At 73.0% G+C, this 55289-nt stretch carries 54 protein-coding genes and 1 pseudogene (1 of these 55 only partly in view); 27 read left to right on the top strand and 28 right to left on the bottom strand.

The window, feature by feature from the left end; genetic code table 11:
• The 9 genes from ACZ4A5_RS16735 to ACZ4A5_RS16775 all read left to right on the top strand — a co-directional run.
• A protein-coding gene (locus ACZ4A5_RS16735) for an ATP-grasp domain-containing protein (protein ID WP_467583631.1) crosses the window boundary here: on the top strand, positions 1–927 show its 3' portion. 363 nt of this gene lie to the left of the window's left edge; only the last 927 of its 1290 coding nucleotides appear in the window; its start codon lies beyond the left edge, outside the window; the stop codon is at positions 925–927.
• A 29-nt stretch (positions 928–956) separates the two neighbouring features.
• Positions 957–2192, top strand: a complete 1236-nt coding sequence (locus ACZ4A5_RS16740) for an NAD(P)/FAD-dependent oxidoreductase (RefSeq protein ID WP_467583633.1) — start codon at positions 957–959, stop codon at positions 2190–2192.
• A gap of 11 nt (positions 2193–2203) precedes the next feature.
• A complete protein-coding gene (locus ACZ4A5_RS16745) occupies positions 2204–3613 on the top strand; it encodes a SidA/IucD/PvdA family monooxygenase (protein ID WP_467583637.1) in 1410 nt (469 codons plus the stop codon).
• Positions 3610–4929, top strand: a complete 1320-nt coding sequence (locus tag ACZ4A5_RS16750; RefSeq protein ID WP_467583639.1) for a glutamine synthetase family protein — start codon at positions 3610–3612, stop codon at positions 4927–4929. Before ACZ4A5_RS16745 ends, ACZ4A5_RS16750 begins: the two co-directional genes overlap by 4 nt.
• Positions 4930–4972: 43 nt before the next feature.
• Positions 4973–5446 carry a redoxin domain-containing protein gene (locus ACZ4A5_RS16755; RefSeq protein WP_467583642.1) on the top strand — a complete coding sequence of 158 codons (474 nt, stop codon included), beginning with the start codon at positions 4973–4975 and terminating at the stop codon, positions 5444–5446.
• Positions 5439–6722, top strand: a complete 1284-nt coding sequence (locus ACZ4A5_RS16760; protein ID WP_467583645.1) for an MFS transporter — start codon at positions 5439–5441, stop codon at positions 6720–6722. Before ACZ4A5_RS16755 ends, ACZ4A5_RS16760 begins: the two co-directional genes overlap by 8 nt.
• Positions 6719–8005, top strand: coding sequence for an ATP-grasp domain-containing protein (locus ACZ4A5_RS16765; RefSeq protein WP_467583648.1), 1287 nt, complete (start codon positions 6719–6721; stop codon positions 8003–8005). The genes ACZ4A5_RS16760 and ACZ4A5_RS16765 overlap by 4 nt, the downstream gene beginning before the upstream one ends.
• On the top strand, positions 8002–9354 hold the full coding sequence (locus ACZ4A5_RS16770; protein ID WP_467583651.1) for a hypothetical protein: 1353 nt from the start codon (positions 8002–8004) through the stop codon (positions 9352–9354). The genes ACZ4A5_RS16765 and ACZ4A5_RS16770 overlap by 4 nt, the downstream gene beginning before the upstream one ends.
• Positions 9355–9575: 221 nt before the next feature.
• The gene (locus tag ACZ4A5_RS16775; protein ID WP_467583655.1) at positions 9576–11078 is read left to right on the top strand and encodes a flavin-containing monooxygenase; all 1503 of its coding nucleotides are present in this window, start codon (positions 9576–9578) and stop codon (positions 11076–11078) included.
• A 48-nt stretch (positions 11079–11126) separates the two neighbouring features.
• On the opposite strand, the gene ACZ4A5_RS16780 is transcribed toward ACZ4A5_RS16775, so the two are convergent.
• The 7 genes from ACZ4A5_RS16780 to ACZ4A5_RS16810 form a co-directional block, all read right to left on the bottom strand.
• On the bottom strand, positions 11127–12179 hold the full coding sequence (locus ACZ4A5_RS16780; protein WP_467583658.1) for a CU044_5270 family protein: 1053 nt from the start codon (positions 12177–12179) through the stop codon (positions 11127–11129).
• The gene (locus tag ACZ4A5_RS16785; RefSeq protein WP_467583661.1) at positions 12176–12802 is read right to left on the bottom strand and encodes an RNA polymerase sigma factor; all 627 of its coding nucleotides are present in this window, start codon (positions 12800–12802) and stop codon (positions 12176–12178) included. Before ACZ4A5_RS16785 ends, ACZ4A5_RS16780 begins: the two co-directional genes overlap by 4 nt.
• A gap of 91 nt (positions 12803–12893) precedes the next feature.
• Positions 12894–13631 carry an FAD:protein FMN transferase gene (locus ACZ4A5_RS16790; protein ID WP_467583841.1) on the bottom strand — a complete coding sequence of 246 codons (738 nt, stop codon included), beginning with the start codon at positions 13629–13631 and terminating at the stop codon, positions 12894–12896.
• Positions 13632–13665: 34 nt separating this feature from the next.
• Positions 13666–14091 carry an FMN-binding protein gene (locus ACZ4A5_RS16795; RefSeq protein WP_398875345.1) on the bottom strand — a complete coding sequence of 142 codons (426 nt, stop codon included), beginning with the start codon at positions 14089–14091 and terminating at the stop codon, positions 13666–13668.
• A gap of 78 nt (positions 14092–14169) precedes the next feature.
• On the bottom strand, positions 14170–15555 hold the full coding sequence (locus ACZ4A5_RS16800) for a ferredoxin reductase family protein (RefSeq protein WP_467583665.1): 1386 nt from the start codon (positions 15553–15555) through the stop codon (positions 14170–14172).
• Positions 15556–15681: 126 nt separating this feature from the next.
• A complete protein-coding gene (locus tag ACZ4A5_RS16805; protein ID WP_467583668.1) occupies positions 15682–16548 on the bottom strand; it encodes a 3-hydroxybutyryl-CoA dehydrogenase in 867 nt (288 codons plus the stop codon).
• 405 nt (positions 16549–16953) lie between these two features.
• Positions 16954–17541 carry a histidine phosphatase family protein gene (locus ACZ4A5_RS16810; RefSeq protein ID WP_467583671.1) on the bottom strand — a complete coding sequence of 196 codons (588 nt, stop codon included), beginning with the start codon at positions 17539–17541 and terminating at the stop codon, positions 16954–16956.
• 289 nt (positions 17542–17830) lie between these two features.
• Here ACZ4A5_RS16810 and ACZ4A5_RS16815 point away from each other — a divergent pair, with 289 nt between their 5' ends.
• The 3 genes from ACZ4A5_RS16815 to ACZ4A5_RS16825 all read left to right on the top strand — a co-directional run bounded on the left by ACZ4A5_RS16815 (position 17831) and on the right by ACZ4A5_RS16825 (position 19326).
• The gene (locus ACZ4A5_RS16815) at positions 17831–18055 is read left to right on the top strand and encodes a CbtB domain-containing protein (protein ID WP_467583674.1); all 225 of its coding nucleotides are present in this window, start codon (positions 17831–17833) and stop codon (positions 18053–18055) included.
• A 21-nt stretch (positions 18056–18076) separates the two neighbouring features.
• Positions 18077–18838: a CbtA family protein gene (locus tag ACZ4A5_RS16820; RefSeq protein ID WP_467583677.1), complete on the top strand. Its 762-nt coding sequence runs from the start codon at positions 18077–18079 to the stop codon at positions 18836–18838.
• Between the two features lie 65 nt (positions 18839–18903).
• Complete coding sequence (locus ACZ4A5_RS16825; protein ID WP_467583680.1) at positions 18904–19326, top strand: ArsR/SmtB family transcription factor; 423 nt, start codon at positions 18904–18906, stop codon at positions 19324–19326.
• Between the two features lie 8 nt (positions 19327–19334).
• Here ACZ4A5_RS16825 and ACZ4A5_RS16830 read toward each other — a convergent pair whose 3' ends face one another.
• The 8 genes from ACZ4A5_RS16830 to ACZ4A5_RS16865 form a co-directional block, all read right to left on the bottom strand.
• Positions 19335–20717: an ABC transporter ATP-binding protein gene (locus ACZ4A5_RS16830; protein ID WP_467583683.1), complete on the bottom strand. Its 1383-nt coding sequence runs from the start codon at positions 20715–20717 to the stop codon at positions 19335–19337.
• A 41-nt stretch (positions 20718–20758) separates the two neighbouring features.
• Positions 20759–22513 (bottom strand): ABC transporter permease, encoded by a 1755-nt coding sequence (locus ACZ4A5_RS16835; protein ID WP_467583686.1) that lies wholly within the window; start codon positions 22511–22513, stop codon positions 20759–20761.
• Between the two features lie 155 nt (positions 22514–22668).
• On the bottom strand, positions 22669–23688 hold the full coding sequence (locus ACZ4A5_RS16840) for a cation diffusion facilitator family transporter (RefSeq protein ID WP_467583689.1): 1020 nt from the start codon (positions 23686–23688) through the stop codon (positions 22669–22671).
• A gap of 149 nt (positions 23689–23837) precedes the next feature.
• Positions 23838–24281, bottom strand: coding sequence for a winged helix-turn-helix domain-containing protein (locus ACZ4A5_RS16845; RefSeq protein ID WP_467583692.1), 444 nt, complete (start codon positions 24279–24281; stop codon positions 23838–23840).
• Positions 24282–24334: 53 nt separating this feature from the next.
• The gene (locus ACZ4A5_RS16850) at positions 24335–24667 is read right to left on the bottom strand and encodes a hypothetical protein (RefSeq protein WP_467583695.1); all 333 of its coding nucleotides are present in this window, start codon (positions 24665–24667) and stop codon (positions 24335–24337) included.
• 395 nt (positions 24668–25062) lie between these two features.
• On the bottom strand, positions 25063–25542 hold the full coding sequence (locus ACZ4A5_RS16855; protein ID WP_467583698.1) for an NUDIX hydrolase: 480 nt from the start codon (positions 25540–25542) through the stop codon (positions 25063–25065).
• Positions 25543–25582: 40 nt separating this feature from the next.
• Positions 25583–26188 carry a hypothetical protein gene (locus ACZ4A5_RS16860; protein WP_467583701.1) on the bottom strand — a complete coding sequence of 202 codons (606 nt, stop codon included), beginning with the start codon at positions 26186–26188 and terminating at the stop codon, positions 25583–25585.
• Positions 26189–26267: 79 nt separating this feature from the next.
• Complete coding sequence (locus ACZ4A5_RS16865; protein WP_467583703.1) at positions 26268–27065, bottom strand: glutamate racemase; 798 nt, start codon at positions 27063–27065, stop codon at positions 26268–26270.
• Positions 27066–27219: 154 nt separating this feature from the next.
• Between ACZ4A5_RS16865 and ACZ4A5_RS16870 the strand changes: the two genes are divergently transcribed.
• Positions 27220–28389 (top strand): glycosyltransferase, encoded by a 1170-nt coding sequence (locus tag ACZ4A5_RS16870; protein WP_467583706.1) that lies wholly within the window; start codon positions 27220–27222, stop codon positions 28387–28389.
• A 13-nt stretch (positions 28390–28402) separates the two neighbouring features.
• Here the strand turns inward: ACZ4A5_RS16870 and ACZ4A5_RS16875 are convergent, their stop codons facing one another.
• The 4 genes from ACZ4A5_RS16875 to ACZ4A5_RS16890 all read right to left on the bottom strand — a co-directional run bounded on the left by ACZ4A5_RS16875 (position 28403) and on the right by ACZ4A5_RS16890 (position 33691).
• Positions 28403–29692, bottom strand: a complete 1290-nt coding sequence (locus tag ACZ4A5_RS16875) for a TerD family protein (protein WP_467583709.1) — start codon at positions 29690–29692, stop codon at positions 28403–28405.
• Positions 29693–29762: 70 nt separating this feature from the next.
• Positions 29763–31154: a DUF6777 domain-containing protein gene (locus ACZ4A5_RS16880; protein WP_467583712.1), complete on the bottom strand. Its 1392-nt coding sequence runs from the start codon at positions 31152–31154 to the stop codon at positions 29763–29765.
• A gap of 179 nt (positions 31155–31333) precedes the next feature.
• Positions 31334–32809, bottom strand: a complete 1476-nt coding sequence (locus tag ACZ4A5_RS16885; protein ID WP_467583715.1) for a serine/threonine-protein kinase — start codon at positions 32807–32809, stop codon at positions 31334–31336.
• Between the two features lie 117 nt (positions 32810–32926).
• Positions 32927–33691 carry a DUF72 domain-containing protein gene (locus tag ACZ4A5_RS16890; protein WP_467583718.1) on the bottom strand — a complete coding sequence of 255 codons (765 nt, stop codon included), beginning with the start codon at positions 33689–33691 and terminating at the stop codon, positions 32927–32929.
• A gap of 53 nt (positions 33692–33744) precedes the next feature.
• Between ACZ4A5_RS16890 and ACZ4A5_RS16895 the strand changes: the two genes are divergently transcribed.
• The 3 genes and pseudogenes from ACZ4A5_RS16895 (at position 33745) to ACZ4A5_RS16905 (ending at position 35174) form a co-directional block, all read left to right on the top strand.
• A complete protein-coding gene (locus ACZ4A5_RS16895) occupies positions 33745–34155 on the top strand; it encodes an HIT family protein (RefSeq protein ID WP_467583721.1) in 411 nt (136 codons plus the stop codon).
• A 50-nt stretch (positions 34156–34205) separates the two neighbouring features.
• A pseudogene (locus tag ACZ4A5_RS16900) lies at positions 34206–34835 on the top strand (phosphoribosyltransferase); the annotation flags it as partial.
• A 69-nt stretch (positions 34836–34904) separates the two neighbouring features.
• The gene (locus ACZ4A5_RS16905; protein WP_398874732.1) at positions 34905–35174 is read left to right on the top strand and encodes a DUF1876 domain-containing protein; all 270 of its coding nucleotides are present in this window, start codon (positions 34905–34907) and stop codon (positions 35172–35174) included.
• Positions 35175–35244: 70 nt separating this feature from the next.
• Here ACZ4A5_RS16905 and ACZ4A5_RS16910 read toward each other — a convergent pair whose 3' ends face one another.
• The 5 genes from ACZ4A5_RS16910 to ACZ4A5_RS16930 all read right to left on the bottom strand — a co-directional run bounded on the left by ACZ4A5_RS16910 (position 35245) and on the right by ACZ4A5_RS16930 (position 38998).
• Positions 35245–35616 carry a Rieske (2Fe-2S) protein gene (locus ACZ4A5_RS16910; protein WP_467583725.1) on the bottom strand — a complete coding sequence of 124 codons (372 nt, stop codon included), beginning with the start codon at positions 35614–35616 and terminating at the stop codon, positions 35245–35247.
• Positions 35617–36447, bottom strand: coding sequence for an iron-containing redox enzyme family protein (locus ACZ4A5_RS16915; protein WP_467583728.1), 831 nt, complete (start codon positions 36445–36447; stop codon positions 35617–35619).
• 92 nt (positions 36448–36539) lie between these two features.
• Positions 36540–37364: a dihydrodipicolinate synthase family protein gene (locus ACZ4A5_RS16920; protein WP_467583731.1), complete on the bottom strand. Its 825-nt coding sequence runs from the start codon at positions 37362–37364 to the stop codon at positions 36540–36542.
• Complete coding sequence (locus ACZ4A5_RS16925; protein ID WP_467583734.1) at positions 37351–37854, bottom strand: DUF6190 family protein; 504 nt, start codon at positions 37852–37854, stop codon at positions 37351–37353. Before ACZ4A5_RS16925 ends, ACZ4A5_RS16920 begins: the two co-directional genes overlap by 14 nt.
• Positions 37844–38998 carry a pyridoxal phosphate-dependent aminotransferase gene (locus tag ACZ4A5_RS16930; protein ID WP_467583737.1) on the bottom strand — a complete coding sequence of 385 codons (1155 nt, stop codon included), beginning with the start codon at positions 38996–38998 and terminating at the stop codon, positions 37844–37846. The genes ACZ4A5_RS16925 and ACZ4A5_RS16930 overlap by 11 nt, the downstream gene beginning before the upstream one ends.
• A gap of 345 nt (positions 38999–39343) precedes the next feature.
• On the opposite strand from ACZ4A5_RS16930, the gene ACZ4A5_RS16935 reads away from it, so the two are divergent.
• The 9 genes from ACZ4A5_RS16935 (at position 39344) to ACZ4A5_RS16975 (ending at position 49919) form a co-directional block, all read left to right on the top strand.
• Entirely contained in the window at positions 39344–40012 is a 669-nt protein-coding gene (locus ACZ4A5_RS16935; protein ID WP_467583740.1) for a GntR family transcriptional regulator, read from the top strand.
• Positions 40009–40707, top strand: a complete 699-nt coding sequence (locus tag ACZ4A5_RS16940; RefSeq protein ID WP_467583743.1) for a DsbA family oxidoreductase — start codon at positions 40009–40011, stop codon at positions 40705–40707. The genes ACZ4A5_RS16935 and ACZ4A5_RS16940 overlap by 4 nt, the downstream gene beginning before the upstream one ends.
• A 285-nt stretch (positions 40708–40992) precedes the next feature.
• Positions 40993–43656, top strand: coding sequence for a pyruvate dehydrogenase (acetyl-transferring), homodimeric type (gene aceE / locus ACZ4A5_RS16945; protein WP_467583746.1), 2664 nt, complete (start codon positions 40993–40995; stop codon positions 43654–43656).
• Positions 43657–43857: 201 nt separating this feature from the next.
• Positions 43858–45135, top strand: coding sequence for a CAP domain-containing protein (locus ACZ4A5_RS16950; RefSeq protein WP_467583750.1), 1278 nt, complete (start codon positions 43858–43860; stop codon positions 45133–45135).
• Positions 45136–45583: 448 nt separating this feature from the next.
• Entirely contained in the window at positions 45584–46102 is a 519-nt protein-coding gene (locus ACZ4A5_RS16955; protein WP_467583753.1) for a hypothetical protein, read from the top strand.
• Positions 46102–46557 (top strand): hypothetical protein, encoded by a 456-nt coding sequence (locus ACZ4A5_RS16960; RefSeq protein WP_467583756.1) that lies wholly within the window; start codon positions 46102–46104, stop codon positions 46555–46557. Before ACZ4A5_RS16955 ends, ACZ4A5_RS16960 begins: the two co-directional genes overlap by 1 nt.
• A gap of 185 nt (positions 46558–46742) precedes the next feature.
• A complete protein-coding gene (locus ACZ4A5_RS16965; RefSeq protein ID WP_467583759.1) occupies positions 46743–48341 on the top strand; it encodes a hypothetical protein in 1599 nt (532 codons plus the stop codon).
• A gap of 170 nt (positions 48342–48511) precedes the next feature.
• Positions 48512–49141 (top strand): DUF4360 domain-containing protein, encoded by a 630-nt coding sequence (locus ACZ4A5_RS16970; RefSeq protein ID WP_467583762.1) that lies wholly within the window; start codon positions 48512–48514, stop codon positions 49139–49141.
• 148 nt (positions 49142–49289) lie between these two features.
• Positions 49290–49919, top strand: coding sequence for a DUF4360 domain-containing protein (locus tag ACZ4A5_RS16975; RefSeq protein WP_467583844.1), 630 nt, complete (start codon positions 49290–49292; stop codon positions 49917–49919).
• A gap of 202 nt (positions 49920–50121) precedes the next feature.
• Here ACZ4A5_RS16975 and ACZ4A5_RS16980 read toward each other — a convergent pair whose 3' ends face one another.
• The gene (locus tag ACZ4A5_RS16980) at positions 50122–51804 is read right to left on the bottom strand and encodes an enoyl-CoA hydratase-related protein (RefSeq protein WP_467583765.1); all 1683 of its coding nucleotides are present in this window, start codon (positions 51802–51804) and stop codon (positions 50122–50124) included.
• 216 nt (positions 51805–52020) lie between these two features.
• Between ACZ4A5_RS16980 and ACZ4A5_RS16985 the strand changes: the two genes are divergently transcribed.
• The gene (locus ACZ4A5_RS16985) at positions 52021–52500 is read left to right on the top strand and encodes a DUF6314 family protein (RefSeq protein ID WP_467583767.1); all 480 of its coding nucleotides are present in this window, start codon (positions 52021–52023) and stop codon (positions 52498–52500) included.
• Positions 52501–52548: 48 nt separating this feature from the next.
• Here ACZ4A5_RS16985 and ACZ4A5_RS16990 read toward each other — a convergent pair whose 3' ends face one another.
• Both ACZ4A5_RS16990 and ACZ4A5_RS16995 read right to left on the bottom strand, forming a co-directional pair.
• Positions 52549–52740 (bottom strand): ferredoxin, encoded by a 192-nt coding sequence (locus tag ACZ4A5_RS16990; protein ID WP_467583770.1) that lies wholly within the window; start codon positions 52738–52740, stop codon positions 52549–52551.
• Between the two features lie 20 nt (positions 52741–52760).
• Complete coding sequence (locus ACZ4A5_RS16995; RefSeq protein WP_467583773.1) at positions 52761–53981, bottom strand: cytochrome P450; 1221 nt, start codon at positions 53979–53981, stop codon at positions 52761–52763.
• A gap of 59 nt (positions 53982–54040) precedes the next feature.
• Here ACZ4A5_RS16995 and ACZ4A5_RS17000 point away from each other — a divergent pair, with 59 nt between their 5' ends.
• Positions 54041–54751: a TetR/AcrR family transcriptional regulator gene (locus tag ACZ4A5_RS17000; protein ID WP_467583776.1), complete on the top strand. Its 711-nt coding sequence runs from the start codon at positions 54041–54043 to the stop codon at positions 54749–54751.
• Positions 54752–54762: 11 nt separating this feature from the next.
• Here ACZ4A5_RS17000 and ACZ4A5_RS17005 read toward each other — a convergent pair whose 3' ends face one another.
• A complete protein-coding gene (locus tag ACZ4A5_RS17005; protein ID WP_467583778.1) occupies positions 54763–55266 on the bottom strand; it encodes an LURP-one-related/scramblase family protein in 504 nt (167 codons plus the stop codon).
• Positions 55267–55289: the final 23 nt, after the last annotated feature.

The raw sequence follows: 55289 nt of genomic DNA on the forward strand, positions 1-55289 counted from the left end.
GGGGTGCCCGGCCCGCGCTTCCGGGTGCTCGACGCGGCCGTCACCGACCCCGCCCGACGGCGGGCAGCCGTCGAGGGCCTCACCTATCCCCTCATCGTCAAGCCCGCCGACTCCTCGGCCGGACGCGGCGTGGTGCGGGCCGGGAACGCCCAGGAACTCGACGCGGCGTGGGAGTCGGCGGCGCCGTTCACCAAGACCGGCGCCCTCCTCGCCGAAGAGGAGCTGATCGGTGCGGAGATCAGCGTCGAGACCGTCACCGTCGACGGGCACACCGTGGCCGTGGCCTGCACCGAGAAGCTGAGCACCCGGGGCGACTCGTTCGTCGAGCTCGGCCAGGCCGTGCCGGCCCGCCTCGGCGGCACATCGGAGGCCGAGGTCGCCGAGATCGCGGCCGCCGCGCTCGAGGCCGTCGGCTTCGACCACGGCATCGCGCACACCGAGATGATCCTGACCGCCCACGGCCCCCGGATCATCGAGGTCAACCCCCGGCCCGCCGGCGACTGCATCCTGGACCTCGTCCATCTCACCAGCGGAGTCGACCTCTACGGCACCGCCGCGGACCTCGCCCTGAGGCGGCCGGTCGACACCGGCGCCCTCGGCCGGGCCACCGCCCGCTCGGGCGCGGCCATCCGCTTCCTCACCGGCGAGCCCGGCGTCGTCCGGCACATCGACGGAGTCGCCGAGGCGTCCGCCCTGCTCGACCACGCCCGCGAGCGGCTGGTGCTGCTGACCCGGCCCGGCGATGTCGTCGAACCGGTCACCACCAATCTGCACCGCCTCGGCTACGTCATCGCCGTGGGCGACGACACCGCCGCCGCGGTCGAGCGCGCCGACCGCCTCGCCGCGATGGTCACCGTCGTCACCTCCCCCGCCGCCCCCGGCGAACCCCCCGCCCGCCGCCTGCCCAGCTCCGAGTGCTGGACCTGATGGCCGGCGGCAGCTCGATGAGGACTTCCATGCGATCCCCTGATTCCTACTGGCTGGCCACCGGACCGACCTGGACCGGAACCGACAGCACCCTCCCGCGGCAGACCGGCGTCTGCGTGCTCGGCGCCGGCGTGATGGGCTCGACCCTCGCCTACTGGCTGGCCACCGCCGGCCTGCGACCCCTGGTGCTGGAGCGCAACCCCGGCCCGGCCATGGGCTCCTCCGGCCGCAACGCCGGACGCCTGATCCAGGGCGGCAACGCCCAGCACGCCCTCGCGATCGAGAAGTACGGCCACGCCGAGGCGCTGGCCATCTACCGCGCCACCCTCACCAACCGGGACCTGGTGCGCGAGGTGGCCGCCCGCGAGGGGCTGGAGGCGACCCGCTTCCCCACCGCCAAGCTCGACCTCGCCGTCACCGAGGACGAGGCCCTCGAGCTCAAGCGCACCGCCGAGGCCCTGACGGCCGACGGCATCGAGGCCGAGTGGCTGGACCTCGCGGCCGCCCGCGAGGCGTTCGGCACCGACCTCCCCGACACCGTCCTTGGCGGGCTGTACCGGCCGGACCAGGACGCGGTCCACTCCGTCGCGTACGTACGGGGCATGGCCGCCGCGGCCGCCCGCCACGGCGCGGAGTTCGCCTGCGGCATCACCGTCACGTCCGTGGAGGCGGCCCCCGCCGGCGGCTGGCTCGTCACCACCGACGCGGGCCAGGTGCTCGCGGAGCAGGTGGTCGTCGCGCTCAACGCCTGGACGCCCCGGCTGCTCCCGGAGCTCGCCCCGGTCATCACCCCGGTGCGCGGGCAGCTCGTCCAGACGGCACCCGTGCCCTTCCGCATACCGCAGTGGGGGCTCGACCGCGGCCTCCTCTACGGCGGCCAGACCCCGGACGGCTCGCTGCTCATCGGCGGCCTGCGCAACACCGTCCCGGGCCGCGACGAGGGCATCGACCTGCCGCAGGACGACAACACCCCGGCCTTCTCACCGGACTTGGCCCAGCGGCTGGCCGACGCGCTGCCCTCGCTGCTCCCGGAGGCCACCGGCGTTCCCGTGGCCCGCGCGTGGAGCGGGGTCATGGCGTTCACCCCGGACCGCTGCCCGCTGGTCGGCGCCTGGCCGGGCGCGGCCGGGCTGTGGGTGATGGCCGCGTTCAACGGCCATGGCATGCCGTACTCCCAGGTCATGCCGGAACAACTCGCGGAGCGGATCCGCGGCGGCCGCGGGGACGGCATCCCGTCCGCGTTCGATCCCGCCCGCTTCCTCTGAGCAGGAGCAACATGTCACAGTCATCCATGCTTTCCCCGGCCCCCGTGGCCGGATCCTGGGGCCCGGGACACCGCGGCGACGCTCCGCTCCTGGTGATCGGGGCGGGCCCCAAGGCCATCGCCCTGGCGGTGAAGTCGAGCGTGCTGCGCGCCGCCGGCTTCGACGTCCCCGAGGTCGTCGCCGTCGAGCGGGACTGCACCGCCGCCAACTGGCGTGCGGGCCGCGGCTGGACCAACGGCCGGCAGCCGCTCGGCACCCTCCCCGAGAAGGACCTCGGCTTCCCCTACGACTGCACCACCTGGGGAGCCCCCCAGGACCCGGTCACGGGTGAGATCGCCCAGCGGATGGCCGGCTTCAGCTGGTCCAGCCACCTGCTCGACCGGGGCGCGTACGCCCGCTGGATCGACCGCGGCCGGCCCCAGCCCAGCCACCGGGAGTGGGCCGACTATCTGGAGTGGGCGGCCGACCGGGCGGGCCTTCGCACGGTCACCGGTGAGGTCCGCGCCGCCGAACTGGAGGACGGCGGCTGGGAGCTGACCGTCGACGGCGGCGCCGCGCCCGTGACCGTGCGCGGCCGCGGCCTGCTGGTCTCCGGGCCGGGCCCCACCGCGGGCACGGTGCCCACCGACGGCACCGTCGTGCTGGACACGGCGGGCTTCTGGAAGCTCGCCGTGGAGGGGCTGCCGGACCGGGTCCGCAGCGTGATCGTCGTGGGAGCGGGCGAGACCGCGGGCACGATCGTGCGCGAACTCGCCCTCGGGCAGGACCGGCAGGTGGTCGTCGTCGCCCCGCGGGCCACGCTCTACAGCCGGGGCGAGAGCCCCTTCGAGAACCGCTACTACAGCGACCCCACCGGCTGGGCCGGCCTCTCCGAGGCGGACCGGCAGGAGTTCATCCGGCGCACCGACCGCGCGGTCTTCTCGCAAGAGGTGCAGAGCGACCTGGCGCGGACCACCAACGTCTCCTGGGAGCCGGGCCGCGTCGTCGGCGCGCGCCCCGCCGACGGCGGTGTGGCGGTCGAGGTCGCGTACGGCGACGAACTGCGCATCCACCGTGCCGACCTGGTCGTCGACGCGACCGGCGGCGACCCGCTGTGGTTCACCCGCCTCCTCGGGCCGCGCGCCCAGGAAGCCCTGCGGGCCGCGCTCGGCGGCGCCGCGACCCGCGACCGCCTCGAGCACTCCATCGACGCCTCGCTCGCGGTGGCCGGGCTGCCCGCGCCCTTGCACCTGCCCAACCTGGCCGCGCTGACGCAGGGCCCGGGTTTCCCCAACCTGAGCTCCCTCGGCCTGCTCTCCGACCGCGTGCTCGCCTCGTACGTCCCGCGCACGCGCCCCGACGACACCGCGGCCACAGGCGCCCGCACCACCGCACGGGCCACCGCGCCCGGCCTCGACCCCATGGGAGCAGTACAGCGATGACCACCGATCTTGTACCGGACGTCGACTTCGTCCAGCTGCTCTTCACCGATGTCGCCGGACGCCTGAAGACCCTGGAGGTCCCCACCGCCCGCTGGGCCGAGGTGCGCGACCGCGGCTGGACCCTCGACGGTTCCGTGCTCCTGGGCTACGGCGACCCCGAGCACAGCGACCTGCGCCTGGTGCCCGACCCGTCGACGTATGTGCGGCGGCCCTGGGACACGGTGTCCGGGCGCACCGTCGGCATGGTCTTCTGCGACGTCGTGGACACCGCGGGCCGGCCGTTCGCCGCGGACCCCCGCGCGGTGCTGCGGAAGGCCGTCGAGGCGTCGGAGGCCCGTGGCCAGCGCCCCGTCTTCGGTGTCGAGGCCGAGTTCTACCTCCTGCGCCCCGGCGCCCCCGGCAGCGCGGGCGACCCGGCCGACGGCGCCGGCTACTGGGACCTGAGCGTCGATGAGGAGGCCGACGAGGTCTGCCGGGACATCGCCGAGGCCCTGGCCCGGATGGGGTTCACCGTCGACGGGCACCACCACGAGGTGTGCGCCGGGCAGCGGGAGCTCGTCTTCCGGCACGGTGACGCGCTGACCACCGCGGACCGGCTGCTGCTGCTCAAGCACACGGCCCGGGTCATGGCCCGCCGCCGCGGCCTGTCCGCCGTCTTCATGCCCAAGCCCCTGGCGCACCTCTACGGCAACGCCCTGCACGTCCACGTCTCGCTGGCGGACACCGAGACGCCGTCGAAGGCCCTCTTCCACGACGGTGACGACGCCGACGGCATGTCCGGCCTCTTCCGCAGCTCGCTCGCCGGTGTCCTCGACCACGCGCCCGCGCTGACGGCTCTGGGCAACCCGACCGTCAACTCCTACAAGCGGCTCGTCCCCGCCTCCGGCACTCCGGTGCACCGCAGTTGGGCGCGGCACAACAGGTCCACGGCGTTCAAGGTCGTGGGGGACAACGCGGCGCCCGGCTCGCTCCGGCTGGAGATGCGCAGCCCCGACCCGGCCGCCAATCCCCACCTGCTCTTCGCGGGTGTGCTCGCCGCGTTCGCCGACGGCCAGGACCGTGACCTGAAGCTGCCCGAGGCGTGCGAGGAGCCCGCCGACCAGCTGGACCCGGCGGCTCTCGCCGCGCGCGGCATCCTGCCGCTCCCCACGGACCTGCCCTCCGCGCTGCGGGCCCTGGAGCAGGACGGCACCGTGCGCGCCGCCGTGGGCGACCTGGCGACCGGCGCGTTCGTCCGCAACTCGGAAGCGGACTGGGCCGCTTGGCACCGTGTCGTCACCCCTTGGGAGATCGAGCGGTACGCCGATTCCGTCTGACCGCGACCCGTCACCCGCACATCCGACACCGAGGAACCACCCCATGCACAACACCGTCGAGACGACCGAAGGCCCGGCCGCCGTCCCCTCCCCCGACCACCGGTGGACCGCGCTGTTCTTCATCACCGAGCCGGGTATCGGCGAGGTCCTGCCCGAGCTGGCCGGCTGCACGACCGGCCTGTGCTCGGTGCGTGACCAGGCCGCCCGGTTCGCGCGGGCCGGCGTCCGGGTGCTGGGCGTCAGCGCGCACGCCCCCGGGCACCTGACGGAGTTCGCCCGTTCCCGCGACCTGGGATATCCGCTCGTGGGCGACGGTGAGCTGACGCTCGGCCGGGCGCTGGGCGTACCCGAGGTGACGGCCGACGGCCGCACGCTGTTCGCCCGCGCTGCCGTGATCCTCGACCGCGCGGGGGCCGTACGGGCCCTGCTGCACCCGGTGCCCGAGCCCGAGCGCCACGCCGAACTGGTCCTGGACAAGCTCGCGGAGCTCGAGGCCGACGAGAGTGACCGTGCCTGACGCGACCTCCGTGCGGGGCGGCCGGATCCGCGCGCTCCTGCCGGCTCCCGGCGCGCCCCGCGCGCTGGCCCTCTCCACCCTCGTCGGGCAGACCGGCGGCGGCCTCTTCCTGCCGGTCAGCGCACTGTTCTTCACCCGCTCCGTGGGGCTCGCGCCGTCCCAGGTCGGCATCGGCCTCGCGGTGGCCGGACTGATCGGGCTGGCCGCCGCCGTACCGATCGGCCGGATCGCGGACCGCTTCGGGCCGCGGGGCACGTACGCGGTCACGCTGCTCGGCCAGGCGGCCGCCACCGCGTCGTTCGCCCTGGTGCACTCGCTGTGGGCGTTCATCGTGACCAACACGGTCGCGGCGCTCGCGCAACGCGGTGGCAACGCCGCCCGGGGCGCCGTCATCGGCGGTGTGGGCCAGGGTGAGGAACGGGTGCGGCTGCGCGCCATGCTCAAGTCGGTGACCAACACCGGGCTGAGCCTCGGCACGGCGCTCGCCGCGCTCGCCCTGGCCGCCGACTCGCGCTCCGCTTATCTCACGGTGGTCTTCCTCAACGCGGCGTGCTACGTATGCGCCGCGCTCCCCCTGCTGCGTGTACCGCCGGTCGAGGCCGCCGGCACCGGACCGTCGGCACCCCCACGCCGCGCGGTGCTGCGCGACCGGCGGTACACGCTGGTCACCGTGTTGTGCGGGATCACCAGCATCCACTACGACGTGCTCTCCCTCGGCCTGCCGCTGTGGATCGCGGGCCACAGCAGCGCCCCGCGGTGGAGCATCTCCGCCGTCATCATGGCCAACACCGTCCTGGTGGTCCTGCTCCAGGTGCCCTTCTCCCGGGGCACGGGCGAGGTGCCCGCCGCGGCCGCGGCGGTGCGCCGGTCGGGCTGGGTGCTGTGGGCGGGCTGGGCGGTGATCGCCTGCACCGCCTTCGCCACCTCGCCCGCCCTGGCCTTCGCCCTGCTCGTCGTGGGCATGGTGCTGCACACCGCCGGTGAACTCTGGCACTCGGCGGGCAGTTACGGCCTCAGCTACGAACTGGCCCCGGCCGGCTCGCACGGCGAGTACCAGGGCTTCTTCTCCCTCGGCCGCGGAGCCACCGCGGCGCTGGCCCCCATGGTGGTCACCACCGTCTGCCTGGCCGACGGAGCCCGGTGGCGGCCCGTCACCGGGTGGCTGCTGCTCGGCCTCGTCGTCGCGGCGGCGGCCGCCGCCGTGCCCTCGGCCACCCGCGCCGCCGCCCGGCGGGCCGAGGCCCCTCTCCCCCTACCCGTACAGGAGTCAGCATGACCGCCCTCGCGTCCGCACCCACAGAACCCCTGCCGGCCGGGGCACCACAGGCCGCGGAGGCTCCGGGCACGCGGGGGCCGTCGGTCCTGGTCCTGGGCGGCGGCACCAGGCTGCCGGCAGCCCTGCGGGGACACGGGGCATACGTCGTCTACGGCGGTACGCCCGACGAGTTCACCCCCACGCACCGCGCGGCCTGCGACGAGGCGTGGCTGCTCCCCGAGGGGTCCGAGGACGACTGGGTCCGCAGGGCGGTCGCGCTGCACCAGGTCGTCCCGTTCCGTCACGTGGTCACCGTGCGGGAGCGGTTCCTGACCGCCGCCGCCCGGATCGCCGACGCGCTCGGCCTCGGCGGGAACCCGCTGGAGACCGTGCTGGCCCTCAAGGACAAATCCCTGATGCGGCGGCACTGCGAGGCCGTCGGGGACGGGGCCGCCGTCCGCGCGCGGCTGCTGCACGAGCCCGGTGACGTGGACGCGTTCGTGGCCGCGGTCGGCCTGCCGGTCGTCCTCAAGCCGCGTGACGGCTCGGGCAGTCAGGGCATCGTCGTCATCCGCGACGCGGAGGGCATCCCCTCCGCGCGCCGGCGGGTCGCCGACCTGCCGGGGGCGACGCTCGCCGAGGAGTTCCTGGACGGCCCGGAGTTCAGCGTCGAGACGTTCAGCTACGACGGAGCGCACGAACTCCTCGCGATCACCGAGAAGTTCACCGGCGAGGGCGCGGTCGAGATCGGCCACGTCGTGCCCGCGCGGATCGGCGCGGCCGAGCGCGCCGCGCTGACGGAGGCGACCTTCCGGTTCCTCGACGCGATGGGCTTCGCCGAGGGGCCCGCGCACACCGAGATCATCCTCACGGCGGCCGGACCCCGCGTCGTCGAGTCGCACAACCGCCCCGGTGGTGACGGCATCGTCGACCTCGTCCGGCACGTCCACGGCGCCGACATCCGGGACCTGCTGGCCGCCAGGACCGCGGGCGCCGACGCCCCGGTGGCGGACGGGACCCAGGCCGGCGCCGCCGCGACCTGGTTCCTGACCGCCGAGCCCGGCGTCGCCACCGAGGTCTCCGGCTGGGAGACGGCCGCCGGGCAGCCGGGAGTGGTGGCGGTCTCGCCCGGGGTCCGGGCCGGGGAGACCGTCTCCCCCTTGCGCGCCTCCGGCGACCGGTGCGGCTCGGTGACCGCGGTGGGCGCGACGCCCGACGAGGCGCTCGCCCGGGCCCGCGCCGCGCTGGCCCTGGTCACCGTCCGCACCGCCCCTTCGTACCCGCAGAGCACCGAGAGCCGATGAGCACGATGACCACCCCCCGCAATTCCTTGACCGAGCGCTATCTCGCCTCCCCCGCCGGCACGGCCGCGGTATGGCCCGACGCGCCGGACCCGGACCGGCTCAAGGCCGTGCACGGCGCGCTCGAGGACCGCTTCCTGACCCGCCCGGTCTTCCTGGAGGCGGCGGAGACGGAGCGCCTCGAAAGCGACCTGAACGGCGTACTGGACCTGCTGTTCTCCCTGCCCGACCGGCTCTTCGGCGGCGACGCGCACGCCTTCGCCGCCGCGGTGGGGCTGCGCCCCGAGCAGGCGCGCGTCGCCCTGCGGCCGCCGGTGGCGGAGCCGGCCCGGATCGGCCGCGCCGATCTCTACCACGACGGTACGGACTTCCGGCTGCTGGAGTTCAACATCAGCAGCGCGCTCGGCGGCCTCGACGTCCCCGAACTCAACCGGCTGCTCCTCCAGGACGAGCAATTCGCCGCCTTCGCGGCGGCGGAGGACCTGACCTTCCCCGACACCGTCGGCGCGCTGGCCGGCACCGTCCGCGCGACGGCGGAGAGCGGCGGGGGCACCCCCCGGGTCGCGCTCATGGACTGGTGGCCCGGATACCGCAAGACCGAGCCCAAGATCCGTGCCCTGGCCGCGATGCTGGAGCGCTACGGCATCGAGACCGTCCCCTGCCACACGGAACAGGTACGGGAGACCGGCGGCCGGATCACCGTCGACGGCCGCCCCGTCGACGCCGTCCACCGCTTCTTCACGCTCGGCGAACTCACCGCCGACGCCGCCTCCCTCGCACGGGCCGAGGAACTTCTCGACTCCTTCGCGCGGTGCGGCGTCCCGGTGCTGTCCCCGCTGCGCACCTCCATGCACGGCAACAAGCGGGCGCTGGCCATGCTGTGGGAGGACCGCTGCCGCGACACGTACGACCCCGCCGAGACGGCGCTGGTGGAGCGGTTCCTGCCCTGGACGCACGAGCTGCGCCCCGGCCCGGCCCGGGTGCGCGGGCAAGAGGTGGACCTCCTCACGTACTGCGCTCAGCGGCGTGCGGACCTCGTCCTCAAGCCCTCGCACGGCCTGGGCGGCACCGGCACCGTGCTCGGCCGCGGCACCGGCGACCAGGAGTGGGCGGACGCGCTCTCCCGGGCGGCGGCGGGCGGGTACATCGTCCAGGAACTGGTCACGCCACGGCACGAGCTGTTCCCCGACGGCGAGACCGGCGAACTCTCCCCCTGGACGCTCAACTGGGGTGCCTTCCTCATCGGCCGCCGGTACGCCGGTGCCTTCCTCCGGGGCCTGCCCGCGGACCGCGCGGACGTGATCTCGTTCGACAACAAGGCCCACGCGGGCTGCGCCTTCCAGGCCGCGTGACGTCACGGGCGCGGAGCGCCCCCCGCGCGCTGCCCGCACCACCGGCAGTGCGGTCCGCGCGCCGCTCCGCGCCCTGATGGTGCTCTTCCGCTTCCCGCCACACTGAGGGTGCCGTCAGCTTCGAAAAGGGCCGCCGTCCACGGCCCTGCCGTCAGGGGGAGCGTATGGTGCCGATCCCGTCCGGGCCCGCGAACGCCCCTCGAACGGACAGGGACGCGCGGGTGATCGTGGTCGGAGCCGGGCTCTCCGGCGTCGGGGCCGCCATCCGGCTGCGTCAGCAGGGCTTCCGGGACCTCGTGGTGCTGGAGAAAGCCGCACAGCTCGGGGGCACCTGGCGGGACAACACCTATCCGGGCTGCGCGTGCGATGTCCCGTCCTCGCTGTACTCCTACTCCTTCGCGCCGAACCCCGGGTGGAGCCGGACCTTCGCCGGGCAGCGGGAGATCCACGACTATCTGCGGGCGACCGCGGACCGGTACGGCGTCGCCGAGGTGCTGCGGTGCGGTGTCGGTGTCCTGCGGGCCGGGTGGAACCGGGCGACGGGGCGCTGGCACCTGGAGACCACCGACGGCGACTACCGCGCCACCGTACTGATCCTGGCCACCGGGCCCTGGCACGTCCCGCACCGGCTGGATGTGCCGGGGCTCGGCGAGTTCCCCGGGCCGGTGTTCCACACGGCCGAGTGGGACCACTCCGTGGACCTGTCCGGCCGGCGCGTGGCCGTGGTGGGCGGTGGGGCGTCCGCCGTTCAGGTCGTCCCCGCCCTCCAGGACCGGGCGGCGGCCGTGCACCTCTTCCAGCGCACCGCCCATTGGGTGCTGCCCAAACCCGATCTCCCGGTCTCCCCGGCACTCGGCTGGTGCCTCGCCCACGTCCCGGGTGCGCAACGTGCCCTGCGGGCCGGCCAGTACGGCGTTCAGGAGGGATTCGGCCACGCCTTCCGCCACCCCCGTCTCGTGGGCCCCGCCCAGGCCATGGCCCGCGCCCATCTGCGGCTCGCGGTCCACGACCCGGTGCTGCGCCGGGCCCTGACGCCCGGCTACCGCCTGGGCTGCAAGCGCCTGCTGACGTCGAGCACCTTCTACCCGGCGCTGAACCGGCCGCACGTCCATCTGCACCCCACCGCCCTCTCCGCCGTACGCGGCCGGCGCCTCATCGGTGCCGACGGCACCGGGGCCGAAGCCGATGTGGTGATCGACGCCACGGGCTTTCGCATCGGTGAACTGCCCCTGGCCCGGGGCGTGTACGGCGCGGACGGCCGGACGCTGCACGAGACCTGGGGCGAGGACGGCCCCACGGCCTACCTCGGCACCAGCGTCAGCGGGTTCCCCAACCTCTTCCTCCTCCTCGGCCCCAACATCCTCTCCGGCTCCACCTCGGCCGTCACGGTCCTCGAAGCGCAACTCGCCTATCTTTCCGGCGCGCTGACCCATCTGCGGCGGGGCGGTCACACCGCCCTGGACGTGAGACCGGCCGTCCAGGCCGCCTACAACGCCGCCGTGCAGAAAGCTCTGGAGACCACCGTGTACAACGCGGGCGGCTGCTCCAGCTACTACTTCGGCCCGGGCGGCCGGAACACCTTCTGCTGGCCCTGGTCCACCGGCACACTCGTCCGCCGGCTCAAACGCTTCGACCCCGCCGCCTACACGTGCCGCACCGCGCCCGCACCCCGCGCGCCCGCGGACCGCGGCCGCCCGGCCGGCGAGGAGGGAGTCACCCGATGACCCGGCGGCGCCCCCGGCCCCAGCCGTACGGCCGCGACCAGAGGCGGCTCAGCGTGCGGCCGGATCGAGTGTCCTCCCGTCGGGCAGTTCCTTCTTCGCGTCGACCACGGCCCGCTCGATGACGACGGTCTCGCGGGTGACGGCGCCGGGTTCGAGGCCCCGGTACGGCTTGACCAGGACCTCGCGCTGGCCGAGGTACTGGTACGTGGTCCTGTCGAAGATCCATTCCTGGCGGCTGTCGGGGCCGGTGTGCGTGAGGGCGATGCCGGGCCGGCCGGTCGCGTCGGTGGTCCGCTCCATGAGGGTGACACCGGGGATCTTCGCAGCCGCCTTGAAGAGCGCGGCGCTGATCTGCGGCGTCGCGATCTGCTCCTCCAGCAGCCGGCCCACCTCCCCGAACGCCGACCAGTCGGCCTGGGGGTCGCCCGCCCTGCCCGGCCCGTAGAGGCGCTTGAGGAGGACGTCGGGATCGGTGGGAAGCGCCTTGACGCTGTTGTAGGAGCCCCGGTCGGCGACCTCACCGGAGGGGTCGAGATCGAGGTCCTCGCCGTTCTTGTCCATGAACTTGTGGTCCGGCTCGTAGGTGAAACTCCTGAGGCCGTCGGGCGAGCGCCACACCTGGCGCGAGTGCAGCGGACTCACCACGAGCTTCTCCTTGCCCCCCGCCCTGTCGACCCACCCTCCCGTCACCTTGCTCTCCACGTAGAGGTACTGGTCCTGCCGGGGCTCCAGGGCCGGCAGCCGTGCCGCCGCGAGCGAGATCCGGTCGACGGTCGCCGACAGCCCTTTGGCGGTGCCGGACTCCAGCCTCACTCCGGCCTTCGGCGTACGGGTGTCCGCGCCTGAGGCACCCGGGCCGTGCGGGGCGACGACCACCGCGCCCCCGATCACCGCCGCGGCGACCGGGAGCGCGATCCAGGCCGTACGGCGCGCACGGGAGCGCGGCGCGCGCGCTGTTGTCCGGTGCGCCTCGGCCCACAGGGCCTCTTCCAGCAGGTCCTGCCGGGCCCGCGGCAGGGCGGTCTCGGGCTGCGGGGGGAGCAGGAGGTCGAAGTCGCGGAGGTCGAGCGGCTCTTGATGCCGCGGGGAGGTACGCATCATCGGTTCCACTTCTCGTCGGGCCGGTTCAGGCGAAGGTTCAGGTGGAGGCGCTCGGGCTGCCGGGCCGCCGGCTCGTCCGCGCGCCGCCGGAGTTCGTGCTCGGCGAGCTCGCGCAGGCGCTCGCGGGCCCGGAAGAGCCGTGACCGTACGGTGCCGACAGCCACGCCCAGGGCCTCGGCCGCTTCCGCGTAGCTCAGGCCGGACCACACGCAGAGGGTGACGACCTCGCGCTCCGGCCGCCGCAGCTTCCCCAGGGCGTTCTTCGCGGCGGTGAGCTGTTCGGCGTCCGCCATCCTGCTCACCACCTCACCCGCGATGTCCGGCACGGCTTCCTTGGCGGGCATCCGCCGCAGAGCCTTCTCGTGACGGCGGGCGGCGCGGCTGGTGTTGCGCTGGACGTTCACCGCGATGCCCATCAGCCACGCCCGCGCGCCGTCCGGTTCCTCGGGGAGCCGGGCGCGAAGACGCCAGGCCTCCAGGAAGGTGAGCGAGACGACGTCCTCGGCGGTGGCCCAGTCGCCGGTGGCACGGAGGGCGTAGCGGTGGACGAGCTGGGCGTGCTCGCGGAAGAGCCGGCGGAAGGAGTCCGGGTCGCCGTCCCTGATGCGGGTGTGTAGTGACATCACATCTGGATATGTCCGGTGGCGGGCGCGGGTTCCCATGATGTGGATCACACAGGGGAGGGACGGGACGGCCTCCACACCCGTTTTCCGGCTACCCCTCTGCGGAACCGGCGTCCGTCACCGCGCGGGCGAAGCCCCCGCTGCCCCCGATCCGGCCGTCCTCCGCGAGGGTCAGCACCTCGTAGCCCTCCGCGTCCATGCCCGCTCCCCTCGCGAAGATCGCTGTGGCGTGGACGTCCGCCCAGGTCAGGCTCGGGCCGATGACCGTCGTCGACAACAGGCCGCGCGCGGGGCGGTGCGCGTGGGGGTCGAGGATGTGGTGCCCGCGTTCCGCGGTGCCGGAGGTGGCGACGGCGGAGGCGGCGGGGGCACCGGCCGTCACGACGGTCAGGAGGCGGCCGGGGCGCGTGGGGTCCGCTATGCCTATTCTCCAGGGCGTTCCGGGCGCGGCCTCGCCGTGGAGTTGGAGGTCTCCGCCGCCGTTGACGCAGAGGTTGCGGGCACCGGCCCCGTGGAGGACGGCCGCCGCTCGCTCGACCGCCCAGCCCTTGACGAGCCCGGAGGGGTCGAGCCGTCCGCCGGCCCGGGCGCTGAACCAGCCACCGGTCAGCGCCTCCGCCTCCGCGCACAGCCGGAGCACCTCGCCGACCTCGGCCGGGCACCGCTCGACCGTGGTCTCGCCGCGGTCGAGGCGGCAGATCGCGCTGTCGGGCCGGTAGGTGGAGAACAGGGCGTCCACATGGTGCAGCCACGTCACCGCCTCGCGCAGGGCCCGGCCGACGGCCGGGGTGACGGTGTCGCGGAGGTCGAAGGAGAAGACCGTCCCCATGGCGTGCTCGACGTGGCGCAGCCCGCGCCCGTGCTCAGGCACCGGCCTTGTCCAGGGCGCTCTGCAGGGACTGGATGTAGCCCTCGCTCGTGTAACTGGCGCCGGAGACGGCGTCGATGCCCGCGCTCTGGGCGCCCAGCGCCTCCTGGGTGAGCCGGGGCAGGGCGTAGGCGGCGATCTCCTGGTCCCTGCCTCGGCCGGAGGGTGCCTGGAGCACGCGGACGGCGGTGAGCCTTCCCTGGGTGAGGGTGGCTTCGACCTGGACCGGGCCGTACCGGGTGTCGATCACGGCACCGGTGAACGCGCCCGTCCGGCTGCCCGGAGGCAGGGTCGTGGCGGGCGAGGTGACGGGCTGCGGCGCGGAGACGGCCGGGGGCGCCGGGCTGTGCTGCGGTTTGAGGGACAGCAGCAGGACGACGCCCGTGGCTGTCGTCAGGACGGTGACGGCGGCTCGGCGCACGCGCGGTCTCCTTCAGGTGCGGAATCAGGTCGGGTGCGGAATCGGTGCGGAGCCGGGCGCGGACGCGGCGTACCGGCGTCACAGCGTGAACGACTCGTGGTGGATACGGCGCCGCGGTACGCCCGCGCCGCGCAGCGCCCGAAGCGCCGCCTCGCACATGCCGGGCGGCCCGCACACGTACACCTCGTGCGCGGCCAGATCCGGCACGAGCCCCAGCAGGCCCGGCGCGGTGAGCGGCACGACGGGAAAGCCGTACGCGGACGGCTCGTCGACGGCGTAGACGACGTGCGCGCCCCGGGCGCCCGCGATCGCGTCGAGCTCGCCGCGCAGTGCGAAGTCCTCGGGGCGGCGGGCGCGGTACATGAGGGTGACCTGGCCGGGGAGTGTCTCGAAGAGGGTGCGCAGCGGGGTGATGCCGACGCCGCCGGCGAGGAGCAGGACCCTGTGGGCGGCGCGCGGGGCGGCCGTGAAGCCGCCGTAGGGGCCTTCCGCCCAGACCCGGGTGCCGGGGGCGAGCCGGGCGAGGGCCGCGCTGTGCACGCCCGCGGCCTTGACGGTGACGCGCAGGTGCCCGGGTCGGGCGGGGGCGGAGAGGGAGTAAGGATTGGCCGTCCACCACATGCCCCGGCACAGGAAGCGCCACCGGAAGAACTGGCCCGGTTCCGCCCCGAGCTCGTCGAGCCGCGCGCCCGTGACGTAGACCGAGACGACGCCGGGTGCCTCGGTGCGTACGTGTGAGACGCGCATCCGGTGCCGGAGCCCGCGCCGGACCGGGACCACGAAGCGGAACCAGACCAGCAGCGCGGCCACGCCGCCGTACAGGGCGTACCACGCGAGCTGGGCGGCGTTGTCACCCACGAAGTCGGCGCCGTTGGCGAGTTGGTGGCCGAAGGCGAGGAAGACGGCGAGGTAGGTGGCGAAGTGCAGGTAGTGCCAGATCTCGTAGCTCAGGTGCCGTCGGGCGGCGCGGGCCGAGAGGATCCCGGTGGCGAGGAGCAGCAGGAAGCCCGCGGTGGCCTTGAGCATGTCCGGATAGGTCAGGACGAGGGTGGTGGTCTGGCTCACGACCCCGGAGTGGGTGGTGAGGGCCGAGCCCCAGATGATCAGCAGGGTGTGGGCGAGGGCGAGGCCCAGGGTGTAGCGGCCGCCCGCGGCGTGCCAGCGCGCCAGCCGGTCGGTGCCGACGCCGCGGTCCAGGGCCGGCACCCGGGCCATCAGGGCCAGCAGGACGGCGCAGGCGTAGCCGGCGAGGAGGCCGGTGATGCGGCCGGCTCCGGTCAGCCAACCCGCCGGGCCGACGACCGCCGGGGTGTCGGTCCACCACAGCCCGAGCACGGCGGCGGCCCCGGCCCAGATGAGCACCTGGGCCGGGAGGGGGCCGGCCCGGAACGGGCGGGGGGCGGCCGCGTGCGCGGGAGGACCGCCGCGTACGGCGGCCGGACCGTCGCAAGTGCTGGTGGCCACCTGTTCTCCTCTCCCACGGTGACAAGGCGGCCAGCCTTCCAGCGCTTCCTCTGAAAACCCTGTGAGCGAGCCGCCCCGGGCCGGGTCCGGAGGAGATTCACAGGATCCGGGGACGCGCGCCCCGCCTCACCGGTCGTAGGCGTGGAATCCCCGGCCCGTCTTCCGGCCGAGCAGCCCGGCCTCCACCATGCGCTGGAGCAGGGGCGGCGGGGCGTAGAGCGGCTCCTTGAACTCCTCGTACAGCGACTCGGCGATGGAGGCCACGGTGTCCAGGCCGATCAGGTCGGCGAGCTTGAGCGGGCCCATCGGGTGCGCGCAGCCCAGCTCCATGCCGGCGTCCACGTCGGCGGCGGTGGCGAAGCCGGACTCGGCCATGCGGACGGCGGAGAGGAGATAGGGGATCAGCAGGGCGTTGACGACGAAGCCCGCCCGGTCCCTGGAGCGGATCGCGGTCTTGCCCAGCGTCTCCCGGGCGAACGCCTCCGCCGTGGCGGCCGTCTCCGCGGTGGTGTGGAGCGAGGTGACGATCTCCACCAGCGGCATGACCGGCACGGGGTTGAAGAAGTGCAGGCCCAGGACGCGGTCGGCCCGCTGGGTGGCCATGCCGAGGCGCATGACGGGGAGGGAGGAGGTGTTGGTGGCGAGGATCGCCCCGGGGTCCTCGACGATCTTGTCGAGGACGTGGAAGATCTCCGTCTTGGCGTCGGTGTTCTCGATGACGGCCTCGATGACCAGGTGCCGGTCGGCGAGGTCGTCGAGGCTGCCGGAGAAGACGAGCCGGGCCAGGGCGTCCTCGGCGGCGGGGCGGTCCAGCCTGCCGCGGTCGACGGCGCGTTCCAGGGACCGGGCGACCCGGTCGCGGGCCCGCCGGGCGGCGGTGGCGTCGGCCTCGCACACGACGGTGTCGAGCCCGGCGCGGGCACAGACCTCGGCGATGCCTGCGCCCATCTGCCCGCCGCCGACGACGCCTACGCGCTGGATGCCGCTGGTCATGACCGCTCCGTTTCGTGCCGCGCGAGGCGGCGGGTGTGGGCGTCGGTGGTGAAGGCGGGAAGGCCCGGTCGAGTGCGGTGCGTTCGAAGAAGTGGACGCTCCGGCCGGACGTGCCGGGATCTCCGACGTCAGGGCAGTGATCGTGCCCGGTCCCCGGTCCGGCCGCCGATCACTCCGGCGGGCCGCACCACGACTCTGACAGTGGCACCGACCCCCATCAACCGTGGCCCGATGCCAACTTCCGCGAATCTTCCCGGCCGTGTTCGCCAAGATTGCGAAGGCTCGGTGATCGGCCCGGCCTCAGCGGGAGACGGGAGCGCTCACGCGCACCGTGCGCATCCTCCGGCTTCCGACGCCGTGTGTGCGCGGACGTCGTGCGGCGGGCCCTGTCCGCCTGATACGGCGTCAGTCCGCCGGCTCCGCGGCCGGGCGCAGGAGCTGCCCGCAGCGCAGGTTCCACCGCCCGGCGCGGCCGGTGAGGGTGGTCGAGGACAGCGGGAGGACGTCCAGGCGCCAGAAGGTCCGCAGGGGGAGGCCGAGCGCGTGCACGACGGCCGCGCGGACCACAGCCGGTTCCACGACGGCCAGAATCCTCCCGCCCCCGTCGCCCCGGGCATCGAGCCAGCCACCGACACGCGCGGTCAGGTCCGACAGCGACTCACCCCCGTGGGGCGTGGCGAGGGGGTCGGACAACCACGTGGCGACGGCTTGCGGTTCGGCGGTGCTCACCTCGTCCAGTGTCCGGCCCTGCCAGCGCCCGACGTCCAGGTCGCGCAGGTCTCCCACCTGTTCGGCGTCCAGGCCAAGGGCGTCCGCCGTCTCGCGGCAGCGTGTGGACGGGGCGCGGAGGTGGCGGCCGGCCGCGGGCAACGCCCCCGCCGCGGCACGCGCCTGCCGCAGGCCGGCGTGGTCGAGAGAGGCGCCGTCGTCGAAACGCGGCTGTCGCAGTGCCGTGTTCATCGCCGGCGCTACGAACATCACTCGCGCAGTCACCCTGATTTCCCCCTCAACCGCCTGTCCGGTGCTCCAGCACATCACGCGCCCGGCAACAGGGGCGTGCGGGGGTGTGTCGTACGCCGTAGCCAGGCCGAACCGCACGCGGTACGGTCGCGTGAACATGACGACGGTGTGGTGGAAGCCGGTGGAATTCCGGCACGGTCGCGCCACTGTGTACCCGGCCGGGACCCGCGACTCGCGGTAACGGCCGGAAAGTCAGACCCGCTCACCGTCGTTGAGGACCACCCCGAAGTCCGGGACGCGAGTTTCCCCAGGAGGTTTGGCCATGGCGCAGTCCGCTGCCCCCGCATCCAGCTCTTCCGCCGCACCGGCGGTCACCCCCATATCCCTGAAGGCGATCGCCCCGTGGGCGGTCTTCTTCGGCATCCTCATGCTGGTCCTGCTCTATTTCGTCGGCGCCGAACAGGGGGCCACCTCGGTCATCTCCGGCAAGGACGTGCACGAGTGGGTCCACGACGGACGCCACCTCCTCGGCTTCCCCTGCCACTGACGACGGCCGGAGGAAAGTCCCGTGAATCCCGTCTCCGTACGTGTGCTGCTCGTACGCGGCATGCTGGCCGGCCTGGCCGCCGGTCTCCTCGCCTTGGTCGTGGCCTATCTCCTGGGGGAGCCCCGGGTGGACGCCGCCATCGACTTCGAGGAGGCCCACAGCCACGAGCACGGTGTGGAGCTGGTCAGCCGCTCCCTGCAGTCCACCGCAGGGCTGGCCACCGGCGTCCTGGTCTACGGCGTCGCGCTCGGCGGTATCGCCGCTCTGGCGTTCTGCGTGGCGCTGGGCCGTATCGGCCGGTTCGGCCCGCGCGCGACCGCGCTCATGGTCTCCATGGGCAGCCTGCTGGCCGTCTATGTGGTGCCGTTCCTGAAATACCCCGCCAACCCGCCGTCCGTCGGCGATCCGGACACCCTCACCAAACGCACCACGCTCTACTTCCTGATGATCGCGCTCAGTGTCCTGCTGAGCGTCGCCGCGGTCATCCTCGGCAAGCGACTGGCCCCGCGCCTGGGCACCTGGTACGCGACCGTGGTGGCTTCGGCCGCCTTGATCCTCGCGACCGGTCTCGCGTACGCGTTCCTGCCCTCGGTCAACGAGGTGCCCAAGGACTTCCCGGCCACCGTGCTGTGGCAGTTCCGCCTCGCCGCCCTCGCCATCCAGTGCACCCTCTGGGCCGCCTTCGGCCTCCTCTTCGGCCATCTCGCCGAACGGGTCCTGACCCCGAGGACCGCACCGGGCCGTACCGGCGCCGCCACCAGGCCGGCCGCACCGGTGAGCTGACCGCGCCCGGTAGGGCCCGCCGCGGGAAGCGGCGGGCCCCTACCGCGTCTGTCTAGACTCCTCGCATGGACGCGCAGGGATCACCTGGTGGCACAGCCGGGGTGGAACAGGCGGTCGCCGTGCTGAAGGCCGTGGCCGACACGACCCGGTTCCAGGTGCTGTGGGCACTGGCGCGGCGTGAGCACTCGGTCGGGCAACTGGCCGAACTGGCCGGAGCGCACGTGGCGGCGGTGTCGCAGCACCTGGCGCGACTGCGGGCCGCGGGGCTGGTGGTCTCACGGCGTGAGGGGACGCGGATCTTCTACCGGGTCGCGGGAGAGCACGTGGTGGCGCTCCTGCGGAGCGCGGTCCTGGTCGCGCGGGCCGACGCCGTGACGGGAGCGGACGGCACCGCGGCGCCCGGGGCCGCCGCCGAGTCCACGGCGGCGGTGGTGGCGAAGGGGCAGGCGCGCGGGCGCTTGCGGGCGCGGCCGGTGGCGGGCGGCTGAACACCGGGTCACTCCGGCCGTCCGGGCAGCAGGGCGAGGCCCGCCCCGCCCTCGTCCAGCGCGTACTCCTCGCGGGCCGCGTCGTAGGAATAGAGCTCGGCGTAGCGGCCCCAGTCGGTGGCGGTCTCCAGCTGCTGGGTGACCTGTTCGCTCGTGTAGTGGTGGGCGAGCAGGTCGCGGAAGAAACCGGGGCGCAGGGTGCCGTCGGTGCGGCGCAGGCTGGTGACGATCAGGCGCACCAGGGGTGCGGCGTCGAGCACCGCGTCGGCGAAGATCTTCTTGGATTCCTGGACGTCCGCGCGGGCGAACCGGGTGCCGGACGCGGTCAGGAGCAGGTCGCCGTCGCGGATGAGGGCGAAGCCGAGCAGTTCGAGGGCGTCGACCTGGGGCAGCAGATCGTCCACCTCCAGGCCGAGTTCCTCGGCGAGGTCGGCGAGGTCGCAGCGGTCGCCGTGCTGAATGAGGATCTCCGCGAGGCCGGAGAGGCCGTCGACGCTGGCCTGGGGCAGCGGGGTGTTGGCCATGGTGCGCTTGGCGGGCTCGGCGGCGGTGCGGCCGGGCAGGTGCGGGGCGGTGTCCTTCTCGCGGCCGGTCATGACCTGGTAGACGGCGTCGATCAGGGCGTCGAAATCGGGGGCGTTGCGGTCGCGGGGGCGTTCCAGGGTCACGTCGAAGGTGGCCCTGAGGGTGCCGGGCCGGGAGCCGAGGACGACGACGCGGTCGGCCATCAGCACGGCTTCCTCGATGTTGTGGGTGACGACGACGACGGCGCGGGTGGGGAACTGCCCGGAGTCCCACAGTTCCATGAGTTCGCCGCGCAGGTTCTCGGCGGTGAGGACGTCGAGGGCGGAGAAGGGCTCGTCCATCATCAGGACGTCGGGTTCGACGACGAGGGCGCGGGCGAAGCCGACGCGCTGGCGCATGCCGCCGGAGAGCTCCTTGGGATAGGCGGACTCGAAGCCGTCGAGGCCGATGAGGTCGATGGCCTGGAGGGCCGCCCCGGCGCGCAGCCTGGCGGGCACGCCCCGTGCTTCGAGGCCGAGTTCGACGTTCTGCTGGACGGTGAGCCAGGGCAGCAGGGCGAAGGTCTGGAAGACCATGGCGGTGCCGGGGTTGGCGCCGTCGAGCACCTTGCCCCGGTAGGTGATGGTGCCGGAGCTGGCGGGGATGAGGCCGGCGAGGCAGCGCAGCAGGGTGGACTTGCCGGAGCCCGAGCGGCCGAGGAGGGCGACGATCTCGCCGGCGCGTACGTCCAGGTCGATGCCCGCGAGGACGGGCAGTTCCCCGTCGGCGCCCGCGTAGGACTTGGTGACGGCTCGGGCGGCGAGCAGCACCTCGCCTCCGGCGAGGCGGGTATCGGCGCTGTGGCCGGGTCCGGCGCTCGGGGCCATGTGCGGGGCTCCTTCCGACAGGGTCTGCGAGTTCGGGCGGTTCACAGGGAGTAGCGGGTTTCGGCGAGGCGGTAGAGCCTGCGCCACAGCAGCCGGTTGAGCCCGACGACGTAGAGGGCCATCACGGCGATGCCGGCGATGAGGTGCGGGTAGTCGCCGCGGGAGGTGGCGTGGGAGATGTACGCGCCGAGGCCGGTCGCGGTCAGCGTCGTACCGCCGAAGGTGACGATCTCGGAGACGATCGAGGCGTTCCAGGCGCCGCCGGACGCGGTGATGCCGCCGGTGACGTAGGCGGGGAAGATCCCGGGGATGATCAGGCGCTTCCATCGCTGCCGGCCGCGTACGCCCAGGTCGTCCATGGCCTCACGCAGGTCGGAGGGGATCGCCGAGGCTCCGGCGATGGTGTTGAAGAGGATGTACCACTGGGCGCCGAGGGCCATCAGGAACATGCCGCCGATGTTGATCGACAGTCCGGTCCTGAGGAAGAACCAAGTGGCGAGCGGGAAGAGGAAGTTGGCGGGGAAGCTCGCGAGGATCTGCACGAAGGGCTGGGCGACGCGGGCCAGTTTCGGCGAGAGGCCGATCTTCACGCCGATGGGTACCCACACCACCGTCGCGACGGCCACCAGGACGACGACGCGCGCGAGGGTGGCGAGTCCGAGCAGCAGGGGCTCCCCGAAGACCCCGAGCCCGGTGTGGTTCTCGAGGTAGCCGAGGAGGTCGAGCAGCCCCCAGAGGACCAGGCCGCCCGCCACCACGGCGAAGGCGAGGTCACCGGCCCTGCGGTGCGGCCGGTTGACCGTCAGCGGCCGGTCGTCGGTCCCGAGGACCCGCGCGGCCCGGCCCAGCGCCTCTCCCGCCGGGCGGGTCAGCCGGCGCAGGAGGCGCGGCCAGGAGGAACGGCGCAGGAAGTCCAGCACCAGCGAACGCTGGACGTCGGCGGCCTCGGACTGCTCGTTCTTGAACCGCTCCGTCCACGCGGTCAGCGGCCGCCAGAAGAAGAAGTTCACGCCGACGACCATGACCGTCATGGCCGCCACCGCCCAGCCGACCTTGCCCAGGTCGCCGTCGGCGATGGCCGTGCCCGCGAAGGACCCGACACCGGGAAGCGCGTAGGAGTGGTGGGAGACGCTGATGGCCTCGGAGGCCACCAGGAAGAACCAGCCGCCGCCGAAGCTCATCATCCCGTTCCAGACGAGCCCGATCGCCCCGGACGGGAGCTCGACCTTCCAGAACCGCATCCACCGGGTGAAGCGGAAGGAGCGGGAGACCTCGTCCAGCTCACGCGGCAGGGTGATGAGGGAGTGGTAGAAGCCGAACGTCATGTTCCACGCCTGCGAGGTGAAGATCGCGAAGATGGACGCGCATTCGAGCCCCAGCAGCGAGCCCGGGAACAGCGAGATGAAGCCGGTCACGGCGACGCTCAGAAAGCCCAGCACGGGGACGGACTGCAGGATGTCCAGCGCGGGGATCAGCACCCGCTCCAGGCGCCTGCTGCGGGCGGCCGCGTAGGCGTAGACGAGGGTGAAGACGACCGAGGCGGCGAGGGCCACGAACATCCGCAGCAGGCTTCGTGCCGCGTAGTACGGCAGCTTCGCGGGGTCGGTGTCCACCTTGACGACGTGGGCCGGGTCGAAGGAGACGGTGGCGCCCTTGCTCACGCGGAGCAGGAGGTACAGCCCGGCCAGCACGGCGGCGGCGACCACGACGTCGACCCACGACATGCGGGACAGCCGCCCGGCCACCCGGGCGGGCAGGGAGGCCCGCGAGGTGGTGGGTCGTGACAGGAAGGACATCGGGACAACCCCCAGCACACGGCTGTCGTCTGCCGGTTCTTCCGGCGGGGACGGGACGGCGTCGACGGGAACGGTGCGCGGCCGGCGGCACCTGATGCCCCACCTCCTCGGCCTCTCTCACCATCCTGGTCCTGCGCCGGAGGCCGAGCCAGTGGTCAGTGCTCGTGTGCCCCCTTGTGATGGGTGGTGCCGTGGGAGTTGGCGCAGTGCGGGTGCGGCTCCCCCGGCGCGGCGAGGGCCAGGACCCGTTCGGTGGCGTGATCGACCTGCAGCGTGGTGTGGGTGATGCGGAAATCGTGCTCCAGTATGCGCTCCAGGTCGCGCCGCAGGGCGTGGCAGTCCGCGTCGGGCGCGGCCAGGACGTGGGCGGACAGGGCCGGCTGACCCGAGGTGATCTGCCATACGTGCAGGTCGTGGATCTCCACCGCGTCCGCGGCGGCGGCCATGCGGTCCCCGACCGCGTCGGGGTCGATCCCGGCCGGGGCGGCCTCCAGGAAGACCCGGCCGGACGCGCGCACGAGGCCGTAGCCGGCGCGCAGCATCAGGGCCACCACGATCAGCGAGGCGATCGCGTCCGCGCGGGCGAAGCCGGTGAGCAGCACGACGGCTCCGGAGACGGCGGTGGCGATGAATCCGTAGAGGTCCGTCAGGATGTGCTGGAAGGCGCCCTCGACGTTCAGCGAGCTGCGGTTGGCCTTCGAAAGGCACCACGCGGCGATGACGTTGACCACGATGCCGGCCAGGGCGGTGACCAGTACCAGACCGCCGGAGACCGCGGGCGGGGCGAGCAGGCGCTGGACGGCCTCGTACGCCAGCCAGAGGGACAGCGCCAGCAGGGTGATGCCGTTGGCCTGTGCGGAGAGGATCTCGGCGCGCTTGAGGCCGAAGGTGTAACTCCCGCGCGCGGGGCGGGCCGCGAGCCGCATGGCCACCAGGGCCAGGACGATCGAGGCGGCGTCCGTGAGCATGTGCGCGGCGTCCGACATCAGCGCCAGTGACCCCGCGAGCACACCGACGACGACCTCGACCGCCATGAACGTTCCGATCAGTGCCAGCGCGATGGTCAGCCAGCGCCGGTCGGCGTCGGCGGCCACTCCGTGCGAGTGACCGCCGTGCCCGTTTCCGTGGTCGTCCTCGTGACCGTGCTCGTGCTCGTGTTCCTTGCGGCCGCCCATGGCTCGTCCTCCCCCACTTGCCGGTGGTCGTTACGCAGCGAGTGAAGCGCATATCGGCGGGAGATCCAAAGGCTGCACTGGTGACCGTTATCAACACCCATAAGAACGCTCTGACCTGCACTGATAGCGCGCGGCCCCGCCTGCGCCGATCAGCGGCCGCCGCAGTGGGGGCCGGCCTCCCCGGAAGGGTCGAGTACGTAACCGACCTGTCGTACGGTCCTGATGACGTCCTGGTGGTCCGGGCCGAGCTTGCGGCGCAGCCTGGCGATATGGACGTCGATGGTGCGCGTACCGCTCTCGTGGTCCTGTCCCCAGATGGAGGCCAGGAGCTGACGGCGGGTGTGCACCTGCCGGGGGCGGGCGATCAGCCGGGCGAGTATCTCGAACTCGGCGTAGGTGAGGGTGAGTTCCCGCCCGCCCGCCGACACGGTGCGCTGATCGGTATCGACGACCAGGCCGCCTGCCCGGAGCGGCGGCCGCAGGGTGGTCATGGGCCGGGGGCCGGTTGCTCTGTCGAGGTCGGTCAGCGTGCTGCCGGACGGGGTGGGGCACCCGGGGTGGATGCGGTAGGCCCGGGGGTATCGCAGGGACATATCGGCTCCTGACGTGCGGGGAGGAGGCTGGTGGGGCGGGTGTGACGGCCCGGTCAGGGCTCCAGCCGCCAGTCGGCCTCGAGGCGTTCACGGCCGCCGGGGCCGGTGACCGTGCGCCAGTGGGCGCGCGGCCGCCCGGGCGTGGTGTGGCCGATCGCGGTGCGGGCACAGGCCGGTGCGCCCAGGACCTGGAGGACGGGGCTGTCGACGGCGCCGGCCGCGACGCGCCGGACGATCTCGCCGAAGAGGGCGCGGACAGCGGGGACGACGTGTGGCGTCGCGTAGCGGGTGCGGGTGACGGTGCTGTCTCCGCCGTGGGCGTCGTCGAGGGCAGCGGCGCGGGGCGATACCGGAGCGGTGGGTGCGGTGGTGATCATGTCGGTCATGACGGCCTCCCGAGTCCCCCAGAGGGGGAGGTTCTGGGGCACGCAGCAGCAGCCCGACGGCCCGGGGCGGCGGAGGCCGCACGGGCCGGGGCGGGAGCGAGCGCGAAGTCGCGCGCGGGGAAGGGTGGTTACCGCGTGCCGGAAGTCAGCGAGGACATGCGGGTGCGGGGCCTACTGTGGCCCGGACTCGCGCAACTGCCATCCATGTCTCTCGCCTCCTTCCGGCCGGGACGCGCGGGGGCGCCGTGGAACACGACGAGGAGCGGACCGGCCCGTACGGCTGGTTCACCCCGATGTCAGAGCTTCGGTGCGACGCTCAGCAGCATAGCCCCGTACTTGCGTATGGACGCAAGTAACTTGACTCATCCTTGATGCCGCCCACGGCCGGCGCCGGCCTACCGCTCGCCGATCCCCTCGAACCACGTCGGGCCGTCCGCCGTCGCCTGCTTGACGCGCGAGAGAGCGAAGTCCTCCATCGGCGGCAGCGCGTCCGGCTCGAACCAGCCGACCTCCAGCGACTCGTCGTCGTTGACGCGCGCCTCACCGCCGACGGCGCGGGCCAGGAAGCAGATGTCCATGAACTGGCACTGGTCCCCGTTGGGGTAGGTGACGGGCGCCAGCGCCTGGACGAGGAGGACGCGCTCGGGGACGCAGTGGACGGCGGTCTCCTCGTACACCTCGCGGACGACCGCCACGGCGGGCTGCTCGCCCGGGTCGGGGATGCCGCCGATGATCGACCACTCGCCGGAGTCCGCGCGGCGGCCGAGGAGGACCCGGCCGGCGTCGTCGAGCACGATGGCGCTCACCCCGGGCATCCAGAGCAGTTGGTGGCCCGCGGCGGCGCGGAGGTCGGTGATGAATTCGGGCGTCGGCATGGTTCGAGACTAGGCGGTGTCCGCGGGTGCTCTTCCCGGGTCAGGCGGGGGCCCTGCGCCCGGCGGCCCGGCGCAGGCCGTCGCGGATCGCCCGTACCGCGGCCTCCGCGTCGTCCACCGTGACGGTGAAGGAACGGCCGTCACCCAGGCGCAGCACGAAGCCCTCGCCCCGGCGGACGACGACGGCGGTGCCCTTCTCGGGGCGCCAGCGGTAGCCCCAGCCGCCCCACTGACGGGGGGTGACGCGGGGGGCGAAGTCGGCGCCGACCACGTGCGCCAGCGGGATACGGGTGCGGGGCACCCCGATGTGGCCGCAGCGCACTTCCAGCGCCTCGGTGTCCACCCGCACCGCCACATGGACGAACGCGAGGGTGCCGTAGAGCATCAGCAGGCCCGCGGCGACGCAGCCGACGACCGACATGACGAGAGGGGCCAGCCCCGAGGTCCACGCGCTGTCGACGGCCAGCTCGACGCCCAGCGCCAGGCAGGCTGCGCCCGCAGCGGCCAGCAGCCACTGGATCCGGTTGGTCGCACGGCCGGTCCAGACGCCGAGTTCGGTGCCGCTGTCGGCTGGGGAAGGGGTTCCGACCGCGTCCGGCTTCTCGTCGCCCTCGTGGCCCTGCGGGCCCTTGGAGTGGTCCCTCATATGACGCAGCCTACTCACCTTCCGCCACCACGGCAGGAGTGCTGCGCGGACGGGACCGGATCGTGTGGCCGCGCCGCGGTCAGGGGCGCGCGGCGCCGACGGCGCTCAGGGAGCGGCCTTCCGCGTAGCTGAGGGAGGACGGCTCCAGGGCCGCCTCACGGCCGCCGAACAGCACGGTCAGGGTGCCCGTCGGCGCCGCGTCGGGGGCCGGCGCCGCACCGATCCGGCGCAGCGCCTGGGCGGCGACGGCCTCGGCGGAGCCGTGCAGCACGAGGGGCCCGTCCGAGGGACGCAGCAGCGGCTGAACGGCCTCACGGATACGCTCCGCGACCAGCTCGTAATGGGTGCAGCCCAGGACGACGGCCCTTACATCGCGCGGGGTGAGCGCGGCGGCGGCGGCCACGGCGGCCTCGATGCCGGCCGCGTCGGCGTGCTGGACGGCGTCGGCGAGGCCGGGGCAGGGCACCTCGGTGACCCGGACGCCGGAGGCGAAGTCGCGGATCAGGCCGCGCTGGTACGGGCTGCCGGTGGTGGCCGGGGTCGCCCAGATGGCGAAGGGGCCGCCGCCGACCGCGGCGGGCTTGACCGCGGGCACGGTGCCGATCACCGGGAGCGCGGGCTCCAGCTCGGCGCGTATGGCGGCCAGGGCGTGCACGGAGGCGGTGTTGCAGGCGACGATCAGCGCGTCCGGACGGTGCGCGGCGGCGGCGCGGGCGCAGCTCAGGGCCTTCCCGATGAGGTCCTCGGGGGTCCGGGGGCCCCACGGCATGGTCGCCGGGTCGGAGGAGAGCACGAGATCGGCGTCGGGCCGCAGGCGGTGCACAGCGGCGGCCGCCGCCAGGAGGCCGTTTCCGGAGTCAATGAGCGCGATCTTCACCCGGTCACTTTAATGGATGGGCGCCGGCGCGCCCCCGCGCCGGATGCCGGGGCTCCCGGCCCGGACGGCTCGATCGCTCGGCCGCGGGGAGTCCGAGATGTCGGGGACCCGGAAACTCCCCCGGTCAGGGGCGTCGTGCGGCAGACTGCGACGGATGAGCACGCTGATGTGGATCACTGTCGGTTCCCTGGCCGCGTGGGCCTGGCTGCTGCTGGGGCAGGGCTTCTTCTGGCGTACGGACGTGCGGCTCCCGTCGCGCACTCCGCCCGACGACTGGCCGTCCGTGGCGATCGTCGTCCCCGCCCGCGACGAGGCGGAGGTGCTGCCGTCGAGCCTGCCGTCGCTCCTCGCGCAGGACTATCCGGGGCGGGCGGAGATCTTCCTCGTCGACGACGGCAGCACGGACGGCACCGGCGCGCTGGCCCGCTCCCTCGCGGACCGGCACGGCGGTCTGCCGCTGACGGTGGACTCGCCCGGTGAGCCGCCGCCGGGCTGGACCGGCAAGCTGTGGGCGGTGCGGCACGGCATGGCGCTCGCCCGTGCCCGTACGGACGCGGAATATCTGCTGCTGACGGACGCGGACATCGCGCACGAGCCGGACAGCCTGCGGGAGCTGGTGGCCGCCGCGCGGTCGGGCGGGCTGGATTTGGTGTCGCAGATGGCGCGGCTGCGGGTGGCGAGCTTCTGGGAGCGGCTCGTGGTCCCGGCGTTCGTGTACTTCTTCGCGCAGCTCTATCCGTTCCGCTGGATCAACCGGCCGGCCGCGCGGACGGCGGCGGCCGCGGGCGGCTGCGTGCTGCTGCGCCGGGAGGCGGCGGAGCGGGCCGGGGTCCCGGACAGCATCCGGCAGGCGGTGATCGACGACGTGTCGCTGGCGCGGGCGGTGAAGCGCGCGGGCGGCCGGATCTGGCTGGGGCTCGCGGAGCGGGTGGACAGCGTCCGGCCGTATCCGGGGCTCGCCCCGCTGTGGCGGATGGTCTCGCGCAGCGCGTACGCGCAGCTGCGTCACAATCCGCTGCTGCTGGCCGGGACCGTCGCGGGCATGGCGGTCATCTATCTCGCGCCGCCGGTCGCCGTGCTGGCGGGCGCGCTGACCGGGCACACCGTGACGCTCGCGGCCGGTGCGGTCGCGTGGGCGGTGATGACCGGTACGTACGCGCCGATGCTGCGCTACTACCGGCAGCCGCTGGCGCTGGCGCCGCTGCTGCCGTTCACGGGGCTGCTCTATCTGCTGATGACGGTGGATTCGGCGGTGCAGCACTACCGCGGCCGGGGCGCGGCCTGGAAGGGGCGGACGTACGCCCGCCCGGAGGCCGCGCCCTGAGCGGGCCGTGGTGTCACTTGCGGCCGGGTGTCCAGTTCATGCCCCAGCCGTACGCGCGGTCGAGCGTGCGCTGCGGGCTCACGCCGCGGTCCGGCACGAGGTAGCGGGCCTCGCGCTGCACGACGAGGTCGCCGCCGTTGTTGGTGAGCAGGGCGAGGGCGCAGACGTTGGAGGCCACGGTGCACTCGTCGAGCGAGAAGTCGATGGGTGCGCCGTGCTGCGGCTGGAGGGTGACGGTGGCGTGCAGACCGGCGAAGCTGCGGGCGCCCTCGTAGATCGTCACGAAGATGAGGATGCGCCGGAAGTCGGCGATGTGGTCGAGGTTGACGGTCAGGTTCTCGCCGGCCGCGGAGGCGCCGGTGCGGTCGTCGCCGTCGAGGTGGATGTACGGCGGCTGGTGCAGCGAGCCGAAGGAGTTGCCGAGCGCCTGGACCACGCCCTTGCGGCCGTCGTTGAGCTCGAACAGGGCCCCGAGATCGAGGTCCAGATCGCCCTGCGTGGCCTTGGCCATGGCCTGGCCGAGCTTCGCCTGCCAGCCGCTCTTGGCCGCCTGCTTGCGCATCTGCCAGTTGAGGTTGACGCGCAGCGCGCCGGAGGTGCCGCCCTGCTTGGTGAGAGAGACGGTCGGCTTGTCCTTGGTGAGCGTGACCTTGGTCAGGCGCACGGGCGCGGGAGCCGGGGCCGCGGGCGGCGGGGCGACGGGCGGCGCCGCGGGCGCCTGCGTGGGCGGCGCCGGCTGTGCGTACGGGGCGGGCGGGGCAACCGGGGGCGCCGGCCGGGGCTCGTCGACGGAGATGCCGAAGTCGGTGGCGAGGCCGGCCAGACCCGTGTCGTAGCCCTGGCCGACGGCCCGGAACTTCCACTCGCCCTGGCGGCGGTAGAGCTCGCCGAGCACGAAGGCGGTCTCGACGGTGGCGTCCGAGCTGTCGAACCGGGCGAGTTCCGCGCCGCTCGCCTGGTCGAGCACGCGGATGTGCAGTCCGGGCACCTGGCCGAAGGTGCCTCCGTCGGCGGACGCGGCGAGCACGACGGTCTCGATCGCGGGCTCGACGGAAGCGAGGTCGACGGCGAGGGTGTCGGTCACGGCGTCACCCACGGTGCGCTTGCCTTCGTGACGGACGGCGCCGGAGGGATGGACGGCCTGGTTGTAGAAGACGAAGTCCGCGTCCGAGCGGACTCTGCCGGTGGTCAGGAGCAGAGCGGAGGCATCGACGTCCGGTATGCCGGCGCCCGTGCGCCAGCCCAGCTCGATCCGCACGGCCGGTGCCGGAATCCGGATGTTGGTGCCCTTGAGCATCCCCATGCTCCACCCCTCTGAACAGTCCCGTCGTTTCCGGCACCCAACGTACCCTGACGGCGGTTTTCCACCGGATTCACCGGTTCCCCTGACGCGTCCCGTACGAGCCGGTGCCGGATGTGCCGGCCGGCTGCCGGGGTTCCGCCGGGGGCTCGACGGGCGCGGTCGCGTGCGCCGTCCCGTGGTGCGTCGGCGCCTGGGGTTCCGCCTCGGAGGTGGGCCGTACGGGCTCGGCGGCCGTGGGTGTCCTGGCCTCCGCGCGCGGTGTCCTGGCGGCCGTGGGCGGGAGTTCCTGCTTCGCCGGTGGGGACTTGACGTCCGTGGAGGGCTCCCCGGTCGCGGCGTGCGGCGACTTGGCGGCCTTGGTCGGCGGCCCGGCCGCTGTCGGAGGCGGCTCCTCCTTCGTCGGCTGCCCGCCCGCCGTCGGAGGCCGCTCGCCCTTCGTCGGCGGGGCCTTCGTCGGGACCGTCTCCCGCTCCGAGGCCGGCGGCCGCGGGGCGCCGGTACGGGTTCCGGTCGGCGGGGCCCCGGTCGCGGGCGGCCGCGACGCGCCCGTCGGTGGCGCGGTGGCCGGTGAGGTGGCGCCGGAGGGTGACTTCGTCGACTCGTTCGCCCGCGAAGGCGACTGCTCGCCGGGGGGCGTGCGCGTACCGGCGGGGCCGCCCGGCGTGCCTGTGCCGGCCGAACCCCCCGGCGAGCCCGGCCCGTTACTGGACTCATGCCCCGGTGAGGACGGCGTGCGGCGCGGCGGCGGGGTCCAGTGGAAGGTCACGGAGTCGTGGTCGCCGTCCGTGCCCGTTCCCCGGTCGAATGCCTTGTCGCTCTCGAAGGGATCGACCAGCGGAACCTCCTTGACCGGTCCCTTGTCCCGGGCCCGGGGTGTGATGACGGTGACCGTGGTCTCGCTGAAGGTCTCCCAGCGTGTCCCCACGTAGGTCGACGCCTTGAGGTCCACGTCGTCGTCGGGTTCCCCGAGCGGGTTGCCGCAGTTGCACTTCACCACGGGCCCGGTGTACGGGTCGTTGAGGACGGCGACGCCCTTCTGGAGCACCGACAGATACTCCCTGGTCCTCCCGTCGCCCTGGTAGTCGTGGTTCTTGACGAGGGTGTCGTCGAGCAGGACCACCTCCGTGAGGCTCTCGATGCGCGCGGCGATGCGGTTCTGGTCGATGCCGGCGGCCTGGGCCCACGCCTTGGCCTCGACGGGGTCCTGGGTGATCTGCGTGATCAGCGACGCCTTGTCGCAGTGCACGGTGCCGGGGGTGCCACCGAAGGCGCCCCGGGCGTCCACCGCCTTCGTACCGCCGCCGCCCGTCGGGGAGTTGACGCCCTTGAGGTCGGTGCCGGGGTTCCGCAGGAACGGGTGGTCGCCTGTCGTGCCCACGGCCTCCAGCACGAGCTCGGCGGCCTTCTTCTTCTGTGCCGTCGTGCACCCCGCCACGGTGGCACCGCCGAGCAACGCCGGCACGGTGAGCAGCGCGACGGCGCGCAGCCTGCGGCGCCGTAGTGCCGTGCCTCGCGCGGCGGTCCTGTGCCTTGTCCGCCTGAACGGAACACTCGCGAATGAAACTGATACCAGCCGCATGAATTCCCCCCGATAGCCGGCATGAAGTGGTCCTACGCATGAGTCCTACGTACGGGGAAGCCTCACCCCGATCCGCATGTCGACAGCCACCCCCCGTTGCAGGACCCGGCGCTGCCGCCGCCCGCCGGGATCGTGGGCCGGGTGGCGCCGGGCGAGGGGTAGGCCGACGGGCCCGTGGCGGGGGCGGGGCTCGCCGCTCCCCCGCCGCCCGCGGAGTCGGCGGCGCCGCCCCCGGAGTCGGAGGCCGAGCTCGACACCCCGGCCGGATTCCGCGTGCCGGAATCTCCGCTTCCCCGCGCGGCGAGCACGGCGGCGGTGCCGCCGCCGACGAGCAGCAGGGCCAGCAGCGAGCCGAGGAGCAGCGCGACCAGTCGGCGCCGGCCGTCCGGTGGCGTGACGGGCAACGGGTAGGCACCGCTCGCCGGATATCCCGCGACCATCACCGGACTGCTCGGGGCGCCCGAGTACGGCGGCGGTGGCAGTGGCGGGGTCGAGCTCGGGGCCGGGGTCGGCTTCGGCGTCGGAGTCGGGGAGTGCGCCGGGCCGCCGCTGTACAGCGGCACGACCGGGCCCGATCCCGAGGTGGAGACCGACGCGTCGCCCTGGGCGGGTGGCGTCGCGGGCGTCGGGGGAAGCGATGGCTGAGGGGCGGGCGCCGCCCGCTCGGTGGGCACGTATCCCCCGGCGCCGGTCCAGCCCGGCTGTGTGGTCATGTGTCCCGCGGCCACGGCGTCGAGCATCCGCTGGGCCTCCGCCGAGCCCATCCGGGTCCGCGGGTCCTTGCGGAGGAGGCCCTCGAGCAGCGGGGTGAGCGGCCCGGCGCGCCGCGGCGGTGGCGGGTCGTCCTGGACCACGGCCTGGAGCGTGCTCAGCGCCGAGCCGCGCCGGAAGGGCGAGACGCCCTCGATCGCCGCGTACAGGGTCGCCCCGAGCGACCAGAGGTCCGAGGGCGCCCCGGGCCGCTGTCCGAGCGCGCGCTCGGGGGCGAGGAAGTCGGGGGAACCGACCAGGTCACCGGTGCGGGTCAGGGTGCCCGAGCCCTCGACGAGGGCGATGCCGAAGTCGGTGAGGACGACCCTGCCGCCGGGTTCCAGCAGGACGTTCGCCGGTTTGACGTCGCGGTGCAGCACCCCGGAGGAGTGCGCGCTGCGCAGCGCCTGGAGCACCATCGAGCCGACCTTGGCGGCCTCCTTGGGCAGCAGCACGCCCTCGTGCTGGAGGACGTCCGCGAGGGAGCGGCCGCGCACCAGCTCCATGACGATCCAGGGGCGGCCGTCCTGTTCCACGACGTCGTGCACGGTGATCACGTTCGGGTGGCTGACGCGGGCGGCGGCGCGGGCCTCCTGCTTGAGCCGGGCGTAGAGGATCCGTACGTCGTGCTCCCGCAGGTGCTCGGGGGCCCGGACCTCCTTCGCCGCGACCTCGCGGTCGAGGAGTTCGTCGACGGCGCGCCAGACGGTTCCCATGCCGCCGCTGCCGAGCCGGTCGATCAGCCGGTACCGCCCGGCGAGCAGTGGAGGTGCGTGCTCCGCGTCCATGCCGTCCGTCCCCTCCCCGTACGGACGGCGCGTTCCGGGCCGTGCGCGTTCGGGCCACACCCGCTCTGACGCCGCGGCCCGCGTTCCCGTTCCCGGTGGTACGGCTTCCTGTGGCACTCAGCCGCGGAGGCCCGAAGTCCGGGTCACGGTGCGGCCGTGCGCGGTGGCGGCGCGGGCGAAGACGGCGGCGTCGTGGACGGCCGCTCCGCCGGGGTCGTTGTTGAAGTAGGCGTACACATCGGCCCGGTCGGGCCACTGGTCGGCGATCCGCCGGGCCCAGCTGGTGAGCGCCTGGCGCCCGTAGCGCGGCCAGGGCCGGGCCCGGCCGCAGTGGAAGCGCACATAGCCCCAGTCCGCCGTCCGCCACAGCGGCGTCACGGGCCGGGAGTCGCGGTCCACCCAGCACAGGGCCGCGCCGTGGGCCTCCAGCACGGCCCACACCTCGTCCGTCCACCACGACGCGTGGCGGGGTTCGACGGCCACGCGGGTGCCGGTGGGGAAGCAGCCGAGCGTGGCGTCCAGGGCGGTGGGGTCGGCGCGGAGGGTGGGCGGCAGCTGGAGCAGTACGGGCCCGAGCCGCTCCCCCAGGCCGGCGGCGCGCCGCATCAGCCGGCCGACCGGTTCCTCGGGGTCGCGCAGCCGCTTGATGTGGGTCAGATAGCGGCTGGCCTTGACCGCCATCACGAAGCCGTCGGGCGTGCGGTCGCGCCAGTCGGCGAAGGTGGCCGTCTCGGGCAGGCGGTAGAAGGAGTTGTTGTTCTCGACGGTGGTGAAGTGGCGGGCGTACTCCTCGAGCCACAGCCGTTGCGGCAGGCCGGCGGGGTAAAGGTCACCGCGCCAGTCCTTGTACTGCCATCCCGAGGTGCCGACGAGCAGGGGCATGGCATGATCCTTGCCCGGGGGGACCGGATCCGCCACCAGCGAGGTGCGACGTCGTGGACTGTGTGTTCTGTGCCATCGCGGCGGGCGGGGCGGAAGCCCACCGGGTCTTCGAAGACGAGGCGGCGGTGGCCTTCCTGGACGCCCGGCCGCTCTTCCCCGGGCATGTGCTGGTCGTGCCGAAGCGGCACGCCGAGACGCTCACCGATCTGCCGGTGGCGGAGGTCGGGCCGTTCTTCACCCGGGTGCAGCGGGTGGCGGGGGCCGTGGAGCGGGGCATGGGCGCGGCCGGGTCGTTCGTCGCGGCCAACAACCGGATCAGCCAGTCGGTACCGCATTTCCATGTGCATGTCGTGCCGCGCAACCGCAAGGACGGGCTGCGGGGGTTCTTCTGGCCGCGCACGCGCTACGCGTCGCAGGAGGAGGCGGCTCGGGTGGCGGCGCGGGTCCGGGAGGCTTTCGCCTGAACGCCATGGACTATCCGGGCGAAGCTGGCCATATTGGATACATGGCCAGCATGAGGTTCCGCGATCGCGTGGACGCCGGGCGGCGGCTCGCCGAGCGGCTGGGGCACCTGCGGGACGGGAACACGGTCGTGCTCGGGCTGCCCCGTGGGGGTGTTCCGGTGGCCTTCGAGGTGGCCGAGGCGCTGGCGGCGCCGCTGGATGTGATCCTGGTCCGCAAGCTCGGCGTGCCCAGCCACGCGGAGCTGGGCTTCGGTGCCATCGGCGAGGACGGCGTGCGGGTCGTCCACGACAGCATCGTCCGGATGGGCCGGGTCGACGAGGACGACCTCGCGGAGGTGCAGCGCCGCGAGGAGGCCGAACTCGCCCGGCAGGCGGACCGGTTCCGTGCCGGACGGGCGCGGATCCCGCTGGCGGACCGTACGGCGGTCGTGGTGGACGACGGTGTCGCGACGGGCGCGACCGCGGCGGCCGCCTGCCGGGTGGCGCGGGCCCACGGCGCGGCCCGGGTGGTGCTGGCGGTGCCCGTGTCCCCGCCGGACGCGGCCGAGGAGCTGCGCGCGGAGGTGGACGAACTGATCTGTCTTTCCACGCCGGCCGTCTTCTTCGCGGTCGGCGAGTGGTACCAGGACTTCTCCCAGACATCGGACGAGGAGGTCGTCGATCTGCTGCGGCGCAGCAGCACGGCGCGGACCGGCCCCGGCAGCGGCCGGGACGACGCCGGAACGTGAATCGCTGGAGGTGTGATTGCCATGGAGACGATCGTCGAGTGCACCATCGATCTGGAATTCCGTGAGGCCGGGCCGCTGACACAGGCGGCGGCGCGGCTGCGTATGCGTGACGGCACGGATTTCACGGCGCACGGTGTCACCAACCGGAATCCGGACGACCCGGGTCAGCAGCGGGTCGGCGAGGAGGTCGCGGCGGCGCGGGCGCTGTACGGCCTCGCCGAGCAGCTGCTGGAGAAGGCCGGGGTCGACATCGAGGAACTCACCCATGAGCCCGCGCATCTGACGCACTGACCGGATGAGCGATGTGCCGGTCGTGCGGAAGCACGCGTGTGCTTCCGCACGACCGGCACGGCCCGAGCCGTCAGTTCACCGGCTCCGGCGACCGCTCGGTGGTCTCCCGTACGCACAGCGGGGTGCGGGTGGGGCCGGTGACGGCCTCGCCGGTCTCCAGGGAGAAGCTCGAGTGGTGCAGGGGGCAGGTGATCCGCAGCCGCGCGGCGTTGACATAGCCGTGGGCGAGGAACCCCTTGCGGTGCGGGCACAGGGAATCGGCTTCGAATTCCCGGTCACCGACGCGGATCCGGATGCGGCCCTCACCGATCTGCTCGACACTGCTTTGCCCGACCGCGGCGCCGCTCTGCCCGGCACTGCTCTGCTCGGCACCGCTCCGCCCGGCACTTTTCCGCTCGATACTTTTCCGCTCGGCCGGGACCGGCCCTGTCGTGTCCGGCATTCAGCCCACCTTCAGCGCTGAGGCGACGGCCGCCTCGGTGGCACCGCCGATGACGTCACTGGCGAGCTTGAACCCCGTCCACACCTTGGCCGGGTGCAGGTCGGCCTCGGCGTCGAACTCCCGGATGGCGACCTGGAGTTCCTTGGCGTGGAAGTTGTCGATGTGCAGGTGCTCGGTGTAGTAGCGGGCCCCCTTCAGGCCGAGCCTGGTGGCGGCGTCGGCGAAGCACTGGAACGCGTAGAGGATGCTTGATTCCAGATAGCACAGCGCGCCCAGGAAATACTCCGGGCGCGGCGCCCGGGCGGCCGCCCAGAAGAAGGTGTTGACGTAGGCGAACGTCTCCTCGTTGGTGCGGTCGAGGTAGTCGCCGACCTCCAGCGACATGTCCAGTTCGGTCATCAGGTCGCGGTAGATGTTGAAGTGCGCCTGGTCGAGGTTTCCGCAGCCGAATTCGTCGACGAGCACCCGGAAGACCGCCATCTTGGCCTTCTTCGGGAGCCGCCAGACGATGGGCAGGAAGGACTCCGACTCGGTCAGGCCGTCCACGGCGAACTGCGCGACGACCTCCTTGAACTGCTCGCGGTCGAGGTCCTCGGCCAGGACGCGTTCGAACTCGGGCGCGTCGGCCTTCTCCGCGTCGAGCAGCTCCTTCATCCGACGGCTCAGGGCCGCGCGGTCGGCCATCTCCGGGGCGGCCGCCTCGATCTCGCGGGCGCGGCCGACGATCAACCGCTCCTCCAGCTCGTGCAGTTCGCGCAGTTCATCGGGGGTGGGTATGGAACGGTTCAGTACGAAGAGGCGGCTGCCGGCCGTACGGGTCGTGGTGGTCACGGAAGGCTCCCGGCGGATCACGGATTCACGGATTCGGATGGGCGCCGGCGCGGGCGCGCGCGGAGGCTGCGCGCCCGTGCCGGCGCGTGCGGTCAGCTGACGGGCAGCGCGGTGCCGATGACGCCCCGGCGGACCAGCTCCGCCTTGACGTGCAGATACCAGTCGTCCGTCAGCAGCCGCAGGCGCTCGGACAGCGCGTCGACGCGGGCCTGTGCCTCCTCGTCTCCCCGCGCGAGCGCGGCGGCGCAGACCGCGGGTTCGAGGTTGGCCAGCGGCCCGACGAAGCCCTGCACACCGGGCGCCCGGGTCAGCAGGTGTTCCCAGCCCTGGAAGACGGGCACTCCCGCGGCGTTGTCCAGCAGCTGCCGGGTGAACTCGGCCGAGCCGCTGGAGTCCTTGACGCCGACGATGCCGGGCAGCTCGCAGACCTTCCGCAGCGCGTCGATGTCGAGCGGCGCCTTGGACTCCACGTGCTCGTGGTAGACGAAGACCGGCAGCGGGCTGCCGTCGAGGATCTCCGCGAAGTGGTCGACGAGACCGCGGCGTTCGCCGTCGGCGCCGGGGAACGGCGGGGGCACGACGACCGCGTCGGCTCCGAGGTCCGCCGCCAGCCGGGCGCGGGCCAGGATGCCGTCGACGTCACCGAGCGCCGCTCCGGCGAGGACGGGGAGGCCGTCCGCGTGCTCGACGGTCAGCCGCACCATGTCGGTCCACTGCCCGGCCGAGAGCGTCCAGCCCTCGCCGGTGCTCAGGGCCGGTACGAGACCGGTGACGTCCCGGCGCACGGACCGCACCAGCTTCCCGACGCTCGCCGGGCACACCCGGCGCCGCTCGTCGACCGGGGTGACGAGGGGCACGAGCGTGCCGCGCAGGCCCTTCAGCCGCCGGGCCGCCGCGGCCGTGTCAGAGCTCGGCATGGTCGGCCTCCAGGACCAGGGACCGTTCGTAGAGCTTGTCGAGCGCGGCGGGGAAGACACCGCGCTCCGCGGCCGGTTCGGGCTCCCGCACGGAGGGTCCGAGTCCGGTCAGGGCGGTGAGCCGCGGGTTGACGGTGATCAGCCGGCCGCCGGTGGCGACGACCGAGGCGAGCAGCAGCCTGTCGCGCACCCGCAGTCCGGAGGTCTCCGCGGGCAGGGCCGCGGCGGCGACCAGGTCGGCCTCCGTGTAGGCGCGCCGGGTGATCGGCATCAGGGAGTGCAGCACGTCCATGAAGGGGTAGTAGTCGTCCTGCACCTCACGCGGCGCGTGCCACACGAAGTCGTCGCAGCGGCCGACTTCCTCGTAGGTCATCACGACGGGCCGGTCCAGGTGGGACGCGAAGAAGGCCGTGCAGGCGGCCCGTACGGACGGGTCGGTGCTGTGCATCCCCATGAAGAGGGACGCGTCCAGATACAGCTCAGGCGCCATAGCCGTCCACCGCCTCGCGCAGGCGGGTCACCGAGGTGAGGAACTCGCCGGGGTCACGGGCCAGTGCCAGGCGGACGTAGGACTCGCCACGCTCGGGCTCGTTCCAGAAGAAGTAGGTACCGGGGAGCACATACACCTCGTGCCGGGCCAGGTGGCGCTGGAGGTCGGTCGCCTTGATGTCCGCGTCCTGGATGCGGAACCAGGCCACGCTGACGTTGACGGCCGGTTCGATGTGCTCCAGGAGGCTGCCGGCGAGGGCCTTCTGCGCGGTCTCCCGGTTGCGGGTGATCACGTCGCGGACCGATGCCATGCCGTCCTCGATGGAGTCCTCCACATAGCGGGCGAGGAAGTTGAGGATGAAGGGCGAGACGTCGAGCAGCACACTGGTATGGATGTTGTAGACGTCCTCGTAGAGGTCGCGGCTGCAGGTGAGCAGGGCGCACTTGGCGTCCTGGAGCGGCCAGGTCTTGCCGGTGTCCTCGAGCGCGATGTAGCGGACGCCGGAGGTGTCGAGCAGCTCGTAGAGGTCGAAGCGGCCGAAGCGGGGGTCGGCGAGGGCGAAGGCCGCGAAGCAGAGGTCGACGATGAAGAGCTTGTCGTGGTCGACGCAGAAGCGGATGACCTCCTCGAAGCCCTTGCGGCCGTGGGAGAGCAGGCTGAACCCGGTGGGGTTGTTGGGGTCGACGAGGAAGAGCGCGTCGGTGGTGACGGAGGCGGCGAGCCGCTCGTAGATGCGGTCGGCGTCGTGCAGGGCGTCCTCGGGGACGGGCACGGGGTGCACACCGACGTTGCGCAGCACGTCGGGGAGGTTGTCGAAACACGGCTCGACGAGGCTCACGCTGATGTCGTGGCGTTTGAGATACATGCCGGCGACCAGCGTCGATATGGAGGCCGCGTAGGAGAGCATGGTCGACTCGGCGCGGACGCTGTTCTGACCGTGCAGCCGGAAGAAGACCTCCTTGAAGCGGTCCTCCAGTTCGGCCTGTTTGGTCGCTTCCGCCTCGTACCACAGGGCGGGCAGGGCGGCGACGATCTCCTGCTGGCCGGGGGACTGCTGCTGGTGCGTGTGGGCGTCGGCGAGGTTGAAACGGGTCTTGAGTGCCTCGATCTCGTGCTGGGTGAGGTCGAGAAGCTGCTCGGTCACGGGTTCTCCTTCGCAGGCTGCGGCAAGTGAGCAACAGACAGGTGCCGGGGGGCCGGTGGGCCCCGCGGTACGGCACGCCGGGGACGTCCGGGCAGCTGGCGCACGGGCGTTCGCGACGGCCGGGTGGAATACGGGCCAGGGATTCCGCTGACATGGCGGGACGGGATCGCACTGGACCAGGAAACGCGTCGACCGCGTGGATGGCGCCGGACCCGCATCCGGCCTTGCCGGAGGTCAGGTTCCCGTCTGCGAAGTGGCTTGAAGCACCCGCGAATTGACCCCCGTCGTAACGTACGTTAACCGATGATCGATCATCGCTCAAGGCTGTTTGGGAGAACCACGTCCATGACCGCAGTGCCGCTCCGTCACGCAAGCCCCACCGCGCGGCCGACCCGCGCCCCGCTCAGCGACCAGGTCCGGCGGATCCTGCTCGACCATCTCTCGCGGGGGCGGTGGCAGCCCGGCGACCGGATCGTCGAGCGCCGGGTGGCGATGGAGCTGGGGGTGAGCCAGACGCCCGTACGGGAGGCGCTGCGGGATCTCCAGGCGATGCAACTGGTCGAATTATCGCCAAATAAAGGAACTTGGGTCCGGGAGCTGACCCCGCGGCGGCTCGGCGAGGTCTATCCCGTGCGCAGCGCCCTGGAGCGGCTGGCCGCCGAGCTGGCGCTCGCCCGCCTCGCGGACCGCGTCGCCGTCCTGGAGGAGCACACGGCCCGGATGCACACCGCGGCCGAGGCCGGTGACGTCGACGGACAGGTCCGCCACGGCGTCGCTTTTCACCGGGAGATCGTCGAAGCGGCCGGGAATTCCGTACTGTTGCCCAACTGGGAGTCGCTGACCATCGAGTTGTGGACGCGGCTCTCCCTCACCCGGCTGCGCACCGAGCTGCACACCAACGCCTCGGACCACGAGCCTCTCGTCGAGGCGTTCCGGCGGCGGGATCCGGCGGCCGGGCGCCTGCTGCAACTGCACATCCTGGGCTACGCCCTTGAACCGATCGGAGCGTCATGACCACCACCACCGCACCCCAGGACGACGTCCGCCCCGGGGTCATCACCGTCTTCTCCGACATCTGGTGCTCGTTCGCGCACGTGGCCATGCACCGGCTGCACACCACCCGCAAGCGGCTCGGCCTGGAGGACCGCGTCCGGCTGGACCACCGCGCCTTCCCGCTGGAGATGTTCAACAACGGTCCGAGCCCCCGGCCCGGCACGGACTCGGAGGTGGGCGGCGTGGCGCACATCGAGCCCGAGGCGGGCTGGCAGCTGTGGCGCGCGCCCGACTGGAAGTTCCCCTCCACCTCGCTGCCGGCCCTGGAGGCGGTGCAGCTCGCGAAGGAGCAGAGCCTGGAGGCGTCCGAACGACTGGATCTGGCGCTGCGCCGCGCCTTCTGGGCGGAGAGCCGGTCGATCGGGGCGTACGCGGTGGTGCTGGCCGTCGCCGAGGAGACGGAAGGCGTCGATCCGCGGCCCATCGCCGAGGGGCTGGCCGAGGGCCGCGCCCGCGCGGTCATCGCGCGCGACTTCCGCTGCGCGAAGGAACACGGCGTCAAGTGCAGCCCGCACTTCTATCTCCCGGATGGATCAGATCACGCCAATCCCGGGGTCGCGGCGCGCTGGCACGGCGCGTACGGAACGGGCTTTCCCGAGGTAACGGCCAATGACCGGGGCGTTTACGAGGCGCTGCTGGAGCGGGCGGCCGACTGACCCACAGGTCAGGACGGCCCGGGCGGGCCTGCGGGGAAAAATGATCGATCATCGTTCATTACCGATGGGTAGATGTTGACTACAGCAACTTGGCGCTCCTAGCGTGAGTCGGACGGAAACGTGGTTCCGCTACACGGAATCAAAGGTTCTAACGGGGGCTCACCGGCGGGCCCCGGCGGCCGGTCCACCCGCATGCCTGGTCGCGCGTCACCATCGCCGGGGGTACCACGGCAGCAGCACGCGGCGCCCCCGGTCCCCACCCGGGATCGTGAAAGAGGATCACCCGTGTCCCAGCTCGACCAACTGCCCGACAAGGACCCGTCAGAGGTCGCCGAGTGGCGCGAGTCCCTGGACTCCGCCACCCGGTTCGGGGGAGCCAACCGGACGGCGTACCTGCTGCGCCGTATGGCCGAACACGCCGAGCGGACCGGGCTGGACCTCCCTCCGCTCCTGGAGACCCCTTATCTCAACACCATTCCGACCTCCGCCGAGCCCGCCTACCCGGGCGACGAGGAGCTGGAGGCCCGGATCACCGCGTGGAACCGCTGGAACGCGGCCGCCATGGTCACCCGTGGCAACCAGCGCGCGGGCCTCGGCGGCCACATGGCGACCTTCGCCTCGGCGGCCTGGCTCTACGAGACCGGCTTCCAGCACTTCTTCCGCGGCAAGGAAACGGACAGCTCCGGCGACCAGCTCTACATCCAGGGCCACGCCTCCCCCGGGATCTACGCGCGCGCCTTCCTGGAAGGCCGCCTGACGGAGGGTCAGCTCGATCGCTTCCGGCAGGAGGCCGGCGGCGACGGGCTGCCCTCCTATCCCCACCCGCGCCGGCTGCCCTGGCTGTGGGAGTTCCCCACCGTCTCCATGGGCCTGGGCCCGCTCTCCGCCATCTACCAGGCGCGGTTCAACCGCTATCTGGAGCACCGCGGCATCAAGGACACCTCCCGGTCGCACGTCTGGGCCTTCCTCGGCGACGGCGAGATGGACGAGCCGGAGTCGACCGCCGCCCTCGCCCTCGCGGGCCGCGAGCGGCTGGACAACCTCACCTTCGTCATCAACTGCAACCTCCAGCGCCTCGACGGCCCGGTCCGCCCCAACTTCAAGATCGTGCAGGAGCTGGAGGCCCAGTTCCGCGCCGCCGGGTGGAACGTCGTCAAGTCGCTGTGGGGAAGCGCCTGGGACAAGCTCTTCGCGAAGGACACCGAGGGCGCGCTGCTCAAGCGCCTGCGCGAGGTCCCGGACGCCCAGTTCCAGACGTACGCCACGGTGGACCCGGCCTATCTCCGCGAGCACTTCTTCGGCGCCGAGGGCCCCGGCTCCCCCCTGCACACGATCGGCGCGGGCCTCGCGGACGCCGAGCTCCTGGAGCTCTTCCGCACCTCCCGCGCCGGTCACGAGCCGCGCAAGGTGTACGCCGCCTACCGCGCCGCCGTCGAGCACCGGGGCGCGCCGACCGTCGTCCTCGTGCAGACCGTCAAGGGCTACACCCTGGGCCCGGGCTTCGAGTCGCGCAACGCCAACCACCAGATGAAGAAGCTCACGGGGAAGGAGTTCCGGGCGATGCGGGATCTGCTCGGCCTCCCCATCCCCGACAGCGCGCTGGACGGCGAGCTGGTGCCGTACGCCCACCCCGGCGAGAACTCCCCCGAGGTGCGCTATCTGCGCGAGCGCCGCGCGGCGCTGGGCGGCCCGGCCCCGGCCCGCAAGGTCGTCGCCAAGCCGCTGCCCGAGCCCTCCGCGAAACCCTTCGAGGCCCTCCACAAGGGCTCGGGCCGCCAGGAGATCGCCACCACCATGGCGTTCGTCCGGCTGGTCAAGGACCTCATGCGGGACAAGGAGACTGGGCCGCGCTGGGTGCCCGTCGTGCCCGACGAGGCCCGCACCTTCGGCATGGAGTCGCTCTTCCCCTCGGCCGGGCTCTACTCCCCGGCCGGCCAGACCTACGACCCCGTCGACCGCGACCAGCTCCTCTACTACAAGGAGTCCAAGGACGGTCAGATCCTCAACGAGGGCATCACCGAGGCGGGTTCGCTGGCCGACTTCACGGCGGCCGCCACGTCGTACGCCACGCACGGTGAGCCGATGATCCCGTTCTACATCTTCTATTCGATGTTCGGCTGGCAGCGGACGGCCGATCAGTTCTGGGCGCTGGCCGACCAGTTGGGCCGCGGCTTCGTCATCGGCGCCACCGCCGGCCGCACGACGATGACGGGCGAGGGCCTCCAGCACGCCGACGGCCACTCGCACCTGATCGCCTCGACCAACCCGGCGGCGGTCTCCTACGACCCGGCGTTCGCGTACGAGATCGCGGTCATCGTCCGGGAGGGCCTGCGGCGGATGTACGGCCCCGACGCCGAGGACGTCTTCTACTACCTGACGGTCTACAACGAGACCAAGGTCCAGCCGGCCATGCCCGAGGGCGTGGAGGAGGGCATCCTCAAGGGGCTCTACCGCTTCAAGGAGGCCGCCGGGGCGCCGGCCGAGGCACCGCGCCTGACACTGCTGGCCTCCGGCACGGCCGTCCACTGGGCCCTGGACGCCCAGCGGCTGCTGGCCGACGACTGGGGGGTGGCCGCCGACGTGTGGTCCGCACCCTCCTGGACCGAGCTGCGCCGCGACGCCCTGTCCTGTGACGCGGCACGGCTCAAGGGCGAGGACCGGGTCCCGTACGTGACCCAGGCACTGCACGGCGCGCCGGGTCCGGTCCTCGCCGTCAGCGACTGGATGCGGGCGGTCCCCGACCAGATCGCCCCCTGGGTCGAGCAGGACTGGACGTCCATCGGCACGGACGGCTTCGGTCTCTCCGACACCCGCGAGGCGGCCCGCCGCCACTTCGGTGTGGACCCGCAGTCGGTGGCCCTCGCGGCGCTCGCCGCGCTGGCCCGCCGGGGCGAGGTCAAGCCGGAGACGGTACGGGAGGCCGCGCGCCGGTACGGCCTGGAGGGCTGACCCGCACCCTGTGACACAGGCCCCGCCCGGTGACCGACCGGGCGGGGTCTGACGCATGGGCGCGGGACGTCACCGCTCCTTCGCCGGCCAGAGGTTCGTCTCCCTGTCCCGGGCATGTTCGCGAACCGCGCGGGAACCCACGCCGCCCCGCGGGCCGTTCTTCCAGCGCTCTCCACGAACGACGAGGACACAGGTGCGGCGATGACCCAGTTGACACCCGGCGGCAACACCCCGCTCCCCCACGGCCCGGTGTCCCTCCGGGTTTCCGGGCCGTTCGACCTCTCCGCTCTCATCACCGACGACACCGGGAAGGTCACGGGGGACGGTGACTTCGTCTTCTACAACCAGCCCTCCGCCCCGGGTGCCCGGCTGCACGACGGCGGCCTCACCGTGGAGCCCGCGCGGCTGCGGGCGGGAGCGAGCCGGGTCACGCTCGTCGTCAGCCCGGCGACGCCCGGCACCCCGCTCGGCCGGCTGCCCGCGCCCGCCCTGTCCGTGACGGGCGGCGGCCGGGACGTGCTCGCGCGCTTCACGCCGCCGCGCCCCACGCGCGAGACCGTCCTGCTGCTCGCGGAGCTCTACCGCCGCGGAGGCGAGTGGAAGCTGCGCGCGCTCGGTCAGGGGTACGCGGACGGGCTGGCCGGGATCGCCCGCGACTTCGGCGTCGACGTGCTGGAGGAGAACGCGGAAGAGGATGACGCCGATCCGCTTGCCGCACTGGTCAATTCGGGGCGGGCGCGCGGCGGCGCGCCGCCGGTGACCGTGGACCCGAGGCTCACGGCCGCCGCGCGGGGCCACGCGGCGGCGATGGCGGCCCAGGGGCACCTCGGCGCCGAGGGGGCCGACGGCGTCTCTGTCTTCCAGCGCGTCACCGGCAGCGGCTACGCCTATCTGGGCCTGGCCGAGCAGCTGGTCTCCGGGCCCCGTACGCCCGCGGAGTTCCTGGATTACTGCCTGGGCGAGGCGGAGGCCGGGCGTCCGCTCCGGGATCCCGCCTTCACGGCCGTGGGCATCGCCCACGCCGTGGACTCCCGCTCGGGCACCACGTATTGGACGGCTCTGTGGGCGAGCCCCTTCAGCTCGGCGGGCCTGGCGCGGACCGCCGCCGAGGTCCTCGCCCTCACCAACGCCGAGCGGGCCTCGGCGGGTCTGCCGCCGCTGGCCGACGACCGGCGCCTCGGCGCGGCGGCGCAGGCGCACTCCGCGGACATGGTCGCGCGCGACTTCTACGCGCACATCTCGCCCGAGGGGAGCCGCCCTTGGGACCGGGCCGCCGCGGCGGGATGCGCCCACCGGGGCATCGGCGAGAACATCGCGTGCGGCCAGCGCTCCCCCGCCGAGGTCGTCCAGGGCTGGATGGACAGCCCGGGGCACCGGGCCAATATCCTCGATCCCGGCTTCACCCACATCGGCGTCGGGTTTGCCGGCGGCGGCCGGGCGGGTACCTACTGGACGCAGCTGTTCGGCCTGTCAGGGTGAATCGGCCCCCAACTCCCGCGATTGGCACAGGAGTCCGAAGGTACCGTAATTACCGCTACAGAATCGTTCTTTCACAGCTACTTGATCGTTCTACCACCGAGTAATCCCGCCCATCCGCGACGATTTGCCGGAGCCCATGGGCGCGCACCTTTTCCGTTCCCCCTAAATCTTTCGACACAGCTTCACCAACGGTTGGCGATCTGCTACGTTGGGTACGCTCGAGATACCTCAGGGGGGCGCCGTGCGGAGAAAAGAATTCGCTGTTGGCGTGCGCAGCCTGATTGATCCGACAGGCCGGTCCTCAGCGGCTCGTTCGGCCCCCCGCGTGGCGCGACCGCGATCCTTCGACAAAGGCGTCGGGGCTCTCATATCCGCGTTGCGGCAAGAAGAGAGCCGGCGGATGACCGGGGCGGCGGGCCCTCAGGATGAGCTGACCAGGCACCCGGAATTGACCAGGCTGCGCATCGCGGCGGTGACGGGGAGCTTTCTTTCCGCGGTGGGGACCCTGGCCTTCTGCACGCTCGCCTACGCGAGCCACGCGGAATGGCCGCTGATAGGGGTCTGGGCGATGTCCGCGGGGGCCACCCTGGCCATCCTGGTCTTCTTCACCGCGCTGCGCCGGGCGCTGGCCAAGCAGCAGGAGCACGAACTCCAGGTCTTCCGTTCGATGTTCTGCTCCACCCTGCGCGGCATGGCCGAGGAGCAGGTGCTCAACCTCGAGGCGAAACAGCTGCTGCGGCGCAGCCAGGACGACCCGGAGCTGGCGAACGCCATCCTCGCGGGCATCGTCCGCGAGTACACCGACGCCGAGCAGTCAGCCGAAAAGCAGACGGAATTGGGCCGGCATCATAAAATCGCCGTCCTGGTGGGCAAAGTGACGAACCCGGCCAACCAGGACCATCTGATCGCCCGTACACTTCGGCGGCTGGCCTCGGACGTGGACGTGGACGTGAGCGAGGCGCGTTAATGACGGACAACGGGGGAAATAACGGCGGTTCGACGATCGCTGTCGACCAGTTGATGGAACTGGTGAAAAATCTCGAACATGTGAAATCCAGAAACCTGCGGCGTGCCATGCGGTCCATCAATATGGAGGCCCGCAATCAGCGCCTCGATGTCATCCTGGGAAATGCCACGACGGCGCTGGGGCAATGCCTTTCCGGCGCTCTGGTCGTCGCCTATCTCTGGGTGGGATATCAGATGGTGCAGCGGGGCGACGCGGGTTACTGCGTGCTGCTGTGCGGAATGCCCGTCACCTCCGTCGCCTCGATCTTCGCCCTGAAGAAGGTGCCGGCCACCCAGGCCATGGGCCAGCTGTCGCGTCAGGTCAGCAAGCTGCTGCGCCGCGCCTCCTCCCCCACCGAGGGCCAGGACGGCGCCGCGCCGAACGAGCTGGACGGCGACGGCCAGGGCACCTCCTGAACCACACCCCGCACAGGCCGGCCGCGCGGGGCCGGACCACCTGACACCGGCACGCCCAGCACGCGTAGCCACGCCGCGATCCGGGCCCGGCCCGCCCCGGGCGGTCACGCTGCCACCCCGGGCGGGCGGCGCCGCGCCCGGTCCCGGGTCGCGACTCCCGACTCCCGCTCCCGGATGGAGAAGTGATGGCCGATCCCGACACCCCCGGTCCGGCGGACCGTACGCACCACGCGCTCGTCACCGATCTGGAGACGCTCATCGAGGACACCGCCCGCGCGGCCGCGCGCCACGGCTGGACCGCCGTGGCCGAGGCCGCCGCGGCGCTGCCGGGCCGGGACGACCGGACGGTCCTGCTGTGCGCCTCGCCCAAGGCCGACGGCACGGCCCTCGCCGCCCGGCTGCGCGCCCGGATACCGGAGTCGGCGCCGCGCACGCTCCCGCTGGAGGCGCTGCACACGGATCCCGCGGCGGCGCTGCGCGCGGACCGCGTCGTCCTCGCGCTGGGCTGCGCCGAGTTGCTCAGCCCCGTGGCGGCCGCGGCGGCCGCCGCCCTGGCGGCCCGCCCGCCGGGCACCGTCCTGGTCGTCCTCACGGGAGCCGACACGCTGTCCGGAGACGACGACCTCGCTCTGGTGGCCCGGCGGATGCGGCGCGTCCTGCACGCCGGACCCGACGAGGAGTGGACCGGCCGGAGCCCGGCGGAGCTCGGCTGCCTGCTGTGGAGCGCCGAGGATCCCGCGGACCTCCCCGAACCGCTGCGCGGTCTGCTCGTCCGCGACGCGGTGACGCTGGAGGAGCGGTTGCGCTCGAGGGTGCCGGTTTCGCCCCAGCTGCTCCACGACCGCGTCATCCACCTGCTCGACCTCGCCGCCGGGCTGCTCGCCGGGCCGGCACGCGGCGGGGATCCGCGGCGGCGGCGCGCCGACGGCGCCACCGCGGCCCGTACGGCGCTGGAGAACGGGCGCCGCAAGGTGCTCCACGCCGTGGACGCCGAAACGGCGGCGGCGGAGCGGGAGATCGTGGCGTCGCTGCGGGTCGCGGAGGGGGAACTGCTACGACGGCTGGACGGGTTCCTGGAGCGGCACCGCCAGGAGATGTCCGAACCGGGGCGGGCGCGGAGCCTCGTCGCGGGATACATCGACCGCGGCACGGGAGGCTGGGCCGCCGCCGCGGCACCGGGGCTGCGGGCCCGGGCCGCCCGGCTCAACCGCGTGACCGCGGAGGCGTTCCAGGAAGTGGAGCAGGCGCTCGCCGGGCGGGGCTTGGAGGGCGTCGCGGTCGGCGCCCCGCCATCGGTGTCCCTCGCCGGCGCCGTGCACGCCCCGGCCGCCGCGCCGGGCAGCCGGCCGCGGGGCGGGAAGCCGTCCGGGGTGCCCACGGGAATGGTGGTGGGCGGCGCGCTCGGCGCGGCGGCCGGGGCCGTCCTCACCAGCGGGCTGGGCACCCTCCTCGGCGCCGGGGTGGGTGCGGCGGCCGGTGGCGTGCTCCACCACCACCAGACCGAGTTGCAGATCGGCCGCGCCGCCGCGTACGGCCGGGTGGCCGTGCGGGAGCGCTTCAGCGCGCTCGTGGCCGGTGTCCCGGCGGCGGTGCGCCGGGAGGCAGGGTCCCTGCGGCGTTCTGCGGAGCGGGAGTTGGACCGGATCGGGAGGGACCTGGAGATCGCGCTCCTGGCGGCGCGCACCGGCCTGCGCCCCGCTCGCCGCGCCGCCGGGACGGCCGGCGTGGTCGACGGCCTGCGGCAGCGGCTCGCCGCGCTGGAGCGGATGGCGGCCGGCAGCTGACGGTGGATCACCCGCACCGGGACGGGGAGACGCGGGACGGGCCGGCCGTTCGAGGGACGGCTCAACTTGACCTGTACACACCCCACCCCCGGTGGTGGCATGGGCGTCCCCGAGCGGGGTCCGTGCAGTAGTGGGAGGTCTCCATGTTCAAACCATCGGCAATCAGACCAATGGTGATCGGCGGAGCGGCGGTGGCACTCGTGGCCGCGTCATTCACCCCGTCGTCCGCCGCCGAGCGGGTGCCCCCGCCCGACAGGGTCGTGATCGACGTGGTGACGGTCAACGGATCGGGCTGCCCCGCCGGTACGGCCGCCGTCGCGGTCGCGGCCGACAACACCGCCTTCACCGTCTCGTACAGCAACTACCTCGCCCAGGTCGGTGTCGGCTCCAGACCGACGGACGGCCGCAAGAACTGTCAGCTCGGCCTCAACGTCCACGTCCCCCAGGGCTTCACCTACGCGATCGCCGAGGCCGACTACCGCGGCTTCGCCCACCTGGAACCGGGCGCCGTCGGGCTGGAGAAGGCCAGCTACTACTTCCAGGGCATGTCGAACACGACGGCCGTGAGCCACCGCTTCGCCGGCCCCGCCGACGACGACTGGCAGACGACCGACGTCACGGACTCCAGCTCCCTCGTCTACGCCCCGTGCGGGGCCTCGCGGATCCTCAACGTCAACACCGAACTGCGGGTGGGCGCCGGGACGTCGGACCCGTCGACGACCACCAGCTACATGGCGATGGACTCCACCGACGGCAGCGTCAACACCCTCTACCACTTCGCCTGGAAGCAATGCCCCTGACCGCACGCCCCGGCTCATGAGGTGATCCCGGCCCGGGCCGGCGGAGATACGTATGCCGCCGGCCCGGCGCCGGGTGTGCGGCGCGTTTCCGCCCGGCTCCAGGGCACTCCCAAGGCAAGGGAAGGGGTCTTCCGTGATCAGACCGGTGATGATGTGCGGTGCGGCCGCGGCACTGCTCGCCACGTCGTTCTCGCCGCGCGCGGCGGCGCTGGACGGGGTGCCCCCGCCGGACAAGATCGTGATCGACGTGGTGTCCGTCAACGGATCGGGCTGTCCGGCCAATACGGCCAACGTCGCGGTCTCACCGGACAACACCGCATTCACCGTTTCCTACAGCAACTACGTCGCCCAGGCCGGAGTCGGCGCCAAGCCCACGGACGGCCGCAAGAACTGCCAGCTCGGCCTCAACGTCCACGTCCCCCAGGGCTTCACCTACGCCGTCGCCCAGGCCGACTACCGCGGCTACGCCCGCCTGGAACCCGGCGCCACCGGCCTGGAGCGGGCCAACTACTACTTCCAGGGCATGTCGCAGACGGCGTTCATGAACCATCCTTTCTCCGGCCCGCTCAATGACGACTGGCAGACCTCGGACACCACCGACCTCAACGCCCTGGTCTACGCGCCTTGCGGAGCCATGCGGTATTTCAACATCAACACCGAGCTGCGCGTGGACGCCGGCACCTCCGACCCCACCAGGACGACCAGCCTCATGGCGATGGACTCGACGGACGGGAACATCAACACGCTCTACCACTTCGCCTGGAAGAAGTGCCCCTGATCAGGCCAATAGGCCGTAGCTACAGGTGAGTTGATCTCCGATCCGGAGGCCGGTGCGACGGCGTACAGCCGCCCCGGCCTCCGGTCATTCCCGTGGCATTTTCGGCCGCCTCCCTCCCCCCGTGGGCCCGGTCGACGTACTCGCGCGAGCAGCCGGCGCACAGGAGAAAACCGGCCACGGGAGTGCCGGGTGACGATGCCCCTCAGCGCGTCACGCCGACCGCGCGGGCCCTGGCCCCGGTCGGTTCCTTGCGCACGAAGGCGCGGCGCCTGGCGTGGTAGGGCGCGGTCCGGTCGTCGAGGACGGCGCGCATCCGGGCCAGTTCCTCCTCCCGGTACGCGGCCAGCGGCTTTCGCGCCTCGTCCTGCTCGCGTCCGGCCTTCTTCGCCGCGATCCGGGCCTGGGCCGCGGGCGTTGCGGCCAGGTGCGCGGCCAGTGCGGCCACCTTCTTGCCGAACTCCCCCGGCGCCGCGTCGATGACGCGGTCCGCCAGCCCGATCCGTTCCGCGGCCACCGCGCTGACGGGCAGGGCGTCGTCCATGAGCCGCTCGGCCGTACCGGCGCCGACGCGGCGCGGCAGGGAGTACGTCCAGAACTCGGAGCCGTAGAGCCCCATCAGCCGGTAGTGCGGGTTGAGCACGGCACCGGCCCGGCACCACACCTCGTCCGCGGCCAGGGCCAGCATCACCCCGCCCGCCGCGGCGTTGCCGCCCAGCGCGGCGACCACCAGCCGGTCGGTGGTGGTCAGCACGGCGTGGACGAGGTCGTCCAGGGCGTTGATGTTGGCCCAGGACTCCTCCGCCGGGTCCGCGGCCGCCTCGATGACGTTCAGGTGGATCCCGGTGGAGAAGAGGTCCCGGACGCCGCCGAGGACCAGCACGGAGACCGGGCGGGAGCGCGCGTAGCGATAGGCGGCGAGCAGCCGGCGGCACTGCGTCGTGCTCATGGCGCCGCCGGGGAAGGAGAACCGCAGGAAGCCGACCGTTCCCTCCTCGCGGTAGCGGATGTCGGTCCAGGTGCGGCGGTCGTCCCCCAGGTCGAGCGGGGCCGTCGCCTCGGGCAGGCGCGGCAGCCGGTGCCCCAGTGCCAGCGTCGCGGGCAGCTTGAACCCCGGCGGCTCGTCCGGTCCGCGGCGCTGCCGCAGCTGCGGGATCCACACCGCGCCGTCGGCGGTCGCCCGGCAGACGGCGCCCGCCCGGGTGGCCAGCAGCTCGCCCGGGCGGCCGGTCAGCCTGTCCTCGAAGTGGCCGCCGTGGAGATACCACTCCTCGCCGAGCAGGGTGTCCAGCACGCCCGGGCTCGAGTCTGCGGCGCGCAGTTTGCGCAGCACGGTCTCGGTGGGGTCACCCTCCCACTCGATGCGCCGCAGCTCCTGCCGGAAGTACGGGCGCGCGGGCTCCGGGTTCTCCTGCGGGACGGGCCCGTACGTTCCGGTGGCGAAGCGCTCGACGGCCAGCAGGACGGCTTCGAGCGCGGCGTCGGCGATCTCGTTGCGGCAGAGATCGCTCTTGGCCACCGGCGGGACCGGGCAGGCGGCCGACGCCCAGACGCCACCGGCGCCCGGCTCCGCGCCGGCCTGGAAGACCGTGACGCCCCACTCCCGCACCCCCTCGTGCACCGCCCGGTCCAGGGCGGACGGGCCGCGGTCGCCGGCCGGGCCGGGGTGCACCACGAGGCAGGGGTACGCGGACCGCACCTCGCGCGGGATCTCCGCCGTGAGCGCCGGCGCGAGGATCAGCTCCGGGCGGTGCCGCCCCACGATCCCGCCCACATCCGCCCGGTGCGGCACCTGCTCCACCACGACCGCGTGCCCGTGGTCACCCAGCTCGGCGTAGACGCGCTGGGTGAGGCCGCTGAACGCGTCGGCGAGCAGCAGGATGTTCATGACGACCTCCGGACGGGTCTCGCGTCGGGCGGAAGCGGCGGGGCGTCGTCGTCGGCGGGCCCGCCATCGGTGATCCTTGCGCCCGTTCGCCCCGCCACCGTCGAGACGTGTCCGGAACGCTCCGTTATGTCACCCACACGTCCGAGCCCGCCCCGTGCGGCTCCCGGCCCGCACGGCGGTGCTCGCGATCGCGGCGCCGCTCGGCATACTGAGGGGGTGAGTTCCCTCGCCCCCTCTCCCCCGCCGTCCGGGTCGCCGGACACGCTGCCCGTCCGGGACGCCGCGGCCTATCTGGCCGGCTGGTGGACGGTCGACCGCACGCTCGTCGATCTGCGGACCGGCTCCTGCGGGGTGTTCCGCGGCACGGCCGAGTTCCGGTGGCTCGACGACGCGTCCCTGCTGCACGCCGAGGACGGCGAGCTGAGCTGGAACGGCGCGGTCAACCGCGCGGGCCGGACACTCAAGCTGTTCCCCCAGGCCGACGGCACCGCCGAAGTGACCTTCGCCGACGGGCGGTTCTTCCACGAGCTGGACCTGCGCGGCGGGTCCTGGACCACCCGCCACCCGTGCGGCCAGGATCTCTACGACGGAACCTTCACCGTCGTCTCGCCCGGCGAATGGCACGTGCGCTGGCACACCGCCGGACCGGCCAAGGACCAGCTCCTGCGCTCGGTCTACCGGCGGCAGGAGGGGTAGCGGGCGGCCGGGACCCGGCCGGCGGCGAAGCCGGGCCCGGCCGTGGGCCTATTCGGTGATCCGGACGGCGCCGGAGGGACAGAGGCCGCCGGCCTGCCGCGCGGCGGGCTGCTGGTCGGCGCCGGGGTCGGCGTCCAGCACCGTGACGAGGCCGTCGTCGTCCTGGTCGAAGACGCCGGGCGCGGTCAGCGCGCACAGGCCGGCGCCGATGCAGACACCGCGGTCGGCGGTCACCCGCACGGTCGCTCCTCTCGCCGCGGTCACCAGGTGACCGGGAGTTCGTTGACGCCCTGGATCGTCGTGCCCGGCCGCAGCACCAGCCGGTCGGCCGGAACGGCCAGGCGCAGCGTCGGGATACGGTCGAAGAGCGCCGTGATGATCACTTCGAGCTCCAGGCGGGCCAGGTTCTGGCCGAGGCACTGGTGCACTCCGTAGCCGAAGGCGATGTGGTGGCGGGCGGAGCGGCGCACGTCGAAGGTGTCCGGGTCCGCGAAGACCGAACCGTCGCGGTTGGCGATGGAGTTGGCGACCAGCACGCCCTCACCGGCCCGGATGACCTGCCCGTCGATCTCGATGTCGGCGGTCGCGACGCGGGCGCCCGCGAGGTCGGCGATGGCGAGGTAGCGCAGCAGTTCCTCGACCGCGCCGGGGGCGAGGCCGGGGTCGGCGCGCAGGGCGGCGAGCTGGTCCGGGTGCTCCAGCAGGGTGATCACGCCGAGCGAGGTCATGGAGGCGGTGGTCTCGTGGCCGGCGACGAGCAACAGCATCGCGTTGACGACCAGTTCCTCGCGGTCGATCTCCCCGGCGGCCAGCTGTCCGGAGACGAGGCTGCCGAGCAGGCCGGGGCCGGGCCGCGTCTGCAACCGGGAGACCAGTTTGTCCAGATAGCCCTCCAGTTCGTCGCGCGCGGCGATGGTGTCCGAGGGGTCGGACGCCTGCACCAGCCGTCTGCTGGCGTCCTGGAAGAAGTCGTGGTCGGCGTAGGGCACGCCGAGCAGCCGGCAGATCACCATGGAGGGCACCGGCAGCGCGAAGGTGCTGACCAGGTCGGCGGGCGGGCCCGCGGCCAGCAGTTCGTCGATGAAGCCGTGCACGATCCGCTCGATCTCCGCGCGCATGCCCTTGACACGCTTCACGGTGAACTCGCTGATCGTCATCCGCCGCACGGAGCCGTGCTCCGGCGGGTCCAGGCTGATGAAGGCCGGGCGGCTGTCCCGGAACGTCTTGATGCGCGGTGTGGCGGCGGGGAAGCCGGGGTGGGTGCGGTCGGAGGACAGCCGGGGGTCGGCCAGCAGCTTTCGCGCGGCCTCGTGCTTGGTCACCAGCCACGCCCGGCGGCCGTCGTAGAGGGTCACCCTGCGCAGCGGGCCCGGCTCGTCCCGCCAGCTGGTGTAGGAGTCGGGCAGGTGGTACGGACAGGTGCGGTCGTCGGGGTAGGCGGGGGCGTCCTCGGTCCTGAGCTTCGCGGCAGTCTCGGTCATCGATCCCCTCGAGCTCTCTGACAGTTAAAGAACGGTCAGTTCTCTAATTGGAGGCTAAGGTGTCCCCACAAGGAAGGCAACGACTCTCGACGAGCTTTCAGGAGCCCACGCTGTCACCGAACGTCGGCCAGGCCCTCGAACCGGCCGCCGACCACCGCAAAGGCCCTCGTCGGCGGGGCGCCGAACTGGAAAAGGCCATTCTGACGGCGGTCCTGGAGGAACTCGGCGAGGTGGGGTACGCCGCGCTGACCATGGACCGGGTGGCCACCCGCGCCCGCACCAGCAAGGCCGCCCTCTACCGCCGCTGGTCCGGCCGGGCCGAACTGGTCCTGGACGCCTGCAGGCTCCGCCCCCTCGCCGACCTGGAACTCCCCGACACCGGCGCGCTGCGCACGGATGTGATCGGCCTGCTGCGGCAGATGGCGGCGCAGATGGCCAGCCCCTTCGGCGGCATCCTGCGCGGCCTGCTCTCCGAGATGACGAGCGACCCCGAATTCGCCCGCCTCGTCCGCGAGCAGGTCCACAACGGCGCCCCGGTCACGACCCGCGTGATCCTGGCGCGGGCCGTGGCGCGGGGCGAGGTCGAGCCCTGGGTCCTGGACTCCCGGCGGGCCACGGTCGCGACGGATCTGCTGCGCAACGAGTTCCTGCTGTTCGGCGCGCCCATCGACGACCGGATCATCACGGAGATCGTCGACGACGTGTATCTGCCGCTGATCCTGAGCCCGGCCCCGGGAGCGGCGGGCGCCGCCGCCCGCGACAGCGAGTAGGCCGGTCCGCCTCAGCGGTGGGCCAGTTGCTCCCGCTTGCGGTCCTGGAGGGTGTGGTCCACGCACACCGCGAGGATGATCATCAGTATTTCGTCCTCGGGGTCCAGCACGTCGACCGCGTAGGCGTCCCGCATGCTGAACCAGCGCCGGGAGACGTGCGCGAGCGTGGTGCCCTCGTGCTGGATGTCGAATTCCCGGTCCCAGAAGCTGCCGACGATGCGCAGCCGCCGCCCGTCGTGCAGCGTCACCTTGAAGCGGTCCCCGAACAGGCTGAACGCCCGCTTGCTGATCCGCGCGTCCAGCCAGCCGTCCCGCTTGACCAGGATCGTGTGATGAGGGGTGAACGCCTTCTTGACGATGCTGGCCGCCTCCCTGCCCTGGGTGTCCACGAAGGTGAAGGTGGTGCGCAGCCGGAACAGCTTCCTGTTGACCTTGTAGATCTTCTCGCGGTGTTCGGTCTCGATCCAGGCTTCTTCGTGAAAGGCCAGCACGCGATCGCGTACCAGGTAGCGCATGGAAACCCCCGTCCACGTCATGT

The organism is Streptomyces sp. NPDC025618 (genome assembly GCF_055558795.1).

Coding starts and splice junctions, on each gene's coding strand:
- ACZ4A5_RS16740 (WP_467583633.1), top strand. CDS start 957: ATGCGATCCCCTGATTCCTACTGGCTGGCCACCGGACCGACCTGGACC.
- ACZ4A5_RS16745 (WP_467583637.1), top strand. CDS start 2,204: ATGTCACAGTCATCCATGCTTTCCCCGGCCCCCGTGGCCGGATCCTGG.
- ACZ4A5_RS16750 (WP_467583639.1), top strand. CDS start 3,610: ATGACCACCGATCTTGTACCGGACGTCGACTTCGTCCAGCTGCTCTTC.
- ACZ4A5_RS16755 (WP_467583642.1), top strand. CDS start 4,973: ATGCACAACACCGTCGAGACGACCGAAGGCCCGGCCGCCGTCCCCTCC.
- ACZ4A5_RS16765 (WP_467583648.1), top strand. CDS start 6,719: ATGACCGCCCTCGCGTCCGCACCCACAGAACCCCTGCCGGCCGGGGCA.
- ACZ4A5_RS16770 (WP_467583651.1), top strand. CDS start 8,002: ATGAGCACGATGACCACCCCCCGCAATTCCTTGACCGAGCGCTATCTC.
- ACZ4A5_RS16780 (WP_467583658.1), bottom strand. CDS start 12,179: ATGATGCGTACCTCCCCGCGGCATCAAGAGCCGCTCGACCTCCGCGAC.
- ACZ4A5_RS16785 (WP_467583661.1), bottom strand. CDS start 12,802: ATGTCACTACACACCCGCATCAGGGACGGCGACCCGGACTCCTTCCGC.
- ACZ4A5_RS16790 (WP_467583841.1), bottom strand. CDS start 13,631: ATGGGGACGGTCTTCTCCTTCGACCTCCGCGACACCGTCACCCCGGCC.
- ACZ4A5_RS16805 (WP_467583668.1), bottom strand. CDS start 16,548: ATGACCAGCGGCATCCAGCGCGTAGGCGTCGTCGGCGGCGGGCAGATG.
- ACZ4A5_RS16815 (WP_467583674.1), top strand. CDS start 17,831: ATGGCGCAGTCCGCTGCCCCCGCATCCAGCTCTTCCGCCGCACCGGCG.
- ACZ4A5_RS16825 (WP_467583680.1), top strand. CDS start 18,904: ATGGACGCGCAGGGATCACCTGGTGGCACAGCCGGGGTGGAACAGGCG.
- ACZ4A5_RS16830 (WP_467583683.1), bottom strand. CDS start 20,717: ATGGCCCCGAGCGCCGGACCCGGCCACAGCGCCGATACCCGCCTCGCC.
- ACZ4A5_RS16835 (WP_467583686.1), bottom strand. CDS start 22,513: ATGTCCTTCCTGTCACGACCCACCACCTCGCGGGCCTCCCTGCCCGCC.
- ACZ4A5_RS16840 (WP_467583689.1), bottom strand. CDS start 23,688: ATGGGCGGCCGCAAGGAACACGAGCACGAGCACGGTCACGAGGACGAC.
- ACZ4A5_RS16845 (WP_467583692.1), bottom strand. CDS start 24,281: ATGTCCCTGCGATACCCCCGGGCCTACCGCATCCACCCCGGGTGCCCC.
- ACZ4A5_RS16850 (WP_467583695.1), bottom strand. CDS start 24,667: ATGACCGACATGATCACCACCGCACCCACCGCTCCGGTATCGCCCCGC.
- ACZ4A5_RS16855 (WP_467583698.1), bottom strand. CDS start 25,542: ATGCCGACGCCCGAATTCATCACCGACCTCCGCGCCGCCGCGGGCCAC.
- ACZ4A5_RS16860 (WP_467583701.1), bottom strand. CDS start 26,188: ATGAGGGACCACTCCAAGGGCCCGCAGGGCCACGAGGGCGACGAGAAG.
- ACZ4A5_RS16870 (WP_467583706.1), top strand. CDS start 27,220: ATGAGCACGCTGATGTGGATCACTGTCGGTTCCCTGGCCGCGTGGGCC.
- ACZ4A5_RS16875 (WP_467583709.1), bottom strand. CDS start 29,692: ATGGGGATGCTCAAGGGCACCAACATCCGGATTCCGGCACCGGCCGTG.
- ACZ4A5_RS16885 (WP_467583715.1), bottom strand. CDS start 32,809: ATGGACGCGGAGCACGCACCTCCACTGCTCGCCGGGCGGTACCGGCTG.
- ACZ4A5_RS16890 (WP_467583718.1), bottom strand. CDS start 33,691: ATGCCCCTGCTCGTCGGCACCTCGGGATGGCAGTACAAGGACTGGCGC.
- ACZ4A5_RS16905 (WP_398874732.1), top strand. CDS start 34,905: ATGGAGACGATCGTCGAGTGCACCATCGATCTGGAATTCCGTGAGGCC.
- ACZ4A5_RS16910 (WP_467583725.1), bottom strand. CDS start 35,616: ATGCCGGACACGACAGGGCCGGTCCCGGCCGAGCGGAAAAGTATCGAG.
- ACZ4A5_RS16920 (WP_467583731.1), bottom strand. CDS start 37,364: ATGCCGAGCTCTGACACGGCCGCGGCGGCCCGGCGGCTGAAGGGCCTG.
- ACZ4A5_RS16925 (WP_467583734.1), bottom strand. CDS start 37,854: ATGGCGCCTGAGCTGTATCTGGACGCGTCCCTCTTCATGGGGATGCAC.
- ACZ4A5_RS16935 (WP_467583740.1), top strand. CDS start 39,344: ATGACCGCAGTGCCGCTCCGTCACGCAAGCCCCACCGCGCGGCCGACC.
- ACZ4A5_RS16940 (WP_467583743.1), top strand. CDS start 40,009: ATGACCACCACCACCGCACCCCAGGACGACGTCCGCCCCGGGGTCATC.
- ACZ4A5_RS16950 (WP_467583750.1), top strand. CDS start 43,858: ATGACCCAGTTGACACCCGGCGGCAACACCCCGCTCCCCCACGGCCCG.
- ACZ4A5_RS16960 (WP_467583756.1), top strand. CDS start 46,102: ATGACGGACAACGGGGGAAATAACGGCGGTTCGACGATCGCTGTCGAC.
- ACZ4A5_RS16965 (WP_467583759.1), top strand. CDS start 46,743: ATGGCCGATCCCGACACCCCCGGTCCGGCGGACCGTACGCACCACGCG.
- ACZ4A5_RS16970 (WP_467583762.1), top strand. CDS start 48,512: ATGGTGATCGGCGGAGCGGCGGTGGCACTCGTGGCCGCGTCATTCACC.
- ACZ4A5_RS16975 (WP_467583844.1), top strand. CDS start 49,290: ATGATGTGCGGTGCGGCCGCGGCACTGCTCGCCACGTCGTTCTCGCCG.
- ACZ4A5_RS16980 (WP_467583765.1), bottom strand. CDS start 51,804: ATGAACATCCTGCTGCTCGCCGACGCGTTCAGCGGCCTCACCCAGCGC.
- ACZ4A5_RS16995 (WP_467583773.1), bottom strand. CDS start 53,981: ATGACCGAGACTGCCGCGAAGCTCAGGACCGAGGACGCCCCCGCCTAC.
- ACZ4A5_RS17005 (WP_467583778.1), bottom strand. CDS start 55,266: ATGCGCTACCTGGTACGCGATCGCGTGCTGGCCTTTCACGAAGAAGCC.